The following is a 57,671-nucleotide window of genomic DNA, read 5'->3' on the forward strand; positions in this document are numbered from 1 at the left end:
TAATCGCGAGTCGTTTATACACGAATACAAGTAATGCTAGGACAAGGAATATCCGAGCAACAATAATAGAAACGGAAACTCCGACAACCCCTGTCACCGGAAGGCCGAACAACCCATGGATTGCAATAAAGAATCCAGCGATACTAATTATATTCATAATTACCGTAACAAACATCGTTTCCCTTGTATAACCGTGACTTCTCAATACAGCACTAAGCGCCAGAGCGACAGCTTCAATACAGAGAGAAAGTCCTGTAATTGCGAGAAATGAATACGCATAATCATATACCGCACCACTCAACCCGTAAAGACTTAAAAATATACCGCCAAATGCGATTACAATAATCGTCATCACGATACCGACCCAGAAATTCAGCCCGAACGCTGACCTGGCGTAATCCCGCGCGGTTTTTATCTCGTTCGCGCCAAGATTTTGTCCGATTAGAATCGTCGCTCCGACAGCCGTCACATTAAAAAGAATAATAAAAATGTTAATAATCTGGTTCGCTACACCTACACCAGCAACAGCCTGATCGGAGTAGCTACTTAATATAAATGTTGCAAGAATCCCCACGCTCATATGAAGAGAGATTTCAATAAAAAGTGGCCATGTAATATTAAACAGCGACTGTTCTTGATATTTATTTTTTTCTATATTCAATTGAAATCGTTCCTCCTTCACCTATTAATTTTTAAAAATTCCAACAACCTATCATAATTTCTTACCAGTAAAAAAGACCGCCCGAAAATCCGTAATTAAATACACGAACTCTCGCAGGCAGCCATTGGCATCGGTGTTATGTCACTAAAATCTCTCTAGCGTAAGGGTTTGTATTTGATTATTTTCCATTAGAATATTATATCATAGGTGAATTAATTATTTCAATGATTTTTCAATAAATATTTTCCCAGCTGTTGCTGGTCTCTTTATGCATGTAATGTATAATTAACTTTTGACATTATAATCCTAATTTAGCTTTAACATCTTCTGCCGTGAGCCATCCTTCTTTCCTACCTGATTTTCTCCCACTTCTAAACTAGCTAATCACTTCACCGTTGCTTTAAGCTTATCTAGATCAACTGATTTTAAAATTGCATACTCTCCTCGACCATTTCGGGTTCAACACACTGGATTGTTTTCTTTCACTTCATTCCGAACTTCTGTATGGTTTCTTAAATCGGAAACTGGTTTAATCTTTGACATTATATCTTCTCCTTATCATTATCACACGCATTCCAACGTCAACTAACAACTTGCATTAGCACGTTTAGACGCAGCAATTAATTCTAATGATAACGATAAAACAGGACTCCTATTTATAGAAGTCCTGTTTACATCTATGCATGAACAATCCATATATTACTTATTCATCACTTCCTCGATAGCGCGCATACGGCAGTGAATTCCATGTGCGATAATCCAACTGATCTTTCCCTATCGGAGTGGATAAATCATCGAACATCTTCTGGGCAACTTCGAGTTCTTTCGCCGCTTCCTGTTTATCTTGATACATGAACTCATCTGATGCACTTTCTGTTGCCTGATCCACCTTCTCCTCTAAGTTCCGAACGACCATTTCCTGATGTCTGTGAATGGCCTCGCGTGCTTCCGTCACCCAGTCATCCTGCACCGAACGATTCATATCCGTCACATAGGTAAATTCATTATAAATATCCCGGTACACTCGGTCAGCGTTCTCTCGTACATCTCGAATGACCCCCACTAAATCTTCTATTGTTAGTCGCTGCGCCTCCAACGCTTGGGCGCGCTCCGCACCACCGAGCCGCTCATGTTTTAAATAAAACGGGAAGATACTTTTAATCGTCTTACCGACTGGATTAATCGCCATCTGGTTCTCATCCATCCCCTTTGGCTGAATTCCTTGCATCGCAATCCGAGCCGATTCCGGACGAACGATTTCTTTTGGTGGCAAAACCCCATAGCGTAAAAGTTCACGAATTCCTGTGCCGGAAATATTAATCCGATATTTCCCTTCATGCGGACAAGTATGTTCTGTTGCCGCGCTATCACAGCGCGTACAGTAAAACACTTCCTGAAAAAGCCGGATATCGATCCCTAATTCCTCTGGTTTAAACGTATCAAAAATCGTATGAGCTGCATACTTATCATAGAAATCCCCAATTCCAGCATGGTCCCTGCCAATTAATGCATGCGTACAGCCATAGTTTTTCATAATTAAGGCATGGAGCACAGCCTCGCGGGGCCCTGCAAAAATATAAGTTACCCGCAGCGGTGCAAGGATTGTTCTTTCTTTCGGATAATAGGTTTCAAGCACACTACGGTAAGCAAGCATCCGGAACTCATGACGGGTGTATTCCCGTTTCGCCATTTCGACAAGCGGCTGGACAAATAATCCATCCAGCTCCTCCAATGCATTTCGGTGGATATACTCATGTCCTCGGTGCAAAGGATTAGCTCCTGTAATAAAACCTCCTACTGTCGTAAATTTTTTCTCTTCGTAAAAGAGTTTCCATGTATCTTTCGGTTCCATCCTGATTCCTTCAAACGGTCCCCAATGTACACGGCGCAATAATTGAATCGGCCCACCAAGTGCCGTATCCCCCATCCTCCGGTAAATCGCATCTACCCCCGGGTGGCTCCTGTCCGTCGTATCAAATAGATGCAGCGCGCGGAATTCCCGGTCATAATCAAAGATGTCTTCAATTTTAAGGATTGCTACTGCTTCTTTTGTATGATCTGCCAGTGCTATTTCATCGCCAATATTCAAGGATTTGATAATTTCTTTATTTTTATCCCCAATCGGTGCGAAACTTAGTGGAACCGGCCAGACAACCCCGCTCTTTAATCTCCCTTCCGTAAGTACAGATTTATAGTCTCCTTCGCTCATAAACCCCTTGTTTGGTGAAAGTACACCAGTTGCAATCATTTCTAAGGTAATGACGGCTTCGAGATCCACAACAATCGTTGGTAAATACTTTGCCCTTTCAATTGCTTCCTCAAGTGCTTCTCCTATTAACACTTGATTAACTAACTCACCGCCGTGTGGTTGTTGCGGGTAAGTTGTCATCTTTGTTTGATCGATCACCTTTTGACTCATCAGTCTTCCTCCTTATTTATCTCTATCGTTATAACTTATGAATTTAACTAGCACAGTTGAAAAGCCAAAGCTATAGCAAATCAACCCAATCAAACATTCCTGCTGAATAAAGCGCCCCCTAAACATGAACCAAACAGCCGATCGCTTTCATACAGCGTAAGTGTCCGAAACTCACTTCTGGAGGTCCGCAGTCCAGACACCTCTCGCACCTGCTGAGCGGCTGGTGAGCCTCCTCAGGTTGAGCATTAAGGGGCTCACCAAGCCTATCCTCCCGCAGGAGTCTCGAGGTGTCTGGACTGCTACCAGGAAAGGCCATATTGGGATCATCGTTTGATGTGCTGGAAAGGTATTATCCTTATCGTAGCGGAATAATTTCTATTTAAAATAATCATCTCTACCAGTTCAGTTGCCCGGTGGACGGTGACTCCTGCGGGAACAGCACGAGTCTGGAGACCCCTTAGTGCTCAGCCCGAGGAGCTCTAGCAGTGCCTAAGGATGCGCATCCGTCCACCGGGAAACTGAACGGCGATTAAAGAGCGAACCATGAGAACGTGCAAAATACTTATGCTGTATGAAAGCAATCAGCTGCTGGTTTTGCGAAAGGGTAGTTGGTTCGTTCAGGCTGTGAATGTTTAGTTAAGAATATATGATCATACATTCCCTTCTTTAGTTTGCATCCCGGTATCCTGTATTTGCTTTAACCTTTACTTCAGCATAACGGACTGCATTATATTCTTTTGATAGCAAGGTACCTATAATACCAGCAAGAAAACCTAGTGGAACACTGACAATTGCTGGGTTATCGATAGGGAATATCGGTTCCCCAACAAATAATGCCGCTCCCTCTACTGGTGAGAATACACTCGGACTCATCGAAACGAGGATGAGAGCAGAGAATAAACCGGTCAATAATGCGGATACAGCACCAGCCGTATTAAAACGCTTCCAATATACCGTGTATAAAATAACCGGCAAGTTGGCGCTTGCTGCAATGCAGAACGCTAAGGACACAAGAAACGCAACGTTTAAATATTGTGCACCTAATGCAAGCGCAATGGATAGGACGGATACTGCTAAAGAAGCATAACGAGCTGCGAGCATTTGCTCCCGGTCCGTCACTTTTCCTTTTTTAATAATCTCTCCATAAACGTCATGGGCAAAAGCAGACGCCCCGGACAGAACCAGCCCTGCCACAACAGCTAAAATTGTTGCAAAGGCAACGGCACTAATAAATGCAAATAGAATATTCCCCCCAATGGCTTGTGCAAGAAGTGGCGCTGCCATATTACCACCCGGGTTCGCTGCAAGAATCGAATCTTGCCCGACAAATGCAGCCGCTCCAAAACCTAGGAATAAAGTTAAAATATAAAAAAGACCAATTGTCCAGGTCGCCGTAATGACAGAGCTTCTCGCTGTTTTAGCGTCTTTCACCGTGAAAAATCGCATGAGGATATGCGGTAAGCCTGCAGTTCCTAAGACAAGTGCGACCATTAATGATATCGTGCTTAATGGATCGGTATAAAGAACTCCCGGTTTTAGATAATCTGCACCATGGGATGTCGCCGTCTTTACAGCCGTGAACATGGACGAAATATTGAAATTGAAATGGTATAATACTAAGAAAGAAATAATAAACATCCCTGCCATTAAGAGGACAGCTTTCGTAATTTGAACCCAGCTCGTTGCAATCATTCCGCCAAAAAGTACGTAAATCGTCATCATCACACCAACAATAAGAACCGCAATCCAGTAATCAATCCCAAACAGCAGCTGGATTAATGCACCTGCACCGACAAGCTGGGCAATCATATAAAATAATACAATCGTTATCGTACTTAGTGCTGCTGCACCTCTAATCTTCTTTGCATCGAACCTGGCATTGATCATATCGGCAATCGTATATTTACCAAGGTTCCGCAGCGGTTCTGCGACGAGAAACAGGACAACTAAATAGGCAATGAGAAAACCGATACTGTAGAAAAATCCATCAAATCCATTGAGGGCTATCATCCCTGCTATTCCCAGGAATGAAGCTGCAGAAAGATAATCCCCTGCAATTGCCAATCCATTTTGCCAACCAGTCAATCCCCCTCCGGCTGTATAGAAATCCCCAGTGCTTTTCGTACGTTTTGCAGCATAGTAAGTAATGAAAAGTGTTAAGATGACAATAGCGAGGAATAGGATAACGACGGTGGCATCCATCAACGATTACCTCCTTCGTCCAATTGGTCCTTCACTATTTCTTCGGCCATTTCATCGAAGCGGTTGGCTCTTTTTACGTAAATTGTACTTAGCACCCAAGTCATTATAAATTGAGAAAGTGCAAATACCCAAACCCAAGATATATCACCAAAAAATGATGTATTTAGGAATGTTGTATATGACGTCAGAATCGGAAGCGTAAAGTAAAATACCAGAAAGAAAATCGTCATTGGAACAATAAATTTCTTTTTCGCATGCATGAAGTTTTTAAACTGCCGACTTTCCTCCACTTTAACAAAATCGATTGGTTCTTTTTGTTTGCGCGTAACAGTAACCGGTTGTGTGCTCATTAAAAACATCCTCTCTACCTTAATTTTGAAAACGCTTACCAAGAGTATAGATAGTTTTTTTACTTTTGTTGTAAGTTTTTCGCAAATGGTAGATATTTCGGTGTGAATGGTTCGTATACACAGACAACTAGTTATATTTTGAATTTTTTGATTAAAATCTTACTTGCTGAGCGACTGACCGGTATTTTCGTCTGTTTTCTGTCTTTTAAGGTGACATTACTCGTGCCGTTAAACCATGGTGTAATCTCTAAAATATGGTTCAGATTGACAAGATAACTCCGGTGGGTCCGGAAAAATGATTCATCATTCAACTTGGTCTCTAATTCCCTTAATGTCAATTTACTCTTAATGACTTTATCCAACGTATGGATTTCAATCTGTTTCTTATGTGGTACGGCATAATAAATCGATTCAGGCGATAGTACGACCATCCGCTCTCCATCATCGATGAGCAGCTTATCCGTCATAACTTTAGGCTCAGATGCTGATTTATCCAACTCCTTTGAATGCAATGCTTTTCGCAATCGTTTTAGTGCCCGTTTGAAATGGGATTCTTCATAAGGCTTCAATAAATAGTCAATTGCCTCTATATCAAATGCATCCATTGCATATTCATCATAGGCGGTCGTAAAGATGAATAACGGCTGTTTCACTTCGTCTTTCGTAATATATTTGGCTGCTTCGACTCCAGACATTCCGGGCATTTCTACATCAAGAAAAATAACATCTGGTTGATGAAGCTGATATTGCTCGATTAATTCTTCTCCTGTTTCTGCGTGGGGAGACATAATAATATCATCCTCATGCTGCAGCAAATACATCAGCTCTTTTCTTGCCATCGCTTCATCTTCTGCAATCATCGCCCGTATTATCATGGGATCGCCTTCCTTTCCATTTGATTCAACCGCGGTATTTGGAAATACACTTCACTCCCTCCAGCAGGTAAATTTTGAATGGTTAACTTCGCTGACTCACCAAGCAGGCTAATCAACCGCTGATTCACATTATAAATACCAATCCCTCCACTTTTATCTTTGCTCAATGGTTTATGACCGGCATCTTTTAGTATATGCTCAGCAAAGCCATCGCCATTATCACGTACGAGAATAAACACCGTACTCGCTTCAACTGTAACGACAATATCAATTCTTCCATGCTTTGCTTTATGATGCAGACCATGATTGACACAATTTTCCACAAGCGGCTGAATCGTCGATGGCGGGATGTAAATATCCGAAAGATCCTCCGGCCGTTCAAAATGAATGGTCAGCCGGTCGGCAAATCTCGCTTGAATAATCGCGGTATATGCTTCGACATGCTCACATTCCTTTTCCAATTCAACAAGTGATTTCTGTACGAGACGCAAATTAAAGCGCATAAATCCCGCAAGCTTTAAGGTAAGATGTCGCGCTTTTTCTGCATCTTCACGAAATAGGGTAGCAATAAGCTGTAGCGTATTAAATAGAAAATGTGGATTGATCTGCGCTTGTAAATTCCTGAGCTCTGTATCTCTCATATGCATTTTCAACTTCTCAGCATGCAACATCGTCAGTTGGTTCGTAATGAATTGACCAAGTCCTTCAGCCATCGTAATTTCCACAGGGGAAATATGCTGTGGTTTTCTAAAGTAAAAAATAATTAAGCCAGCTTCATCATCTCTTTTAGATATCGGAATCATAATTGCTGCTTGTAACGGACAATTCGCTTCAGGGCATTCCAATTCGTCTTTCGTGTACGTTACCTTCATCGTCTTTGTCGCAATAGCTTCCTTCGCGAGCTTGGAACGAATCCTTTTCTCTGTCTGATGATGATTGCCGATACCCTTATGCGCAAGAACTTCATGGTGATTCGTTACGGAGACAGCAGCAAGATCCAGCCGGTCATAGAGTAAGTCCGCTATTCCCTGGGCCATCCCTTCACTTCCATCCTGCTTCAAATAGGGAATCGCTTCTTCCGCAATCGTTAATCCCTGTTTCGTTGCAAGTGCTGCTTCATTTTCCTGTTCCTTAAGCACAATCCCAATCATCGCAGTAAAAATCGCGATTGCCACACTATTTGACAAAACAAGCGGCAGCCCCACCCAGTCTACCACCCGTACAATATCATATGCATCCGTATAAAAAATGAGTAGCAGCTGCATTTGTAAAACTGGTGGGAAAACTCCGATAAACAATGCTTTTAACGGAGAAATAACTCGCTCATTAGAGAAGAATCTTGCTGTTAACCCAGCCAATAACCCTGTCAGCGGATTCACAAATCCATTCGCAAGCCCGCCAATCCCACCAAGGAATATTAAATGGACACCTGCAATCAGACCCGCACCAAGTCCCACTACAGGACCACCTAATAAACCTGCAATAACGACGGCTACAAGGCTTGTACTAACAATCAGCTGGTGATCCTCCACAGGGAAAATAATAAAATCGACATGCAGCACGTGAGTCTGATCAATGACAATTCCCGTGATTGTGCTTGCAATCGCAAAAATGCCGAATACAATCGCATGCACCATCGTCATTCCAATGTTAAAATTCCGGTCAAGCAGCCGCTTAAATCCCGGTGTTCTCGTTAATACAAATGCAATGACGAGAAGAAGCCCAATCCGTTCAAAGAGAATGATTGTTAAATCTTTCATGAAGCATCACTCCTTGAACGAGTAGCCGACTGTGCTTTTCTGAAAAACGCAGGATAATCCCCTTCATTTTCCGATTGATTCCCCGATGCCAGTGCACCGAGGAAAGCTCCTAGAAATCCAAGCGGAATGGCAATAATACCAGGATTATATAATGGAATAATCGCTTCCCTTCCGATTAAGCCATGCTCTGGATGCATCACATGAGGTCCCAGCACGAGCAGAACGAGTGATACGATCAAGCCGCTTAACATTCCCGCAATGACTCCTGTTCGGTTGAACTTTTTCCAATAAATCGTAAACAACAGCACAGGGAAAATACTTGACGCTGCAACGATAAACGTCATCGATACAAGAAAGGTCACATTCATCGTTTCCAGCCGTAATGCAAATATAGTCGAAAGTAACCCGATTGCGAGAGCCGTCCAGCGCGCTGCGTAGAGCTGCTCTTTTTCTGTTGATTTCCCCTTTTTCCACACCATATGATATATATCATGGGAAAAAGCAGTCGTTGCCGAAATGACAAGACCTGCAACAACAGCAACAATTGTCGTAAAAGCAACCGCGGAGATGAACGCCAAGAGAAAATCACCGCCGACTGCTTGTGCGAGCAATGGAGCTGCCAAATTCCCCGTAGAATCAGTCGCTACCAATGTCTCATAGCCTATTAAAGCGATTGTTCCAAGTCCAAGAATCAGCGTCATCAAATAAAACGTGCCGATGATCCAAGTAGCGCTAAGGAGAGAACGCCGCACTTCGAATGTATTTTTCACAGTGAACAATCGGATTAATATATGCGGAAGTCCTGCAGTACCTAGAATCAGCGCAAGTTGCAAGGAAATTAATTCAATTGTATGATCGAATAAATGCCCCGGATGAAAAAAATATTCCCCAAGCGGAGAGTGTGCTTGTACATCCGTAATAATCGCAGGTATGTTCCAATTATAATTGGATAGGACGATGAGCGATAACAAAAATGTACCTGACATGAGGACAATCGTCTTCACAATTTGCACCCAAGATGTTGCAATCATCCCGCCGAACATAACGTAAATCGTCATCAAACTCCCGATTACAAGTACAGAAATCGAATAATCAATATTAAGCAATAACCGTAACAGGAACCCCGATGCAACAAGCTGTGGTATCATATAAAGAATCGAAATCGTAAAGGCGCCAATCGCCAGCATAAGCCGCATTGAGCTACCTGGAAAACGCGAACAAATGACATCGCCAAGCGAATATTTCCCAAGTCGATGTACAGGCTCTGCAATCAAGAACAGCACAACCAAATAAGATACTAAAAAACCAATTGAATATAAAAATCCGTCATATCCATTGAAAGCGATTGTTCCAACAATTCCAAGGAATGAAGCTGCACTAATAAAATCTCCGGCAATCGCAAGCCCATTTTGAAAACCGGTTAAACTTCCGTCCGCTGTATAAAATATGTTCGTTGTTACACTTCGCTTTGCTGCCCAGTATGTAATGATCAGTGTACAAACGACAATACAAATAAAAAATAAGAAGTAGGTGAGATTCACTAAGTCACTCCTCCTGTATCATTTGCTCTGTCAGCTTATCCAGTTTTTTTGCTTTTAAATGATACAACCAGCCAAGCAGCCAAATCATGATAATCTGCAGAAATGCATATGCCCAAGCCCATGTCACTCCCGGAATAAAACTTTGCCGATTCATCGTCTCAGGGAAATAGATAAGTGATACAGGAAGTAAAAAGTAGAATAGAAAGGCAAAAGAAACCGCCGTCAATATAAAGCGACGCTTCTCACGCCATATTTTTTCATATCCTTTCTCCATGCCCACTCCCCCCTCTCCCTTAGTAAAAAACTGTAAATTTCTTTAATTATGAATATATATGAAGAAGCATAACTTGTAAAGAGGAAAGTTTATGATGTATTAATGGTTTGTAAGATCTCCACCTCTAAACATGAGGGAAACCAAAAAGGGGAAGGTAGGGGATAAAATGAAACTTTATATAGTGGAATGAATTTTATAATTACCGTAGTCGGCTTTTCCATCACCATATGTAGTTGGGAACGAACCAACTCAACTACATATGGTGATGGTGAAGCATTAAATACGTATTATGAAATTCATTAAGTGGAGTTAACAGAAACAAATAAGCCTGGCATTTTTTTATGCCAGACTAACTTTTCCTCTAATCTAATTTTGTTGTCAGTGAATTTAATGAATCTGCTGAAACTGCAACTTCCTCGAACGACTCTCCCAGCAGACCGAGACTCTCACTAAACTGCTGGATCTCATCTGCCATTTTATTGTTTTGTGTATCGGTATCATTCATCGTTAAGACGATTTCTTCAAAATGTGTTTCCGTATCATTAGAATAACGGTTACCCGTTTGTACATCTTCACGTATCTGGTCCAAGGTATTCGTTAAATTACTTACTTGTTCGGTCGTATTTTTAATTAATGAAGCGACATTAACAACTGCGCCTTTCGTCTGATCGGATAACTTACGAACTTCTTCCGCCACAATCGCAAATCCTCGCCCTGATTCACCGGCTCTTGCTGCTTCAATGCTTGCATTAAGGGAAAGCAGGTTCGTTTGTTCGGCCACACCGGATACGAGATTGATTATATCCTGCATTTGCTGCATCACTTTTTCCAATTCTTCTGCATCTGACCGAATCGCTTCAACCGATGCAGTAATACGGTTCATTTTATTCGTAAGCTGACTTAACTGTTGTTTACCTGACGCTGCCTTATTTTTTGCTGATTCGGATAAGCTAGAGCCCTGTTTCACTAAAACTACAATATCGTCGGATTGGGCAATTAATTCTTCCATCGTTGCATTCGTTTGCTGGGAAATTGCTGCTAGTGTTTCGGACGTATTTTCAATTTCCAAGCGGATGTTCTGTTTTGCTTCAGCTATTGTCTGCTTCACTCGCGCCATCTCTTCTTCATATGCTTCAAGTACCAACTGTTCTTCCAAATTGATAATTTTACTGACTGCCCGAAAGGCGAGAATTGATTCTTTCCGGTCCGGCACTTGCTCATCAATAATATCAATCAACGAATTCAAAATATCTTGGAAGGCTGCCAAATACCATTTCGCCTCTAAACCAATTTTGACATGGACATGGGCAACGATATGACGTTTTTTAACATATTCCGCATCTATTTCACCCGTAAACATTTCAACAATATGACGTCTTAGCGTCTGCTTCAACCGTTCGATCGAGCTATAATGATTAATAATATGAATTAAAGATGCTTCTTTTTCCAGGTTCGAATAAAATTGGTCAATAATCGGCACAATTTTTTCCATTACATATGGTTGCAAAGCATGTAGTATTTGTAAATCATCTGTTGTAAGTCCTATCATCTTAATTTGATGATCCATTGCACTATTCGGCTCTGCTTTTAAGCTAACGTCATGAATTTCCCCATTAAAAATCAGCTCTCTTGTCTTTTCTTTTCTTCGTAGCATAAACATGCTGTCTCTCCCCCAAACTCATCTATGTAACTATCCTACTATAAGCAGACATAGATTCCAACACAATTTAGGTATTATCACTCTGTTTATCTTAACATAATAAAAAAACACATGAATGGATATCCATTCATGTGCCCATTTTTATCATCGTTTTAAAATCTCGCCAATCAGTGAGTCGCTCTATTTCCAGTTCTTGATTATAGGATTGATCTTTGACAATTAACCCGGTTGGTGTGTGGAGTAGTGTATTCAAGACAGCCGGTTTATCATCCACATAATAATCCAATTCAAGCTCTTCAATTATTTTTATTTTTTCCTCATCTTGCATCCCATAGAAAAAGCGTTCATCAGCAACAGGAAATCCTTTTTCTTTCATCCATTTCCGCGTCCGGATACCGTGTTCTTTCGGTCTTGCGGTTATATAGTAAATTTCGTGTCCCTCTTCGGCCAATTCAACTAAAACCTCTTTCGCTCCGGGAAAAGCTGGGCAATCGGTATAATAGATTTCTTCTAAAGAACGATTCCACATTTCTTTCCCTTCCACATCGGTCAGTCCGAATGGCTCATGAATTTCCACCCGTTTAATTCCTTTAAAAATGTCTAATGATAAATCCTGTTTCAGCCGCTTTGTATAAATACGAAAGGCATGTTCTCGTAAATTAATTAACGTATCATCTATATCGAAACCAAATTTCATCTCGTAACCCCTCAATCTTTATATATTGGATAACCAATATATTTCAAATCTCTGCCAACTGGAATAAATGCTGTATTGGTTAGTTCAACCGCATCTTTCATCAAATCGACCCCAGTTCCTTCCAAAAAAGTTGGAGCATTTGTCCCACCCACAAGCTTAGGAGCAATATAAAGAACCACTTTATCAATTAATTTATGTTCAAGAAACGAAGCATGAATATTCCCGCCACCTTCAATCATCACAGAAGATATTCCTTCTTCCCCTAATCGTTCTATGACTTCATGCGGATTGACAGTACGCTTACCGTTTGTCACAAAAATACGCACACCCGCTTTTTCCAATTCCTTTTTCTTTGTTTCGTCATGTGCAAGACTCGTAAATATCCATGTCGCTGCTTTTTGATCCGTTACGAGCTGATAATCAAGCGGGATTTTTAAAGTGGAGTCAAGCACGATCCGAACGGGATTTCTTCCATTCGGAATTCGCGTTGTAAGCGCTGGGTTATCTTCTAGCACCGTATTGATTCCTGCCAGGATGCCCATGTTCTCATTACGGAGGTGGTGAACATCATGTCTTGCTTCCTCTGAAGTAATCCATTTACTGTCAAGCATGTGTGTGGCGACTTTACCGTCCAGCGTAATTCCTGCTTTCAATGTTAGAAATGGCTTTTTTTCCACAATAAATTTATTGAACACTTCATTCATTTTTCGAGCCTTTTCCTCAAGAACTCCCGTAACCACTTCAACGCCGGCATTCTCCAAGATTTTTACGCCACTTCCAGATACTACGGGGTTCGGGTCAAGTGTCGCAATGACCGCTTTTTTAATCCCAGCTTCTACAATTGCTTCAGCACAAGGACCAGTTCTGCCATGGTGGGAGCATGGCTCAAGCGTGATGTAAATCGTACCACCACGCGCGAGATCTCCTGCCATTCGTAATGCATGAACCTCTGCATGCGGTTCTCCCGCTTTCAAATGGGTGCCGACTCCGACGATCCGGTTGTTATTCACAATGACTGATCCAACAAGCGGATTTGGATCGGTCTGACCTTTCATAGCCCGAGCGTTCGAGAGAGCAAGGTCCATATAAAATTCATGATTAGTCATTGGGGCAAGTTCCCTCCGCTCTCATATGACCGGATTTTGCAATTTTCGTTTCTAAATATTTCTGATTGTATTCCGATACGTCTCCCCACAACGGTGTCCTGCCTGCAACATGCATCCCAGAATTCCGTAATGCTTCTAATTTCTCTGGGTTATTCGTAATTAAGGTGACCGGCTTTGTACGTAAGCTCTTCAGCACGGTAATCGCGTCATCATAATTACGCAGATCATTATCGAAGCCTAGACTTTCATTCGCTTCGACCGTATCAAAACCATTTTCCTGAAGGACATATGCCATTGCTTTACTGAATAAACCAATTCCCCGTCCTTCGTGATTTGCCAGGTAGAATAGCGCACCTGCGCCATGCTCCTTAATCCGCTTCATGGATTCTTTTAATTGGAAACCACAGTCGCAACGTTTACTTCCAAAAATATCGCCCGTATGACAAATGGAATGCAAGCGAATTAATGCATCGTCTGCTTCTTTAAAGTCACCGTAAACAAGGACACTCGATTGCTGTTGTTCCGCAAGATTTGCAGACGCCAGATGATCAATGATTTTCTCATAATCCTCCGTAACTTCATCGTAATTCAACCAGGAGTACCACCGAAAGACGACTGTTTCCCCGTATAAATTAACCGGGAGCTGGATTGGTCCGACCAAATAGATGGCCTGATCTTGCTTTTTAATTAATTGTATTTTATCTTTTAAAAGCGCAAAGGCTTTGGATTCTGATTTAACATCTGCCATATTTCTTTTCTCCTTTCACTACTTATCTTAGTATAGTGAAATAATTATCGAGCTTCAATTTATCTTTCTCGGAAATCGATTCTTTTATCACACATTAAATATGATGTTTCACTTTATGACAGACCTACTCCATTCCTTTTCCAAATATACCGTAGAAAAATAACTTCGTCAGATCTTCTGTAAGCGGAAGAAGTGATGATGCTATATCTTCCCTCCTCATATGATCAGCGAACATCTGAATATACAGCATGATTGCCTCATCAGAAATCGACTTATCGATATAGCCTTGTTCCTTCCCTTCCGCAATTAATTCCAAGAACTGCGGAAGAGCTGTTTCTGTATAAAACTTCATTATATAACTGTCTTCCTGCATATAGTTTTTCATAAAGTACTCGAGAAACTCTTCATTTATTTGATTGGCAACCAATGTTTTATCAAAAATCATCGTTTTGACCTTTTCTGGGAAAGGTATTTTGCTATTGAATAACCTTAAATACTCTTCCCATACTTGATGGACGTAATAGCGATATACTTCCCCGATTAAATTATCTTTGCTCTCGAAATAATTATAAATTGTCACCTGAGATACATCTGCAACTTTTGCAATCTCAGAAACGGAAACTTTACTTATCCCATTTTTCAAAAACAATGATAAGGATGCTTCTAATATGTTGTTCTTTTTCAATGCTTTTCTTCGCTCAAAGCCATTCATCGCTTTCACCTCCTCATTAGTTTAATAAAATTTATGAAATATAACAAATAGAATAGTTCAAATCTATTGCATGCTTCAGGAGTTTTCTATATTATGAACTATGAGATATAAAATATTTCAAAACTTTTTTATAACCATTTTAGAGAGGATGAGCATCTTGTCGGTGGTAGAAGTTAGAAATCTTTATAAGAAATTCGGTAAATTCCATGCGCTTAATGGAGTCGATTTAACATTGAACCAAGGGGAAATATACGGTTTTATTGGACCTAATGGCGCCGGAAAGTCCACTACAATTCGAATATTGCTTGGCATTTTAAAAGCCTCAGGAGGAAGGGCGTCGATTTTCGGAAAAGACACTTGGAAAGATGCGGTGGAGATCCATAAACGACTCGCCTATGTTCCTGGTGATGTGAATCTTTGGCCGAACTTGACTGGTGGTGAGGTGATCGATTTATTTGTTGGGTTAAGAGGTGGGGATACTAAAAGAAAACGAGAAGAATTGCTGGAGCGATTTGCATTGGATCCGTCGAAAAAATGTCGTACCTATTCGAAAGGAAACCGGCAGAAGGTTGCATTAGTTGCAGCTTTTGCATCTGATCCAGAGTTATTTATTTTTGATGAACCGACTTCTGGACTTGATCCGTTGATGGAACAAGTTTTCCAAGAATATGTTCAAGAAGCGAAAGATGCAGGAAAAACAGTTCTCCTTTCCAGTCATATTTTATCGGAAGTAGAGAAGCTCTGTGACAGGGTCGGAATCATTCGCCAAGGTGAAATTATTGAATCAGGAACATTAAGTGAACTAAGGCACTTAACGCGCACAAACTTATTGGTCGAGACAAAGAAACTTATCCCTCTGATTGGTGAAGTAAAAGGTATTCACAATGTGGGAGAGGATGGACAGACGCTGAGCTTTCAAGTAGATGCTGAAGAGCTTGATTCAGTCATCCGGCACGTCAGCCAATATGGAATCCTGAAATTGGAAAGTGCCCCTCCAACATTAGAAGATTTATTTATGCGCCATTACGAGCATAAGCAAGAAACGAATACAGGAGGGAATTCCTAATGTTCCCCTCCACGTCTTATAATGTTGGTTCCTTAATTAAATTTACGATAAGAAAAGACCGCATCCGGATTCCGCTTTGGCTCATTGGTATTATTTTCTTTACTGTTCTAATTCCTGTTGCGCTTGATGATATGTTTCCAACGCAAGAAGAGCGAGATGTTATGGCTGAAACGATGGCAAATCCGGCAATGACCGCAATGGTCGGTCCAGGTGATATTGAAAATTACACAATCGGTGCGATGACGACACATAATATGTTGCTGTTTACAGCAGTGGTTGTTGGATTAATGAGTATCCTGCTCGTTATCCGGCATACGCGCACTGAGGAAGAAGATGGTCTTTCTGAATTAATTCTTGCGCTTCCTGTCGGTAGATTAGCGAATTTAAACGCGACACTTTTTGTTTTAACCGTAACACATATCATTCTAGCTCTTATTTCTGGTTTTAGTTTATATGCTTTAGGTTTAGATAGTATGGATCTGGAAGGTTCCTTATTGTATGGGGCCGTATTAGGTGGGACCGGAATCTTCTTCACCGGAATTGCGGCAGTATCCGCCCAGATTTCGGAAAGCTCTCGGGGTGCAACTGGATTATCGATCGCAGCATTGCTCCTCGCTTATTTCATTCGTGCCATTGGCGATGTGAGTAATGAAACATTATCCCTTTTCTCACCGCTCGGGCTTGTTACCCGTACCGAAGCTTATTCGACTAATGTGTGGTGGCCAGTGTTGCTTCTTGCCGGATTTTCTGCTTTATTGTTTTTACTTGCTAATTATTTAAATGCAATTCGTGACTGGGGAGCTGCCTTTCTTCATGCCCGCGCTGGAAAGACATATGCCTCACGTTTTCTACAAACACCGATTGGACTTTTTTTCCGTACACAGCGCACGGCTTTTATTTCCTGGGGAATAGGTATGTTTGTTTTAGGCTTGTCTTATGGTTCCATCATGGGAGATTTAGAATCATTCTTTCAGGGGAATGAGCTTTTAGAACAAATGCTGGTAGCTGAGGAAGGTTATTCTTTAACCGAACAATTCATCCCAGCATTGATGATTGTAATGGGAATACTCGCTACCGTTCCACCGATTATCGCAATGAATAAATTAATCGGTGAAGAAAAGAAAAATCGAACCGAGTCGATTCTTGCTGCCCCGGTATCACGTGGGAAGCTGATGGCGAGCAATTTAGCCATCGCTGTAATGAATGGTTTTATTATGATTTCTTTATCAGGAATCGGGCTTTTTCTTGCTGCAGAAACTGTGATGGAGGATGGATTTTCCTTTGGAATGATATACGGGGCTTCTCTCGTATTTTATCCGGCGATGCTTGTCATGATTAGCTTTTCCGCGTTCTTAATTGGCTTTGCACCAAAACTTACCGGCTTAATTTGGGTATATGTCGTATTTTCCTTTATCACGAATTATCTCGGCGGGCTGCTGGACTTCCCGGCATGGGTAGAGAAGCTTTCTCCTTTTGGTTACATCCCATCGCTTCCAGTCGAAAATATGGAATGGGCACCAATTGTCATGCTATCCCTAATAGCCATTATCTTAGCAATACTAGGATTTATCGGTTACCAGAAGAGAGATATTGCAGGTTAGTGCGGGACAGTGGGGTCAGAGTAAATGTCCCAGTTCTTTTGGGATCGTTGCTCTGATTTTTTTGTTGTTTTTAGGATAGACCCGAGGGAATTCGGATATTTAAAGGTTTGGGTTTGGTAACTGTGTGGTCTTACATCCTTTAAATGCAGAACTTCCTTGTTAACAGAATAAAATCTGGGACATTTGCTGACCCCATGTCCCACTTAAATCATAGCATAGGTTGACTAGGATTTATGACTTGTTTCTTGACATTTAATATGTTTTATCATAAATTATATACATGAGCATGTGTTCATATATTGAGATGAATTAGTGAATAGATGGAGGAGCTGAAATGATGATGGAGGAGCAAGAACGGGAACAGTTATTTACGGAAGATACGGAGCATTTGGATGAAGAGACATTGTTTGTCGTGTCACAAACGTTTAAAGCATTGAGTGATCCGACACGCATTCGAATCTTGAATTTATTATGTACAGGGGAACATTCCGTGAACGATATTGCAGAAACATTAAATTTAAGTCAATCCAGTGTCTCCCATCAGTTACGTTTCTTGAAAAATTTACGATTGGTTAAATACAGAAGAGCTGGGAGAACCTTATATTATTCAGAAGATGACGAGCACGTTATGAATTTATTGAAGCAAGCAATCAAGCATGCTTTACATCATTGATGGAGGAGGAACTTGAATTGGGACACAATCATGCACATGATCATTCGCATGGTGCAAATAAAAAAGTTTTACGGATAAGTTTTATTATCATTTCTCTCTATATGATTGTAGAGGCGGTTGGCGGGTTTCTTACAAATAGCCTTGCCTTACTGGCCGATGCGGGTCATATGTTAAGTGACGCCATCTCCCTCGGCATTGCCTTAATCGCTTTTACACTCGGTGAAAAAGCAGCGAACTATAGTAAAACATATGGTTATAAACGTTTTGAAATATTAGCCGCCGTCCTTAACGGTGTAACACTCATTATCATTGCCGGTTATATTTTCTATGAAGCAATCGGACGTTTCCAAAATCCGCCTGAAGTTGCTTCAACAGGGATGTTAGTCATTGCAATAATTGGGCTGTTCATTAATATCCTTGTCGCTTGGATCATGTTTCGCGGCGGAGATGTGGAAGATAACTTGAATATGCGCGGAGCATACTTGCATGTCATCAGTGATATGCTCGGTTCGATTGGTGCAATTATCGCCGCTCTGCTTATCATTTTCTTTAACTGGGGCTGGGCGGACCCGCTCGCAAGCGTTATTGTCGCTGCCCTCGTCCTTCGCAGTGGTTACTATGTTACAAAATCGGGACTCCATGTTCTAATGGAAGGAACACCGGATAATGTGGATATGGAAAAAGTGGTAAAAACCATTCAAAATGCTAACGGTGTTCAAGGCGTTCATGACTTGCATGTCTGGTCGATTACAAGCGGATTGAATGCTCTTTCCTGTCACGCGGTTGTTGACGAAGAAATGTCCATCGCGGAAAGTGAGGCGTTGCTCCGCCAGATTGAGCACGACTTGGAACAGCAAAATATTCACCATATGACGATTCAGCTAGAGACAATTGCACATTTACACGACAATTCAATTCTTTGCAAGATGCAGCCGGAATCACCGGGACATCACCACCATTAATAAAGGAAGTCCTTTAGATAAGGGCTTCCTTTTTAATCTAAAATTACTTTATATTAATTATACATATCAGACACACAGATTGTTATTTTACAAGACTCTTTTTCTTCATGTTTCCGACATAAAAAACCCCTTGATAGATTAAATTAGACAAAAGAATTATTCTGTTGTTTAATAGTGCTTTACAACTTTGCGTATTCCATGTTATATTGACAATTATTTTAAAAAAAGGGGGATTATAAAATGGAACATGGTGCAACTTCAATTGTATCTCTCATGATCGTTACGGGTGTTGCGTTTTTCATTCCAATTCTGCTCGAACGATTGAAATTAAAAGTGATACCGATTGTGGTAGCAGAAATTATTGCTGGAATCATCATTGGTCAGAGCGGCCTGAATCTGATTGATGTCGATAACGCATGGCTTACTCTGCTATCCAGTTTAGGTCTTATATATTTGATGTTTTTAAGTGGTTTGGAAATTGACTTTAACTCCTTCCGTGTGAAGAAGGGGAATAACTCTGGGAAGTCGAAGGAAATTAATCCCTTCCTCGTCTCAAGTACTATTTTTGTCTTTATGTTAGCTCTTGCTTACGGATTCTCTTTAATACTTGTTTCTCTTGGGATGATTGATGATCCGTATTTCATGACGATTATCTTATCAACGATTTCCTTAGGTGTTGTCGTACCGGTACTAAAGGAAAGGAAAGTGCTGAATACAAAATTAGGGCAAACCGTATTGCTCATCGCAGTCATATCTGACTTTGTCACGATGATTTTGTTTGCTTATTATTTAGCTGTAAAAGACGGAGACACGACGATTGTCTGGTGGATCATTCTGCTTGTTGCCCTCGTATTTATGCTTTATTTCATACTGAACTTTTACCGAAAGAAAACGAACATGGCATTGATTGATGCGCTAAAAAGAGGGACAGCGCAAATCGGAACGCGCGGTATCTTTGCATTAATCCTATTATTCGTAGCTTTATCGGAAACAATGGGCGTAGAGAATATCCTTGGCGCTTTCTTAGCCGGAGTTGTTGTGTCATTGCTTTCACCAGACAGAGAGTTCGTCCATCAGCTAGATAGTTTCGGCTATGGATTCTTGATTCCTATCTTCTTTGTTATGGTTGGGGTGGAGTTTGATTTCGGTTCTTTACTGGAAAACCGCAGTATTTTGCTGCTCATCCCGGTTGTGTTAATATTTCTTTTCCTGACACGTAATCTGCCGACATTGCTTCTTAAACGCTGGTTCTCTTGGAATGAAGTGTTCAGCTCAGGAATGTTACTGACATCCACTCTTAGCCTTGCAATTGTGGCCGCTACCGTATCGCTGCAAATGGGAATCATTTCAGAGGGAATGAACAGCGCGATTGTACTCGTTGCGATTTTAACCTGTTTTACTTCACCGATATTATATGCAAGAATATTGCCTGAAGTAGAGGAAACAGAAAGAAGCTTAGCTATTATAGGTGCTAACCGTGCGGCACTCCGAGCAAGCCTTAACTTTCAAAAGAGTAATTATAAGGTAACGATTTTTTCCGAGAAGCAAGGGAAGTTAAAATCAGAATCAGATAGCGAATTTCCGATCATTGAAATGAACAACATGACGTTGGAAAAGTTAATCGAAATGAATCTCTTTGAATCCTTCGATGGGATTATAGTTGCAACGAGTAATGATAATTTCAACGTGGAGATTGCCAATTACGCGAATGCAATCGGCTATGAAAACATCATTATCCGAATTGAAGAGCCGACATTGAATAAACAATATACAGATATGGGATTGGCGATTTATTCGAATGCATTCGCAGGAGAAATGGTGTTAAAAGCGATGGTGCATAGTCCGAGTCTTGTGCGTCTATTAACGGATAATGATGAGATTATTCGTGAATTTGTTTTAGATGGTATGAGATATGACCGGATACCGCTTCGTAAGCTGCCATTCTTGGGTGATACGCTTATCCTGTCCATTTATCGCGGGGAACGGGCGATTACACCGAATGGAGATACGATTTTACAACAAGGTGACCGTTTGATTATTAGCGGCAGCGGAGATTCGATGGAAAAAGTGGCAGAATATTTATAAAGGGAATTATTCCCTTAGCGTGATGGAGATACTGAGTGTAGACTTCATCACGCTATTTTTCTTCAGCGGATTGTGTATAACCAATATATTTATTTTTTTAAATACCAATCAAGAAATGTCGCTTTTTCTATTACGTTCAACAAGCAAAGGTCATCCACTTGTTTCTCCAATTTCTTATATTCATCTGGAAATTCTGACCGTACATCTATTTTTACATAAGGAAGCTTTTCCTGCGCTTTTTGAGAGCGTATATTAGTTAACTTGGCACCAGCGAAGACATATTCCATATTAAGTTCTGTAAAGGCAGTATATAGAATAGCTTCTTTTGCTAATTCATTATACCCTTTCCCCCAATAAGGATGACCGATCCACGTACCGATGTGACAAGTCTTTTTCACGTTATCTATTTCTTTTAAGGTTATTACCCCGATTAACTCATCATTTTCATTCAGGATTACTCTCGAATATTGTTTTCCTAATCGTTCATTCTCTTGCACAAATTCAATAAATTGAATTGTTCCATCGATTGAGGTTTGATCATTATTCAGTCCTAATGATTCCCTAACCTGTGGAGCTTGCGAGAGCGAAGATATTGTTTTTGCATATTTTTTATCATGGGGAGCTAATACTATCTTTTTCATTTATAACCCTCCAGCATAGAATTTTAATTTAATAAAGATGATTGTTGCTTTAACTTCTTAATCTCTATATCAATCATTGAGAGATCAAGTCTTTCAAAAAGCGGATGCACATTCGCTATTGTAGATGTTAATTTGTCTAACGGTTCCCATTTTAAAGCTGGCAGTTGTAAGAGCTTCTTAATTTCATCACTTGAAAACGGCAGAAATGGACTTAATAATTGTGCTATATTCGCAATGATATAAATACAAGTAATTAACGTATCTGCACATGCATCAGCAGATTCGTTTACTTGAACCCACGGTTTTTGTGTATCGAAATATTTATTCGCTCCACGGATAAATTCGAAAAGTGATTCTAAAGCTTGTTTGAAATGACCAGCTTCAATCAGCGAGCCAATTTGAGGATACAGCTTTTGAACGTCGTCTTTAATCTTATGGTCAACCTCCCCATCGGGCACGTTTCCTCCAAAAGATTTCTCGATAAATTTTAATGTACGATTTATCAAATTTCCGTACGCACCTAATAATTCGGCATTATGACTATAGACGAACTCTCTCCACGAAAAATCTGAATCTCGATTCTCTGGTGCATTTATCGTTAAGAAATACCTGATCGAGTCGGGATGATACGTTTCCAGTATTTCAGGTATCCATACTGCCCAATTTTTACTTGTAGATAGCTTTTTCTTCTCAATGGTCACATACTCATTGGAGATGATCTGCGTTGGTAATCCACTTTCCCCGATCCCTAATAATATTGACGGCCAAATGATGGAATGAAATGGGATATTATCTTTTCCATGTATATAATAAGACTTTGTATCTTTACTCCAAAAAACAGAATCATCTTTATTATTATTTTCAGCCCAAATTTTACTAGCAGAATAATAGCCTGAAACAGCTTCAATCCACACGTAAATCCTTTTGTCTTCATAACCAGTAACAGGAACCGGAACACCGATTGATAAATCCCTTGATACTGCCCGATCAGGCAGCCCCTCTTTTAGATATCTCTCCGATAAGCTAATTGCATTACCACGCCATAATCTTTTATCTTTGGCATTCTCCACATATTCCTGCAACTTGTCCTGAAATGCGCTTAATTTGAAATAGAAATGTTCTGTGTTTCTCGTTGTCGGAGGCTTCTCGCATACCTTACATTTTCTTTCTAACAGATCTAAGGGTTCCAAGATTTTTGAACAATGATCGCATTGATCCCCTCTGGCTTCCTTCCCGCAATTTGGACAGAGACCTTCTACAAATCGATCAGGTAAAAACTGCTCACAGGTATTGCAATAAGCCTGCTCAACTTCTTTTTTATAGATTTTTCCATTCGTTAATAGCTTTAAAAATATCTCTTGAACAATTTCATGATGTCGTTTTGCATCTGTTCGTATATAGCAATCATAAGTGAACCCAAGTTTCTTAAAGCTTTCATTAAACTCCTGATGATATTTATCCGCTATTTCCTCCGGCTTGACCCCTTCCTGCTTCGCTCTAATTGTGATTGGTGTTCCATTACAATCACTGCCAGAGACGTATAGCACATGATCTCCCTTCATTCTATGATAACGCGCCAGGATATCCCCAGATAATAAACTTGCAATGTGTCCAATGTGCAACGAACCATTTGCATAAGGCCAAGCTCCACCAATCAATACATTCATTTCATTTCCTCCTTAAAAAAATGCATATAAAAAACCCCATCCCCAGATAAAATATTATCCAAGGACGAGGTTATACCCGTGTTACCACCTTTATTCACTAATCACTCACATGATCAGCCTCAACAAGTACGGAACATGATTTTATGTTCTTATACCCTGACATTTATAACGAGTGCCAACTCTCGTCACAGCCTAACCCTTTCAGCAAGTTCAGCTGTGCAGCTCAGAGACCATATTCAAACAATTTATTCCTGCTTCTTTTCACCTGCCGAAGCTCTCTGTAAAGGACTTAAATTGATTTACTCTTCTCATCAATGCTTTTGTTATACATAATTATTATACTTAATTATATAGTTTACACATTTTTTATTTTAAAGCAACACCCAAAATTAATCTCTATTTTAATTATAGGACTCGTTTACATACTATTAACATTGGCAAACCATTAAAGTATTCCCGTCAGGATCTTTAAAATTAAAATAATGATTATGTTCAATTTCGGTAATTAAATTAACTCCTTTATTACTCATAAAATGAAATGCTTCCTCAATATCTTTTGTGTTGAAATGGAACGCTGGAGTTTTAAATATTCTATCCTCTGAGTAAATCTTGCTATCTAATACAATCCCTGTCCCTTCCATAGGAATAACGTAAAGATGGTCAAATAGAATTTCCCCTTCTGCTTTTACTCCTAAGATATCGCAGTACCAATCTCTCGCTTTTTCAATGTTGCTTACTGGGATAAATACTGTTCCAATTTGTTTTAAGATAGGATTTTCCATCAAATACCCCCTTAGGTGAATATCCTTTTCGATAAGCCCAATTAATTTAATAATGGAATGAATTTCATAATTACCAAAGTCAGCTTCACCATCACCATATGTAGTTGGGAACGAACCAACTCAGCTACATATGGTGATCGTGATGCATTAAATACGTATTATGAAATTCATTAACTTGGTACCATTTCTCTCAAAATAAGCTCTGTTTTCAAGCTCAAACGCAAATAACTTCTCATCATCTGACTCTCGTAATTTCTCAATTGTTATATTCATTATCTACCATACCGCCTCGTCAAAACTATTATTTATTATAGATGGGCTTCTATCCACTTCTTCAGCTTCTCTGCATAAATTGCCCTTTTTTCGGGCTTTGTTTGCAATCCTCTTGTCAGGTAAAAAAAATCTCGCTTATATCTCGGATAAACATGGAGGTGATAATGCCAAACATCTTGACTTCCTGCTGGCTCATTATGTTGTCGCGTGGTAATACCATCACAACGATATGTATCTTTCATTGCAAAGGCAACAATTTGAGCGGCTTGATGAATTTCGCCTGCATACTCTTTAGGAAGTTCATATATGTTTTCAACATGTTGATTAGGCACAATTAGAACGTGTCCTTTATTATTTGGCCACGATTTACTAGCTATGAAGGCGGTTACATAATCATTTTTGAATATCACATCTTCTTGTTTTGTTCCATTATTAGGTACATCTAGACCCGATATGACTCGGCAAAATGGGCATTCATATCCTTTTGGCATATGTGTTATTGGTTTTATCATATGTCTCTAGCTCCTATAAGTCTTTACCATTTTTTTATTTATAGCTATTGGTCCATTACTGTCTCATTGAAATGGCAACCATGATCACAACGCTTTCTCAAGAATTATTTTCGCTTCACCAGCTTTATCCGTATAAGTCCCAATCACATCAGACCCTAGCATCCTTACTATATTTCCCGGTCAGTAACCCAGCTACAAGCGGGAAAAATTGAACAAACGAAATATTGTTATCCGTTGCATATGGCAATAATTCCTTTTCAGCACTGCGATAAATAATGACTTGCACACATAGAATCAAAAATAAAATAATCGTCATACATAAGATTAAAAGGCCAAAAAGGATTAAAATAGTAAATTCCTCCTTCACACCTTTATGATACGTTAATTCCGTTTTTTGTAAATACTTCTTTTTAAAAATATGCTTATCATTTTAATACAGTTTTCACACTTTTGTATTATAATCAATGAATGTGTGAATATATATTGAAGGTAGGGAAAAAATTTGAAGTTTAAGATGAATGAACAAGGATTTGAGTCAAGCTTTGAATTTGGCGAGCTAAAAGTATCGGGGCAGAGTCAATATGGTTATCGACCGTTTCAATTAATGATTTCTTCTATCGTTGGTTGCAGTGGTGGCGTGTTAAGAAATATACTCGAAAAAATGCGCTTGTCATATGATGATATTACAATCGAGGCGGAAGCAACACGAAATGAAGAAAAAGCAAATCGAATTGAAAAAATCCACTTGACTTACACGATAATTGGAGAGGATATTCCACAAAAGAAAGCTGAAAAAGCGATTCAGCTTACACGTAAAAACTGTGCAATGCTGCAATCTGTAGTAGATAGCATTGCGGTAACAGAAGAAGTGCACCTGAAATCTCCGCGTGATTAATAGTTAAACTCAGAAATTATTTTATTGTCCCCCATATTTGTTGATATGGGGGCAATAACTTTCTATGTATCTTTTAAAAGTCCTTCGATGATAACGGCAGAAATAATTTGATCCCTCGATCATTGAACGGAAGGAACTTGCTATCCGTAATCAAGTGGCTAATATAACCGGCAAGACATGTATAATAAACACCCTGTATTCCAAGAGACTCATCCAGCTTCAGTGCAATATAACTAAAGAATATCACTCCGATTATCGAATGGGTATAACTTCGATGGGGAACAAATGAAGCAATTAACATGTAGATTCCAAAGAGAATCAACCAAATTTCCTGAAGCGAAATACCTCCAGCAATGACTCCTACACTTGTGAGTGTGAGCATATGCTTCTGTTTTAACTTTGAAGAGATTGCCAGCATGGCAAGTCCTATTCCCATTCCCAGGTATTGCCGATTATCTTCCCCCTCAAAAAAGCTGTAAATAATCATTAATAGCCCAATAAGCTGTGCAATCGACCGCACGAATTTATGGGATAAAGTAATTTTTCCACGTAGCTTCCCATCAATGTCCAAGTCTGGAACTAAAGCCGAAACACTCCCTAACCCGATTAACAGAATGGTTACGGAAGGATCTGCCTGAACCATATTTGCTGCAACGAAGCCTATTGCTCCGCCAACTGTTGCATGTGCTGTACCATTCATCTTGCTGCTCCTTTATCTGCGTTGTTATTTTTTATGCATTCGAATGAATTTCATAATTACCAAAGTCGGCTTTCCCATCACCATATGTAGTTGGGAACGAACCAACTCAACTACATATGGTGATGGTGAAGCATTAAATACGTATTATGAAATTCATTAATTCATTTATTTTAATACAAAACAAAAACTTTTTTATCCTGACCTCTCACCATCATAATTTTCAGCTCACCCGGATATAATTCAATAATGGACATACTTCTTTTACTCGTTCGATATTGAAATAGGATGTGGATACATGAAATCAAAACCCTTTCTTAAAATGATGCTGTTTTTCATCGTTATTATAATTGTTGCAAGTCTTCCGTCCGTATTCCCGGAGGAACCCTTGTTCTTAGAAGCATCAAAGGAGGATCATTCAATGACGCTGGCTGAAAATAAAACGTTGGAAGAAAAAATCAATAGCCTTTTAGAAAATGAACAGCTTGACGGAGCTGTCGTTGGAGTCACTGTGAAACAAGCTGCGAATGGAGATTTATTATATTCCCATAATGGAGACATTCGCCTTCACCCGGCGTCCAATATGAAATTACTTACTGGAGCTGCTGCTTTAGAAACGCTTGGGTCTGATTATCAGTTCCAAACTGAAATTTTATCAGATGGAGAGCTGAATGGGAATACATTACATGGTAATTTGTTTATAAAAGGAAAAGGAGACCCGACATTATTAAAGTCTGATCTCAATCAATTTGCTAGAGAACTGAAAGCCCAAGGGATTGAAACCATCGATGGCGACCTAGTTGGTGACGATACATGGTACGATGATGTGCGACTTTCTCAGGACTTGAACTGGTCGGATGAGCCATTTCATACTGGAGCTCAAGTTTCTGCTTTAACACTTTCACCGAATGAAGATTATGATGCTGGAACAGTGATTGTTGATGTGATGCCTTCCGAAAGTACAGAAGGAAAAGCTCAGGTTCGGGTAAGTCCTGAAACGGATTATGTTACGATTGTAAATCAGACACAGCTCGTGCAAGCAGGAGGGGCACAAGATATTTCAATTGAACGAGAGCATGGGACGAATCGTATTATCGTAGAAGGAACGATGCCTGTAAATGGAACGTTGTCACGTTCCTGGGTCTCGGTATGGGAACCAACCGGGTATGTCCTTGCCGTATTCCGTGACGCTCTAGCTGAACAGGGAATTCAATTTACAGATGAATCTCGTAATATGTCGGGAGCAACTCCTGAACAAGCTCAGGTCGTTGCTAGCAAAAAATCTATCCCACTTTCTGAGTTGCTCATTCCTTTTATGAAATTAAGCAATAATGGGCTTGGAGAAGCTTTAACGAAGGAAATGGGGAAAGTAATGCGTGGGGCAGGCACTTGGGATAAGGGACTTGAAGTAATAGAAGATGTCGTGACGGAAATTGGTGTAGAGCGAGAATCCTTCCTCCTTCGTGACGGTTCAGGAATGTCGCATAAGACACTGATTTCAGCAAATAATATCACGCATATTTTATATAATATTCAGAGCGAGAACTGGTTTGACGTATTTGAGTACTCCCTGCCCGTTGCTGGAGAAACGGAAAGATTGATAGGCGGAACGCTGCGGAATCGGCTGACTAAAGAACCCGCCAAAGGAAATGTAAAAGCTAAAACAGGCTTGATTACAGGGGTATCCACCCTGTCTGGTTATGTGACAAGTCTAGATGGGGAGAAACTTATTTTTTCTATTTTGCTTAATAATCATTTAGGTTCGAGTGAGTCTATACAGGAAATTGAAAATGAAATCGTAATGGTGCTAGCTGGGCATGAATTTCTGGAGTGATCGGTGGACATGCGTTCCCGCGCATGTCCATTTTTTTGTTAATTTCTAAGGCTGTGAAGAGGGAGCTGATTTTGGTAGTTTATAAGTATTCTTATCGCCTTATGTGACGATGCGGAGGGTCTTTTCAGTAGTTTAGATGTTCCGTTATCGACCAAAAAGTTAAGAGAGGAATACATGTAGTCGATTAAACACCTTATTATCGACTGCAACACATGAAGAATAAGCCAATCAGTCGTTTAGGAGCCTTCTCATCTACTGAACACGTTAGATACAGCTGGCATCGGTTGTTTATACGCACCCTAATCAACCAAACGAGCTTGCAATTTCCCAAGACAGTCGATTGGATCCGTTTATCTCACTCCCCGATTGCCATCACCTTATCCATTCGTTTTTGTTATCACATTCCTTTTTTAAACACGTTCCCTCTTGCCCCCTCCGTTACGTCACATGATAACTTATAATTAACAATAAGATGGAGGGATTTCCTTATGAATCAAGAAACACCCAAGTTTTCAATCCGTGAGTTCAGCAAACGAGCCAGAATAACTGTACGTACATTACGGTTTTATGAAGAGTTAGGGTTACTCGTACCAACTGAAAGAAATGAATCAGGCCACAGACTTTACGGATTAAATGAACTCGCGAAACTGCAACAAATTCAATCAATGAAATTTCTCGGTTACCCACTACAGGAGATTAAAGAGTTCATAAAAGATGAAATTGAGGTTGCAGCACAGCTTGAGAAATCATTACCCTGGCAGCACAAGCTTTTAACCGAAAAGCGGGATGAGTTAAATCGATCCATAGAAGCTGTGGAGCGAGTACAGAATTTGCTCAAGGAAGGAATAGCGGTCAATTGGACAGTGTTAAGTTCTCTACTTTTTCAAATCGAACACGAGGAAGATTTAAAGGAATGGGCAAAAGAGTATCTCCCGGAAAAGGTAGCTGAGAAATACTTTTCCCTTCCAAAGGAATATCAACAAAAGCTGGACGTAGAAATGCTCGATTGGCTAGCTAAGCTAGAAAAATTGATGCAGGATAGTGTCCCTGCAAATTCACCAGAAGCTTTTGAATTACTAATGGGACTAACCGAACTGGCAACAAGACATGTTGAGGATAAAGAAGCGTTTGCAATCGAACTCGATAAGGCTCAGGAGTTAATGGATCAGGAAACAATGGATTTTCAGTTTCCTACCATGCTAACTCCTGAGCAAGAATCCTATTTAATGAAAATTAGTGAGGAGATGGAAGCCCTGTACAAGGATAGTGAGGAATAGAGTTAGAGAAGTGCGTATTTCCATTTCCCCAAATAAGTTTATCTAGTTGCCACATTTTCTCAGACATGATATTTTAATAGAAGTATAATATTTTCCAATAACTTCGGGGCAAGGTGAAAATCCTTACCGGCGGTGTTCAAGCGTCATGCTTGTAAGTCCGCAACCCGTACTCTTTTTTAGGGGCGGTGGAGCTGGTGAAATTCCGGCACCGACAGTTAAAGTCTGGATGGGAGAAGTTTTGGTAAAAATATATACGATGCCGATTCATCTATTCTCTTCTTTAAAAAGAAAGGAGTGGCAGACAATAAATTTATAGAGAAATAGTTCAATTGCGCATTTTTAATTGATACGGTAAAAAAAACACCCAATTACTCCTAATGGCATGCAAGAGCTGACGGATTTCTTAATATGCACCCCTGCATAAATTCCGTACTTCCTATTTTTATGATGCATGTTTTTAGAAAACCGTACTCCAATCAAAATCTTTCCTTACCACCCAAACGCCCCGCGGTGGAAAGAATTCAAATATATTATTTTAAAAATAGAAGAGCAAACAAGATCTCTAGAAGGAGGTTTTATTTCATTGTTTACTGGAATTGTGGAAGAGGTTGGAAAAATCCAATCGATTAAACGTAATCCCAATTCATTACAATTTAAAATCGCATGTACAATCGTCTTGGAAGATGTAAATGCGGGAGACAGTATATCCGTAAATGGTGTATGTTTAACCGTTAATGAATATGGACCCACTTATTTCACAGCTGACGTCATGCCGGAAACGGTTAAAGCGACCACGCTCCGTACGTTGCAGATCGGAAGCCCTGTTAATTTAGAACGGGCAATGGCAGCAAATGGTCGATTTGGCGGTCATTTTGTCAGTGGCCATGTCGATGGTACTGGTGAAATCATTTCTGTTCGCCGTCACGAAAATGCGAAATACATGGAAATCAAGACGGATCAGCAATTACTGAAATATTTTATTGATAAAGGATCTGTCACGGTCGACGGCACTTCACTAACGATATTTGAAATCACGGACAGTGGATTTGTCATTTCCCTAATTCCTGTCACACAAGCTGACTCGATTATTGGCGAGAAACAACTTGGTGATTTCGTGAATATCGAATGCGACATGCTCGCGAAATATATGGAGAATTTACTTGCCAAAAGATCAGAACAACCAGCGACGAGTGGAATTACAATGACAACTCTAGCTGAAAACGGATTTTTAAATGGATGAGGTGAATAAATTGTACGCAACCGTAGAGCAAGCTATAGAGGAATTGAAAAAAGGCAAAGCAATTATTGTAGTAGATGATGAAGACCGAGAAAATGAAGGAGATTTTTTAGCTTTAGGTAAATTTGCAACACCGGAAATGATTAACTTTATGGCAAGCGAAGGGAAAGGTTTGATTTGCGTCCCTGTTGAAGAATTAAAAGCAAAACAGCTTTCCTTGACATTAATGGCACCGGAGAATACAGATCCATACCGGACTGCTTTCACCGTGTCGATTGATCATGTTTCCACACATACCGGAATCTCAGCATTTGAGCGTTCAACAACGATTTTAGAAATGTTAGGTTCTGAAGCTAAAGCGGCTGACTTTAATAAACCCGGCCATATTTTTCCGCTTATTGCAAAAGCTGGCGGTGTAGTCGAGCGACCTGGTCATACTGAAGCTGCAGTTGATCTAGCTAAGCTTGCTGATGCGGAACCAGTTGGAGTCATTTGCGAAATTATGAATCCAGATGGAACAATGGCGCGCGGTGAACAACTGAAAGAAACTGCCGAACGCTTTGATTTAGTGATTTTGACAATTAAGGATTTAGTGGAATATCGAAAGAAAAGAGAAACGCTAGTCTAATACAATACGAAAAATAAAGGAGAAGAGAAATGAGTAATATTTTCGAAGGTCATTTGGTAGGAACGGATTTAAAAATTGGAATTGTCGTTGGGAGATTTAATGATTTTATCACTGGCAAGCTGCTCGCCGGAGCAGAAGATGCCCTGCGCAGGCATGGGGTAAACGAACAGGATATTGATGTCGCATGGGTGCCAGGCGCTTTTGAAATTCCTGTTGTCGCGAAAAAGTTAGCTGCATCTAAAAAATATGATGCGGTTATTACGCTTGGTACCGTCATTCGTGGCTCTACCCCGCATTTTGATTATGTGTGTAATGAGGTGGCTAAAGGTGTAGCTGCAATTAATATGCAAGAAGGAATTCCAGCCATTTTTGGTGTCATTACAACAGACACGATTGAACAGGCCATTGAACGGGCTGGTACGAAAGCCGGAAATAAAGGCTGGGATGCTGCAACAGCGGCTATTGAGATGGCGAATTTGATGAAGCAGATTTAATGATCAGTTGCATAAAGAGCTCTCCACGTTTTGATTTGGAGAGTTCTTTTTTTATAACATAAACATTCAGATTCTCCTCCAGTCTTTAAGTAATTCATCTTGCAATTGACATTCTCCCCCTCCTAATGTAAGATATAAATTACAAAGGCAAACTATATCTTACATCTAAAGTGGGTTTACAAATGAAAAATAACGTAAAATTAACTCGAATTAAAAATTCCATGACACAGGCGCAGCTCGCGCGCGAGGTTGGCGTCACCAGGCAAACAATTGGGCTCATTGAAAAAGGCGAATATAACCCGAGTCTCCAGCTCTGTATTAATTTAGCAAAGTCACTTAACAAAACATTGGATGAATTATTTTGGGAGGTCGATACGGAATGAAATCTTGGATATCTTTTTTATTACCGGATGATGAATACAAGGAAAAAAAGATGCTCTATTTTTACGCAGAAGGAGCAATTATTCTTTTTCTTTCCCTCATTGTAATGATGATCTGCAACAACTTTTTTAATCTGGAAGCGGAAACTGTCTTACTCGCAGCCATTGCCATCTTCCTCTTTTATGTAACAGGAAGATATATGATAGCAGGGATTGAATATACGGATATTGCTACAAAGCATGCTTACAAAAAAGAGTTAAGAAATATATCCGTTAGAACAATTGGATTTGTTGTTATTTTTTTTGCATTATACTTGATTTTCGTTAATATACCTTCGAGTCTCCATAAATGGGGTGAACTTTTAGGTTTATTGATAAGTGTCAGTACAGTATGTTTTTTATCTAGTTACATCTCCTTAAATCGTTCTTATAAGAAAAATAAGAAACTATTATAATCTTGGAAAAAAACGCATTTTCTTCAGTCTGTTAAGACGAAAAAGTGTGTTTTAAATTTTTTATTATGAACTGAAGTATATTTAGATTCATGTTTGTTTTTGTCTGAAGAACTCTTTTATAAGACGGTTTTGTGGACTTGGAGTTTATTTTGTCTAATAGAACTCTCTTACAGGACAGGTTCCGGGATTTAGGGCTGAATCTGTCTAAGAGGACTCTCTTACGGGACAAGTTCACGGATTTAGAGCTGAATTTGTCTAACAGGACTCTCTTACGGGACAAGTTCACGGATTTAGAGCTAATCTTGTCTAACAGGACTCTCTTACGGGACAACTTCACGGATTTAGAGCTGAATTTGTCTAACAGGACTCTCTTACGGGACAAGTTCACGGATTTAGAGCTGAATTTGTCTAAGAGGACTCTCTTACGGGACAAGTTCACGGATTTAGAGCTGAATCTGTCTAACAGGACTCTCTTACGGGACAACTTCACGGATTTAGAGCTAATCTTGTCTAACAGGACTCTCTTACGGGACAAGTTCACGGATTTAGAGCTGAATCTGTCTAACAGGACTCTCTTACGGGACAAGTTCCGAGATTTAGAGCTGAATTTGTCTAACAGGACTCTCTTACGGGACAAGTTCACGGATTTAGAGCTGAATTTGTCTGCTAGAACGCTCCTATGAGACATTTTCCTTAACTTAGAGTCGATTCTATCTAATAGAGTGCTTCTATAAGACAAGTACACACATTCAGAACCGATTGTGTCTCATAGAGAAACATCCCCTGCCAAATCATAATTGCTAATACAACTTTGTTAAAGCATTTAGTTCAACTTAGATAGCAAAATAGGTAATCTAAAAAGGCCAGATATTACATCTGACCTTCCACCACATCATTCACCAAAATCGAGTAAGGTGACAAGCCCCTTACTTCGTCGGCAATTCTTCAATACTATCAATATCCATATAACCCGGGACGACGAATCCTTGCTGGGCCCCTTCCAGGTTCGGACCTAAGTCAACAATGTCATCTTTATATTGTTCGGCATAAGTAGCAGCTCCTACTGGAAGCCAAGCGATAAGCATGCCATCGATTTCTTCCTCTGAAAGACTTTCGAATGCGATACCCATATCAAGTGGAGTCAATTCGACCGTGTAACCTAATTCTTCAAGCATTAAAGCAACAACATTCGTTGATGATAGTTCCGTATCCCAATTCACATAGCCTAATTCAATAGTCTCTCCATCAACTGGTTCGATCCCTTCCGTCCAAACTTCGACTTTGTCCCGGTTATCTGCAATCCATTCTTCTGCAGCCTCTCGTGGTTCTACTTCATCGCTTTGGCCAAATTTGGACATGACTTCATTCATGTCATCTACTTCCCAGAAGAAATTATCGAGAAACTGGTAAGCTGCTGGCTGGTCCTCCTCAAGCCCATGTCGTACCATCGTATGAATATTTTCCGATTCACCTAATGTACCTTGTGGATCCTCTAAGAATTTCAAATCATATTCACTGAACATCCAATGCGGCTCCCATAGTGTTACCACAATCGGCTCCTCATTCGCAATCGCACCTTGAAGTTCTGTTAACATCGCTGGTTCTGAACTCGGCAGCAGCTCCAAGTCCAAATTGTATGCTTCGACCGTTTCTGCAGCAATATTCATCGTTCCAGACCCAGGATCAATCCCGACAATTTCCGTGAGTTCAGATGCAGAATTTTCTTCCCCTTCTTCAGCAGTAGAATCACTATCCTCAGATTCACCCTGACATGCTGCGAGCAGAAGTAAAACGAACATACTTATTAAAATAATCCCTTTCTCTCTTATCCAGTTCATTGTTTTAAGCAAACCCTCTTCCTATTCCAGATTTTTTTCAAATAATAGGACGATAATATAATAGAAAAACATTTAGAGCAATGCTCTAATATCGTGATTTTCCGCCATATTAATGATTCAAGATAGTTCAGTGGGCTTATCGTAATAAATCGTGCAAATTCCATCCATGTTTGAATTATCAGTTATCAAACACTTGATACCTCTTATTTTTCTGCGGCTTCTCCTTGCAATAGTATTTCTACCCGGCGGTTACGTTGCCTTCCCTCATCTGTTTCTTCATTTGTTGCTATCGGCTCATATTGTCCAAAACCTTCTACTTCTACTTCAAATTCAAATACAGAATCATTTTTCAAATTGGAGAGAAACAACGCATGAACATTTTCAGCCCGGTCTTCAGAAAGTGGCTGGTTGATATCATTTCCACTCACATTATCCGTGGGACAATGGATTTTAATGAGTCCTGCGTAATCATCACTCTCAAGCCAATCTGCAATCTCCTGAATAACTTGCTCTCCCTCTCCAGTAACATCACTTTCCCCAAACTCAAATAGGATTTCGTCAGATAAAATAAGCTTGATTTCTTCTCCATCCTTGGTTACATCGATATCGTCCGGGGCATCTTCATATTCTGGTTTTAAGGGGATGATCAACTCAATCACCTGTTCCGTCTGATCCTCGTAACGCAGCTTTACAATATCACCTTTTACGTTCTCAAATTCTTCTCCGTATGCATCAAGCACAGCGCTGCCGCGCGGAGGATTGAATCCCGATTGAGCATATATTCTAATAAATCCTTCATCGGTCAACGACTTATATTAAACCGGCATATAGAACGTCCCATCTTTTCTCCAGTTTCTCCCATATATAGATTGTAACTCATCGCTCTTTTCATGTAAGGAAGAAATCGACGACGGATCGAATCGTAATTCCAATCGTATCGGTTCATTTTTATGCTGCTCGTAAAATGTTTCGTCAAATGCAATCGAATCATTAATTTCACTGTTTTCTCCGACGACCAGTATCGTACTCGTTACGTAGCCTCCATAAGGATACCCATAAGCACGAACACTAACAACAAATCTAATATAATTCTCCGCCGGGTGAAACGGGCACTAAGCATTCCCACCCAGCGCCCAATAAAAACTCATCCCAGCAAATACGATCGTCCAGACAACACCGAGAATAATAAATTTCTTATTCCTTTGCATAGATACCTCCTCATTAGAGTGATGGAGTCATAACAAAGTTAAAGCTTATTCTTCTGTCTTATCTTTTCTCACAATTGTAAAGAACACAGTAAACCCAGTCAGAGTTGTTGTAAACATGATTGACCCCATCGGAACAGCCGACGCCTCATTGATACCTGCGAGCGGAGAGCATAGAGAGCCGAGCAATAAAGGAAGCATTCCAAGTACCGCACTCGCACTTCCAGCCCGATGTCCTTGCTCTCTCATCCCTAATGTGAATGTACTTGTCGTAATCATTCCCATCGTGATCATATAAATAAAAATCAAAAAGACAATGGCAGCTAAAGGACCTTTGATAATCGTCATGATAAGCAATAAAGATGTTGCAGAAAGCGCAACGATGACTGCAGACTGAAGCATTTTTTTCACCGGGATCATACCACTGAAACGCCCGATTAGAAAGCTTCCCGTAATAATTGCCAAGCCATTGATTCCAAATAACACACTAAATACTTGCGGGGATACCCCGTAGATACCCTGGTAAACAAATGGCGTCCCTGACACATATGCAAAACTGCCACCGTGAATAAATCCAACAACTAAAGCATAACCGATAAACGAGCGATCCGTAAATAAACTTCCCATCGTTTTTAACGAAGCACCAACTGAGCTTGGAATCCGATTTTCAGGAGGCAAGGTTTCTTTAAGGTTCAAAGCGACAATGACAACCATGATAAAGCCGATCAAGGCCAATAAATAAAAAATACTCTTCCAATTTGTTGACTCAAACGACAAAATAAACCCGCCAATCATTGGAGCCATCATCGGAGCAACAGCGTTTATCACCATTAACAATGAAAAGAACTTGGTTAGCTCTGGTCCACTAAATACATCTCGGACGACAGCACGCGAAAGAACAACTCCCGCTGCAGCAGTTAGTCCTTGTAAAAATCGTGCTGCGATTAAGACCATTATACTCGGCGCTAACGCACAGAGAACCGAAGCTAAGCCAAATAGTGTTGTTGCAATTAATAATGGCTTCCGTCTCCCTTGGGCATCGCTAATCGGGCCAACAACTAATTGACCAACTGCAAGCCCTAATAAACATGCGGTTAAACTTGCTTGTACAAGGGAAGCACTTGTATTAAATTCCTGAGCAATCCCGGGAAAACTCGGCAAATACATATCAATATTAAGTGGACCTAAAAATGCCAGCATTCCAAGCAGCAAAGCTAAGCCTACCCGGGTTGAACCTGTAGGATTATGTTGTATTGTTAATTCTCTTTGTAAATTCATTTACTCATTCCTTTTATTAAACTTAAAACAAATAACATGGATAATGTATCACACCTGATAAAATTTTAAAAAGGAAAAGCCCGGCTTCATTAAACAACTGAGCAACAACCAGACTGGTTTACTACCTCATCCTTTCAAAACATGGTAAACTAAATCCATTAATCCACTAAATGAAAGGAGTATCAAATGCATACAATTAAACAACAGTGGTTTGGGAATATTCGAGCAGATCTTCTGGCAGGAATTGTCGTCGGTCTTGCGCTTATACCTGAAGCATTAGCTTTTGCATTCATTGCAGGAGTTGATCCGCGAGTGGCGCTCTATGCCTCTTTTGTTATGGCAGTAGTCATCGCATTTGCCGGTGGACGTCCAGCCATGGTATCAGCTGCTACTGGAGCAATGGCATTAGTCATTGTCAGCTTGGTTGCCAACCACGGCCTCGAGTATTTATTAGCTGCGACCATTTTGACTGGGATCATTCAAATTTTTCTAGGACTATTTGGCGTCGCGAATCTCATGCGTTTTATCCCAAACTCGGTCATGCTCGGCTTTTTAAATGCTCTTGGAATTATGATTTTCCTCGCTCAAATGCCTTACTTGATTGGTGGAAATGCTGCTACATATATCTTCGCCATCATTACACTGGCTTTAGTGTATGTCATTCCGCGCTTTATTAAAGCAATACCTGCTCCGCTCATTGCAATTGTCGTTATGACAATCATTGCGATCATAAGTGGTGCAAGCATGCAGACTATTGGGGACTTAGGAACGATGCCGGATACATTGCCCGTCTTCTTATTTCCAGACATACCACTGACGCTTGAGACACTTAAAATTATTTTACCGTACTCTTTAGCTCTCGCTGTTGTCGGTCTGTTAGAATCACTCCTTACAGCACAAGTGTTGGACGACATGACAGACACGCCTAGTAATAAAAATAAAGAAGCAAGAGGCCAAGGTGTTGCCAACATCTTCACAGGATTTCTTGGCGGAATGGCAGGCTGTGCATTAATTGGACAATCTGTTATTAATGTAAAATCGGGCGGGAGAGGAAGATTGTCGACCTTTACGGCAGGGGTTTTCCTTATGTTTCTCATCCTTGTATTAGGAGATTTAGTCGCGATTATTCCAATGCCAGTTCTTGTAGGTATCATGATTATGGTAAGTGCTACGACATTTAACTGGAGTTCATTTAAATTTCTGAAGCAGGCACCTAAATCCGAATCCTTTGTCATGCTCGCGACAGTTGCAATTATATTATATACAAGCAACTTGGCGATTGGTGTAGTTGTTGGTGTTATTTTAAGCTCACTTATTTTTGTTGCGAAAGTTTCAAGAGTATCCGTTACGAAAAAAGGTCAAGCGTTTCATGTGAAAGGTCCACTGTTTTTCGCTTCCACGACTAAATTCATTAAAGCATTCGACGATGTTAATGCAAAAGAAATCACCATTAATTTCGCAGACAGTCAGTTGTGGGATGAATCAGCGGTAGGTGCAATTATTAAAGTCCAGCAAAAGCTAGAACAAAATGGAACGACCGTCCACATTAAAGGACTGAATGCATCAAGTGAACAATTGTACCATCAACTCATATAGGGAGGTATGGGAATGAATATTGCCGTAGCCATCGATGGTTCTGATAATGCATTGCGGGCTGTGGAACATGCTATCATGCTTGTCCGCCACTTACCCGATGCTGAGCTTGAATTTCTACATGTTGTTGATTATAACAAAGCGAAGGATGACTATCTTCTTTCGCAAAATCCTGAAGGACTGGCACTTAAACGGGAACAAAAGATACATCCAGCTACTGAACTCGCAAAATCAAAGGGTGTGGAAGCAAAGATGACGATATTAAAAGGAAATCCAAGCGCTGAAATCATTAAACATGTCAACAAAGAAGAAGTACAGCAACTTATTATCGGGAGCCGAGGATTAAATACATTTCAAGAAATGATTCTTGGAAGTGTCAGTCATAAAGTAATGAAACACGTAAACTGTCCGGTGACCATTGTCAAGTAAAAAAATAGCTGTTCTTATCAGAAACACACGATAAGAACAGCTATTTTTTATAATGTTTTATTATTTGAATGAATTTCATAATTACCAAAGTCGGCTTTTCCATCATCATATGTAGTTGGGAACGAACCAACTCAACTACATATGGTGATGGTGAAGCATTAAATACGTATTATGAAATTCATTAATTTATTTTGGGTATTCGGATTATCGTGTGGAAAACCCATATTAAAGTTTAATTTTTACATAATACTAAATCGGATAATCGTGTGGAAATGCTTTTAATGATATAACTTAACACGAATTAATTTATTTTATTGACATTATCTCAAATATAGTTTACTATTACGTTATACGATGTAACGTTGAACGTAATAATTATTGGAAGGGAGGAGTGGGAACGTGGTTAAGAAAAACAGATTTTCGGAACCTTCATTATTGATATTAATAAGTCTTGCTGAAAAAAAACGTCACGGCTATGCAATTATGGAGGACATTGAAAAAAATTATGACATCAAGTTAGGCCCAGGTACATTATACGGAGCAATTTCACGTTTAGAGAAAGCAGGGTATATAAGTGTCCTTGAATCACAAGACCGTAAAAAGCCTTACAAGCTGACAGAGGAAGGACAAATATATTTAACTGAGCAAATTAAAGAAATTCAAAAAGTTACCTCACTTGGTATGAAAAGGCTTGGTTTAGCATGAAGTGGTTTATTTATCTGTATCCTAAAAGCTGGAGAAGACGATATGGCAAAGAGTTAGTTGAGGTATTAAAACAAACAGACATGTCATTTAAAACAATATTTGACTTGCTTTTAGGCGTAATTGATGCTTGGCACATAGAACTAAGGGAAAGGGAGATTTATGGATTTCGTATGAGTCAAGTATTAGCTTTAATTAGCTTAATTAATGTCCTTATTATTTCAAAATTGATATCGTTAAGGGAGGTTATTTTGTTGGAACAAATTGCGTTGATAGTCGCTATGTTATCATTTTTCTTAGCGATTGTTGTTTTAATAGTGAATATGTTTAAAGTTGGAATTATACCAGCCTTTTCAATTAAAACAAGGTTAGCTAAAATATCAGTTGGTTTAATGGGATCTTATGCAATCTTTTTTGTAACATTTTTAGTCTTAGCAAATTAATTAAGTAATCAAACATTGTGTTACTAAAGAGTTGTACGGTTCTTTCCCTCACAGACAAGTATAAATGATTTTTAGGAAGAATCCATTTTTGAACCAAGCCTCTCAAAGTGGATTCTTTTTTTGTTTTATTAATTTTGAAATTCAAATAGAAATTTGACATACCTTTTTTAATTTAGAAACGATAAATTAGTAAAGGATAGTATTAATGTTAACCAATATGATTAATCTACCAAACTTTAATATTCTGGATATGAAAGAAAGTGAATATGATTATAGATTCTTAGTTGAGACTACTGCTCTATCTCCTTCACATTATTCAAAGTGTGGTACCGTTGCAAACTTATATAAACATGGTAAGAAACAACAGTTATTTTTCGACCTGCCAATGCATGCAAAACGTGTTGGTATTTATGTCAATCGCCAACGATATAAATGTAGGGAATGTAATGAAACATTTTTTGAAAATCTGCCAGATATGGATGTCAATCGTTCTGTTACTAATAGGCTAATTTATTGGATTAAAGAAGCAAGCCTTGAAAAGATGTTTACCAGTGTTGCAGAAGAGATTGGCGTTGATGAGAAAACTGTACGAAACATCTTTAATGACTACGTTGATGAGCTTGAAGCTCAAACTGATTTTAGAACTCCTAAATGGCTTAGTATTGATGAAGTCCATTTGCTTAAAAACTATCGTTGTGTCATCACTGATGTTGAAAACAAGTCAGTAATTGACATCTTACGGAAACGTAATAAGGATACTGTTATCAGTTACCTTTCAAAGCTCCAAGACATTGAAAAATTGAACTTGTAGCAATGGATATGTGGAATCCATATAAGAGTGCTGTTAACACAGTGATACCACATGCCAAAATCGTTATTGATAAATTCCAAGTCGTTAAATTAGCCAATGAATCCTTAGAGAAAATCCGAAAAGCTAACCGTCAAAATGTGTCAGCAAAAGAACGCAGACAACTTATGAGAGATCGTTATGTGCTTCTTACAAGGAGTAAAGACTTAATAGACTTTGATGACCAGATAAAGCTACAAATATGGACTCAAAACTTTCCACTGCTTGGGCAGGCTTATGAACTTAAAGAGAAATTCTTTGACATCTATGAAGCCGAATCAATCAACAATGCTTATAAACTCTATCAAAATTGGCTTTCAAATGTATCTAAAGAATTAATGACTTATTTTGAAGATCTGATTAAGGCTATGAATAATTGGGAAGAAGAAATATTCAATTACTTCGATTCTCCTATTACAAACGCTTATACGGAGTCCCTAAATCGTTTAATTAAGACAATGAACCATGTTGGTCGTGGTTACTCTTTTGAAGCCCTTAGAGCAAAGATTTTGTTTACTCAAGGCTATCGTAAAGTTAAAAAGAAAAAGAAATTTAAAGAAGTTGAAGTTACTTTCGGAAAAATGTTACCAGACCAATTCCCAAATTGGTCACAAACTGGTTATGAATGGGTGTATGAAGAAATTTATGGTGCTGATTTTTCCACACTGATTAAAGCTATGGAAGAGGGTACTTTTTAACCCTCTTTCCACACTATTTTCCGATTACCCTTTATTTTTTCCCTATCGATAAATAAACGACGAGAACTAAAATTAAAATCATTCCGACAACCTGCCAAGCCCCAAATGGCAGGTTCAGCCAAATGATACTGCTTACTACGTCAGTTAAAGGTTCCACCGTCCCAAGCAAAGTTGTTTCCTTCGCCTCTAAATACTCCAAACTCTTAATAAACATCCAAAAAGCGAGGGTTGTTCCGAAGATTATTGTAAAAGCTAAAACAATTACAGTTACAAATGACGAATCCTGTACATCAACTTTCCATACAGGATGGACAAAATTCATACAAACTCCCGCAATCAACATCGCCCATCCTACAACGGTTACCGAGGAATAAAGATCGAGTAATTTACGAGCATAAAGTGTGTAGAAGGCAATCCACACCCATTACAATAATCCAATTAAACTCGAAACGTTAGCAGGAATTACTCACTTAAGCAAAGCGGAAACGATTCGGGTTTTTAAAAGACATGTTGGACGAACACCCTTCAACTATATTCTCGATTATCGGTTGGAGCGCAGCATTAATTTACTGATTGGAACGAGAAGCACGATAACAGAAATTACACTAGAATGCGGCTTTTCCAGTGTGAGTTATTTCATTGAAAAGTTTAAAGAAGTATTCCATATGACACCTCGAAAATATAGATAAGAAAAAAGGTCAAGGTAAATCAATCAAACCTTGACCTCATAGGCTGGCTGAGTTGCCAACTCTGTTTCTTCCTCTCCTTGTCTTAACAAGCGCAATCCATTCAAGATGACAAGTATCGTGGAGCCTTCATGAAATAACACAGCGAGTGGCAAATTCAATAAACCAAATAGGTTCCATATAACTAAGGCGAGAATCACCCCAACGGAAAATGTGACGTTTAAAGCAATAATTCGATTTAATCTGTGACTCAACTTAAAGCTATAAAAAAGTTTGGCTAAGTTGTTTTTCACAATAACAACATCAGAAGATTCCATTGCAACAGATGAACCGCTCCCCATCGCAATTCCGATATCCGCATTCGCAAGTGCAGGTGCATCATTGATTCCGTCACCGATCATTCCAACAACCTTCCCTGCTTGCTGGCTTTCATGGATGTACTTAATTTTATCTTCCGGCAAGCATGAAGCAGCATATTCGGTCGCACCAACTTCTTTTGCAACTTTTTTTGCAACCGTTTCGTTATCACCTGTTAGAAGCGCAACACGAATTCCATCATTTTGAAATCCTGCCACCGCGTCAGCCGATTCTTTCCGTACCCGGTCTGCAAGCGAGAAATAACCAACGATTTTGTTATCTTTTCCTACAAAAATATTCGTATTTCCGTCAACTGCCTTCTTTCGGTACTCATGAACATCCTCATAATGATCAAATGCAGAAGGTTTTCCGATTTGAATGGCACCTTTTTTCATTCCCGAACCAGCTACCTCTTCCACCGGTTCACTCCGATTAACTTGATCCAAATTCAAATCCTTAAATGTATCTACAACCGCCTTTGCAATTGGGTGACTGGACTGCTGCTCCATGTATACGACTTCTCTTAATACATCCTCATCTGCTGCGTATTCTACAACTTCGAAGTCACCATGTGTGAGCGTACCAGTCTTATCACTATAAAGCACATCCATTGTACTGAGTGCTTCCATTGCCGCCCCACCTTTGAACAACACACCATTCCTTGCCCCGTTGCTGATTGCACTGAGCGTTGCCGGTGTAGCGGATGCGACAAGTGCACATGGACTTGCCACTGTCAGCATAACCATCCCACGATAAAATGCTTCTTGAAAGCTGAAATCAGTAAATGTATAAAGAATGAAAACAAAAATCGGAACTCCTACCAACACACTGATCACATATTTCGATTCAATCCGGTCGATAAATTTCGATACTTTGGACGGGCGGTTTTGTGCTTCTTCAACCATCCGAATAATATTGGAAAAAATAGTCTCATCACTTGATTTGTTTACCTTTAGATAAAAAGCATTTCCTTCATTAACGGTTCCTGCAAATACTTCGTGCCCTTTTTCTTTACGGACAGGTACAGACTCTCCGGTTAATGCAGCTTCGTTTACCATTGTCTGCTGGTCCGTGAGTCCATCAATTGGGATTAAGTCTCCTTTTGATACAACGACTATGTCTCCCACCTTTAAATCTTCTGTAGGTATCTCGACAACTGTACCATTATCTTTTATAACTTGTGCAATTGAGGGAATGTGGGACATGAGCTCAGAAATGGCGTTAGTGGATTTAGCCGACGCATAATCTTCAAGTGCTTCCGCTCCAGCGAAAATGAGCAGCAAAATCGCTCCTTCTGATTCATACTGAATGGTAACCGCCCCAAGCGCAGCCAAGATCATAAGTAAGTCAACATTAGGAGACTTCGATTGAACGGTATCCACTATTGCATTCTTCGCAGCAAAAAAGCCTAAAAAGAAAATGGCTGCATAAAATGAAAGACGGCTTGCCATTTCAACAAAAGGCATGAGAATAAATCCGAGAATGATAAAATATATACCAATAAGCAGAAACTGGCCTGGACGGCTTTTGACTAGATAGTTGAACATGTTACGCATCCTTTCTAAAAGAAAATTTAACCGCTTAAACTACATAAATTATTAATTTATAATTATTATAAATTAATAATACCATTAGAAAGGATTTACATCAACAAAAAAAGCAGCCTATAGCATAAGATGCGGTACATTTTATCCCGGTGTAACCGTCCGTAACCCCCCCATTGATTGAAGTTTCACTTTATCACATTATCTTTTAAAAAACTTTTTCTAATTTACTCACTTCCTTTTTTACTTCACGAGGCAAATCGAGGAATGGCTGAATATCCTGTACGTATTCTAAAATCCCCACGTATTCCCCATTTTCATCAAATACACCTTTATACGTGATATGGATAACGTTCCCTTCTTTTTTGAACCACATCGTTTCCGAGGTGCGTTTTTTTGTTTTCAGATCACGGATCAGTTGCATAACCTTCTTCAGACTTTTCGGTGGATGGCAATTTGCGACATTCCGCCCAATCGAGCTTGGGGTTCGCACAAACATCATATCAGCCGCTTCTACTTTTTCATTGAAATATTTGAATATATCGTTCTTATCAACGAATGTTATTTCTAACGGCAAGTTGTTCAAAATAATATCCGCTTCCTTCATCGTTAAATATCCGCCGACGAACGGCAAAACGGCAAATGTCTCTCGCTTCGTTCCAATTCCAGTTCACTATTTCCCTTTCCTTGTTGCATAAGCCACACCCGTTCAGATTGCCACTCTTCTTGCGGGTAATAAGACAATAACCGAATACATTACTTTCCGTTGCAATTTGCAACCAAATCCTTCTCTGTGAAGACGGTCTTCATTAGCGACAATAGAAATGCCTCTTCGTCAAACAGCATCTCTTTCATTTTCTGCTCAAAAAGACGATATGACTTTACTATATAGAAAAATTCTATTTCGGGGAGTTGCTCCATCATTCGTTTTGTCCCCTTGTATAACGTACGGATCCGGTCATCATTCCCCCACATGATCCGGCAAGGTGATTGCCATTTTTTAATTCCTGTACAATTAATTGGATGGTTGTCATGTCTACATCTTGAATCTGCCGTGCAAGGCATGTTTCGATGATTTCTGATGACTCTCCCCTCTGCAAACGAAGCAATATAGCTTTTAATCCATCTATTAGTTCCTTATTAATCGGAGCGTTAACCATTTCCTCACCATCCTTTAATATTCTCATATCAAGTATAAGCGAGGAAAAGTCATCCGTAGAGGGTTCTTGCAATTGTTCACAAATTGTTTAAGTATGGTCACTTCGATGGGTTACGCATTTTGTTTATACCTTCCTCACAACAGTCACCCTCCGTATAAACAGATAGCTAATTAGATATAATCCAATACCAATTAGGAAGATTGTTACAAAAGTCAGCATGGACACATCAGGTATAAGATTCACAAACGCTTCAATTAACCAGCCTTCAAAAAGACCGTACATAGTTACGACTAGTAATACCCCCAAGGTAATTCTTCCACCTAATAAACCAAAATGGTAAAATATTAATCCGATGATAAATAGTAATGCCATGAGAAAGAACATAACGAATGTATCAATAACTGTTCTTGTTAACCAAGTATCTGAGAGCAGCATAGCAGGATGTCCAAAGATATAATTTGTAATACCGAATAGATTGAGGAGACGTTCGAAAATCAATTGCAATGTATTCCCTGCTACTGCGATGAATAGAGAATAACCGAAGAAGAAGTACATATAGCTCAGAAAAATATTTTTCCGAATCGCACCCATTTTCAACCCGAATGGAATATCCTTCTTAACACTTTGAAAAGCTATAATCGCAACATTCGTATAGGTTGCAAACGGAAACGCCCAAAAAAATTGACTATCTGCTACATCCATTAGGAAATAAGCCATAATACTAGTTGCAACCGTAATTGTAATAAGAATCAACCAAAATATCTTCACTTGATGCTTCATATCTTGTGCATAATAATAAATGAGTCCTTTTACTTGGTTATTCATACGTGTGTGCTCCTTTCTTCTCTGTTAAATAAATCATTAATTCTTGTATAGGTATTCCTTCTGCATCTAACCCGAATTCCTTCGCTTCTTCTATGGAACCATAGGTATAGACAATAGCATTTCCAGCCAGATCTTTTCGTTCGATTACTTCTTTATCCTGTAAAAAATCATCAACCTTTTCTGCTGGTCCAGATACGGCTACCGTTTTCGCCCTTAATACTTCTGAATCCTCTTGCAAAACAACAGATCCTTCCTGCAAAATTATTACTTCTTCAAACATTAAACTCACCTCATCAATTAAATGAGTGGAAAAGATTATTGTTCTTGGATAATCCTCATAATCTTCCAATAATAATTCATAAAAACGTTTCCGAGATGGGGCGTCCATGCCAATATATGGTTCATCGAAAACGGTAATCGGGGCCCTGCTTGCTAAGCCAACCGTAATACCTAAGGCAGACTCCATTCCTTTTGATAAAGCTTTTATCTTTAGACGGGTCGTCAAGTTAAATTCCTTCAATAAATCTTCAGCAAAAGATTGGTCCCAATTCGGATAAAAGTAAGAGAATATCTTTAACACATCTTTGATTTTCAGCTCTTTCGGGAAATTATCGGATTCCTTAATCAAGCAAATTGATTCCATCAATTCCTGCTGATCGAATGAATTTTCACCATTAATTTTTATTTCACCACTGGTTGGCATGATTTGGCCACTGAGAATATTCATGAATGTCGTTTTCCCAGCACCGTTTCTCCCTAGCAGACCGTAAATTTTATTTTCCTCGAGGGTAAAAAATACATGATTTAATGCATACTGTTCACCATACCTCTTACTTAGATTATTCACTTCAATCTTCATTTCCTTCATCCTTCCTTTGTAACATTTCTATAAGCTCCTCATCTGTCATTTGCAGCTTTTTTGCTTCTTCTTTGAGTGGCAGCATGTAATTGTCATAGAAGGTCTGTTTTCTTTTCTTCATCACAATCTCTTTTGCTGTGTCAGTAACAAACATGCCGACCCCTCTCCTTTTTACTAATATTCCTTCTCCTACAAGTTCATTAATCCCTTTTCCAGCAGTAGCAGGATTAATTTGATAAAAGGCAGCAAATTCATTCGTGGATGGCACCCGTGTCCCTGTCTGATAAGTTTCATCCATAATCGAGTCCTCAATCAAATCCTTAATCTGCATGAAAATTGGCTTGCTATCATCTAATTTTTTATTCATTTAAGTTCATCCCTTAGTTGGTTAGTTACTTATGTAATTAACCCTATAACATATTCAGATAAATGTCAATCCTATTTGAATTTGTATTGAAATAAACATGAAAAAACTCGGGATTCTTAGGAAAGAAAACCCGAGTGATTATTGGATTTAGACCAGCTTTTGCAAAATGGTATGATTACAATAGTCGTGGACGTAATACTAGTTTTTAACTTCTTCCTTTGTAAATCGATTTTTTGGTTTCTTTAGACCAAGATGTTCGCGTAGTGTGTCACCTTCGTAATCCAATCGGAATAAACCTCTTTCCTGTAATATTGGAACTACCAATTCCACAAAATCCTCTAAATCCCTTGGTAGTAGCGGGAATTGTATCATAAAGCCATCTGTTGCCTTTTCCTTAAACCATTTTTCCATCTCATCTGCTACTTGTGTTGGTGTACCAATAAATCCATCCCTTTTAGCAGCACCGAAAAATCTTGTGTAGAGATCACCAACCTTGAGATTCTCTTCCTGAATGATTCTTTTCATTTCATTGAATTGGCTTTGAATACTATTTACTCTCGGAAATTCCACTTCTTTTGCTGGCGTATCTAGAGAATATTTAGAGAAATCCACATTTCCCATATATCCAGAAACAAACTTTAAACTTTCATATGGATCGATTAGTTTTTGCAACTCATTATATTTTTCTTGTGCAATTGCTTCCGTTTCTCCTACGATTGGTGATATTCCATGCAGAATGTGAAGCTCCTCTTCCCTTCTCCCAAACTCATTTAATTGTGACTTTAATTTTTGATAAAATTGTTTCGATTCTTCGATAGTATCCCAATGGGTAAAAACAACTTCAGCAGTACGAGCGGCCAGTCTTTGGCCTGGAACGGAAGCACCTGCCTGAATGATGACCGGCTGGCCTTGCTCTGACCTTGCAATATTTAATGGTCCTTTTACCGAAAAATACTCACCACTGTAATGAAGCTCATGAACCTTATTCGGATCATAAAACTCCCCAGTTTCTTTATTATATATAAAAGCATCATCTTCCCAAGAATCCCACAGTCCCTTCACAATATCTACGAACTCCTCAGCTCGCTCATATCGGTGATCATGTTCCCAATGATTTTCTCGACTAAAGTTTAATGCAGTCTGTCCTGTAGCATCAGCAGTTGTGACTACATTCCATGCAGCACGGCCATCACTTATGTGATCAACAGAAGCAAATTGACGTGCAAGGGTATATGGTTCGTTGTATGTTGTCGAAGAGGTAGCTCCGACCCCTATTTTCTCCGTTGCTGATGCTAAAGCCGTTATTAGTACAACTGGATCGAATCGATTCAATATTTGTGGGTGTGACTCATGATTAATTGCCAGGCTATCTGCAATAAAAGCAATATCGAACTTTCCTTTTTCAGCAATCTGGGCTAACTTTTGCAAGGCCCTCACATCAATATTCGCATTTGGATTTACTGTTGGATGTTGCCAGGAAGCAACATGCATTCCTGTTCCAATTAAATAAGCTGCTAATTTTATTTGTCTTTTAGTCACTTTTCTCTCCCCTTAATTTATTAAACTTAATCTCTAGTTACTTGAATAGGACTCTTTGTAATTACTTAATTCTTCTAAAGAAATAATTGTTGGAAGATAATTTCCTTTGTAAGTTTCCTCAATAAATTTAGCTGTATCATCGGATTGATAAATTTCTACTACTTTTTGAAATGTTTCATTGTCTTTATCCTGTTCTCTTGCCGCAATAACATTTATATAGGGCTTCGCGGTTTCACTTTCATGAATAAGTGCATCTTTTAATGTTAGTCCCGCCTCTAATGAGACTCCGTTATTAATCACCGAACCAGCCGTATCTTCCATTACACGGGGTGTGTTCGCACTATCTACAGGAACAATTTCAATATTTTTTGGATTCTCTTTAATTTTATCTTCTCCGCCATATCCATCAAAGTCATCGACAACAGTTAATAAACCGGCTTCTTGTAATAACAGTAATGCCCTCCCCCAGTTGGGAGCATCATTTGGAACAGCTACCTGTGCTTCATCTGGGATATCATTTATCGTTTGATAAGTACTGGAGTACAAACCAAGCGGAGCAATAATTGTTGTACCAATTGGAACAATATCTGAAGAGGTATTCTCATTAAATGAATCAAGATATGCAACGTGTTGGAATGCATTTATATCGATATCTCCTTCTATCAAGGCCTGATTAGGATCATATGCAGAGGAGAAATTAACAATTTCAATTTCTATTCCTTCTTCCTCCGCTTGTTTTTTTAAATATTCCCACGTCCTAAGTTCGGAATTTCGAATACCGACCTTAACTTTTGATTTTTCTGCTTCTGCACTAGAATTATTTGAACACGCAACTAATAATAGACCAAAGACTAAAAGAATAGGAAAGATCCACTTTTTCATCATCATGCCTCCTGACTAATTTACTGCCTTAATTACATTCTTCTTGCCTTGCGTTCCAATCTATTTCCTATTTCTTGAACTCCCTGGACAATAATCACTAAAATAATAACTGTTACAAGAATTGTGATTGAACTAAAACGCTGGTAGCCATATGTGATTGCTACATCACCTAATCCCCCACCACCAATCGCTCCAGCCATTGCCGTTGCTCCAACTAAACCGATTGTCGCCGTCGTTAAACTTAATATTAAAGAAGAGAAGGCTTCCGGCATTAAAAAGCGATAGATGATTTGAAGTGGTGTCGCCCCCATAGCTTTTGCTGCTTCAATAATCCCTTCATCCACTTCTAATAAAGAATTTTCTACTAATCTTGAAAAATAAGGTCCAATGTGAAGTACAAGCGGAACAATTGCTGCCGTCGTTCCGATTGATGTACCAGCAATCAGCCTTGTAAATGGAATAATAGCCACAAGTAAAATAATAAATGGAATTGAACGAAAAATATTAACAATTGGATTTACAACCGAATAAATCAACCGGTTTTCAAGAATATGACCTTTTCTTGTAACAACTAATAATATTCCTAAGAAAATCCCGATCAATCCTCCGAAAAAGAGTGAGACACTAACCATGTAAAGCGTTTCCCACAAAGCGTTCAATATCAATTCCGCGCTCACTTCCATCTTCAAAAACCTCCTTTACTTTTACGTTTTGCTTCATAATAAATTCAATTGCTCGCTTAATTTCATACTCATCACCAATTAACTCTACAATTAAATTACCAAAAGGAATGCCTTGCAATTCTGTAATATTGCCAAACAAAACATTGATTTCCACAGGATAAACTTTTGCCGTTTTTGAAATGATCGGTTGTCCCGAGTTAATTCCAAAAAATTCAATTTTAAAAATACGACTAAAGTGACTATTTTCTTTCAACAATCGATAGACACTTATGGGAACTTCATCCCGAACAACTGATTTGACGAATTTACGTGTTGTATCCGTCTTCGGATGGGCAAAAATATCATAGACATTTCCTGATTCAATAATTTGGCCATCTTCCATGACAGCAACTCGATTGCAAATTTGTTTAATCACTTCCATCTCATGTGTAATAATTAATATTGTGATTTTATATTCTTCATTTACTTGTTTTAATAAATTTAGTATCGATTTTGTCGTTTCTGGATCTAGTGCCGACGTAGGCTCATCACACAGTAATATAGAAGGATTTGTAACAAGCGCACGAGCGATTCCAACACGCTGCTTTTGCCCGCCTGACAGCTGTTCTGGATAATTTTCAGCCTTCTCTTCTATACCAACAAAACGAAGGATTTCATATACACGATTTTCTACTGCTTTCTTATTATATCCACTTAACAATAAAGGCATTGCTACGTTATGGAAAACAGTCTTAGAATGGACTAGATTAAAATGCTGGAAAATCATCCCGATATCCTTCTTCGCCTCACGTATTTCATGCTGGGATAGGTTTGCTAAATTCCTTCCCTCAACAATCACTTCACCTGATGTCGGATACTCTAATAAGTTAACGGTACGTAAGAGTGTACTTTTACCAGCTCCACTGAAACCTATTACCCCAAATATATCTCCTTTTTTAATCGTTAAATTTATATCTTTTAATGCTTCTACTTTATTCCCATTACTTTCAAACACCTTCGAAGTCTGGTGGAATTCTATCAATATAACCCCTCCTTTTCTTCCTCTGATTTACATTAAAATGCTGGAACGACTGCTTCTCCGTAATTTTCAAGGATGAACCCTCTAACTTTCTCCGTTGTCAACGCATCTATAAGCTTTTGAACCGGTTCACTATCCTTGTTGTCTGGCCTAGACACAAGCACATTCACATATGGTGAGTCGGCTCCTTCAATGATCAATGAATCTTCTAATGGGTTAAAATCAGCTTCAAGCGCATAGTTTGTATTAATTGCTGCAGCTTCCACATCATCCAGTGAATGAACTAAGAGTGGTGGATCGACTGGAACAAATTCTAGATTTTTACTATTCTCTGTTATATCTTCTAGTAAGAAGTCACCTGATTTCGTTTCATCTAATTCAATAATTCCATTATCTGCAAATAATTCGAGTGCCCTTGAGAAATTTGAAGGATTATTCGGTATGGCGATTTGTGCTCCCTCGGATAATTCATCAATTGAATTAATTTCCTTTGAGTAGATGCCAAACGGTTCAATGTGAATCCCTTCCACGACTACTAAATCCAATCCACTATCTTCGTTAACTTGCTCCAAATACGGAGTGTGCTGAAAGAAGTTCACATCCAAATCCCCATCTGCTGTCTGCTGATTTGTTTGAATGCCATCTGTAGTAATCACTATTTCTAAATCGATACCGTCTTCTTCCAAATCTGGTGCAATAAATTCCAATATTTCCGCATGAGGTACAGATGAAGCGCCAATCTTTAACGTAACTTGCTCATTCTCTGTAGTAGCTTCTGTTCCGCAACCTACAACTGCAAATACTCCAATCATTATTAGTACTAAAAGAATAGTATTTTTGATCTTCATTTTGTTCACTCCTAACCGCTTTTTAAATGAGAATAATCACTTATTTCCATTCAGGTTCATTATTTAATTCTCTTTTTTTATCTTGTTTCAACTGGAATCCTTGTAGTAAAGACAGCGCACTTTCATACAAAAAGTAAGAAGCCTTAATTAATGATGATTCATCAATTGTAAAAGCAGGGTGATGCCAATCTTCATTTCCATTCGTTCCAAAGAAAACAAAAGCACCAGGAATTTGTTGCTGATAAAAGGCGAAATCTTCTCCCCCCATTGTCGGTTCTGGATCTACCGTGTTTAAGCCTTGTTGTTGTGCAGCTTGGTAGATAGTTTCTATTGTTTCTGTGTCATTTATCACTGGGGGCGGTCCGGGAAACCAATCAATAATAGCCTCTCCCGAATATGCACGGACTGTATTTTCTACAATAGTTTGTACACTTCCTTTAATTTCTTCGCGAATTCTATCATTAAACGTTCGTGTCGTTCCTTCCAAAGTCACCTCACCCGGAATGACGTTCCACGTAGTTCCGCCTGTTATTCTAGTGACGCTGACAACAGCACTTTCTAATGGGGATATATTTCTGCTTACAATGGAATGAAGCGCCGTAACCATCTGTGAAGATGCAAGGATTGGATCTTTACCATTCTGCGGAATGGCGGCATGACTTCCTTTCCCCTTAACTGTAATCCGAAAGCGATCAACAGAGGCCATCACCGGTCCTGCTTTTAAACCAATTGTTCCAACTGGTAACTCAGGCTTATTATGAAGCCCAATAATTGCCTCCACTCCTTCAAGTTGCCCGTCATCAATCACCTGCTCTGCTCCACCACCTATCTCTTCAGCCGGCTGAAAAATGAATCTAATATTTCCTTTCAGCTTATTTTGATTCTTTTTTAATAGATAAGCTGCTCCGATTAATGCGGCGGTGTGGAAATCATGGCCACAAGCATGCATCACACCTTTAACTTTTGAAGCGTAAGATAAGCCCGTCTGTTCCTCAATCGGCAGTGCATCGATATCTGCCCGAAGCGCAATTGTCGGTCCCGGGCTTTTACCTTGTAATTGTGCGAATACTCCGGTTTTTAAGCTTGTTTTCCTCACATGAATCCCAGTATCCTGTAATTGCTTTTGAATAAATTTCGTTGTTTCAAATTCTTGGAGTGATAACTCAGGGTACTGATGTAAATAACGCCTAATTGAAATTAAGTATTCCTGTAAATCAGATTGAATCATACAATTATCCCCCTCTAAACATCTAGCCTATAGCATTTACATAAAATATCTTCTCTCACAAAATCCTTTGACTCATCTCTTCTAAAACCGAACCCCTTATAAAGTTGGATCGCTCCATCCATAAACTCAGTTGTATGCAAATACATATTAGATTGCCCAGAAGTTTTGACTTCATTGATGGCAGTTGCTAATAATGCTTTTCCAACACCATAACCTCTAGCACGAGGAAGAACTGCTAATAATCGAATGATTGGTGCTTGAATTTCAAGTTCCGGATTTCCATATGCCTTTTCCGATGACTTAAATAGTTGCAAGCTACCTATAATTTCCTGATTCCGTTTGGCTACCAATATTTTATCTACATTTGGACTGTCAACGGATGAGACAATTTTCCTTGAATAATCCTTCCATCCTTGCGGCGAATAATAACGCTCATACTGTTGATAACTTTCGCTTAAAACTTGACGAAGAATCTCAGCTTCGTCTATAAACAACTCACTTACTATAATTGGATTGCTTATTAATTTACCCATCGTTACCCCCAATTAATTTATTTAATATATTGTGGATTCAACCTTCTTCGTTAATTGGAATGGACTTAGTAGTTGGAAGGAACGTAGACGTTCTTCTTTTTTCCGCAGCGGAGTGTGTAGAATAAATTCGTCTATTTTGTACGTTTCATGAAGTCGGTTCAATTCACCATTCACAAATTCTTTCGTACCAGCAATAATATCTGCCGCCTTTTCTTCTACTTCAAATGGGCCTTCTGCCTGACTTTTATATGCCTGCACTTGCTCTTTTGATTGAACGGTTAATGTCCTCCCATCATGCAGATGTAAGATATATAATTTATGGTCTTTTGCTAATTCCTCAGCTTCTTGTTGTGTAGGTGCTGCTAAGACTGCTAAAGCGACAATACATTTTCCCTCATTAAAATTATCCTTATAGGTTCGAACTGTTTCTTGAAGCAATTCCTCATCACTATTTAAGAAGCCTGCAAAAACAAAGTTAACCCCTAAATCCGCTGCAAAAGTTGCACTAACGGTACTTCCTCCAAGCAAATAAATTTCTGGCTTCTTTTCTGGCTTTGGTAAAGCCTGAATACCTGCAAGTGGGTGACTATTTTTGATGGAATCGTCAATTAAATCCCTTAAAAAGGTTAAGCGTTCATTAAAGTCATTTCCATTCTTTAAATTTCCATGTTGTAAAGCTCTTGTAGATAATGGTAATCCTCCAGGTGCTTTTCCAATTCCAAGATCTACTCTTCCAGGAGCAAGGCTTGCTAACAGATTAAAGTTCTCCGCAACTTTATATGGACTATAATGTTGTAACATCACCCCACCTGATCCTATTTGGATTGAACTTGTATGTGCCAACAAATGTGAGATTAATACTTCTGGTGATGAACCAGCTACTTGCTCCATATGATGATGCTCTGCCACCCAGAACCGAGAATAGCCCCATGCTTCTGCCTTTTTCACCAATTGAATCGTGTCTTGTAATGCATCGGTGGCCGTCTTTCCTTCAAATACTGGACTTTGATCAAGAATTCCAAGTTGATAGCTCATTAATTTCCCCCATTTTTTGTTACTTTTTAATTAAAAAAAGACAGCTTTCTATTCTAGTAGATTAGAAGGCTGCCTTTAGTTGTCTAATCGGCATATTTATCACTCATTAACGTTCTGTAATAACTCCACTGAATGATATCTCACTTCATGAAGTTCGCTGTTTTTTTACCTTGTGGCTGGTAACGTTTTTTCTCTGTTGTTTCTATTTGGGTAATCTCATCATCATGAACGGTTATAATTAAGTTTCCATATTTTAATTTTTTTAATTCAGTTACGATGTCTGCGATTTTTTTATCATTAACATTTGCCACATAATCCCCCCTTTCCAGAGTATTTTTTAATTTAAAACTAAAAAACCCCTTCTTTTCAAATAAGAAGAGGTTTTAATTATACTTATCACCCTTCTTATCTACCAAGCACATCGGCTTGCTGGAATTGGCACAGTGCTTCAAAAAGTCTGTTGCCGAGGCATCAAAGGGCCAGTCCCTCCACCTCTCTGGATAAGAAAATATTTATTTAATTGTATTCGAATACGTTATAGATCTTTACATAACAAACGATACTCACTATAAAAAGATTACTTTTATTCTGATATTTCCTATAGTAACACTCAGGATTTACAATGTCAAGCATACTTTAAACATAACCGAAATTCGAACTTTATTAGTTATCCGTTGTAAGTTAATGCTACCTATCCTAAGAAACACTAGCACTTATGACAATATATTATGATATAAGTGGTAATTTATTTTCATTAACATGAACAGAAATCTTACACAAAATTTATTCTAGGTTAATGAATTTCATAATACGTATTTAATGCTTCACCATCACCATATGTAGTTGAGTTGGTTCGTTCCCAACTACATACGGTGATGGGAAAGCCGACTTTGGTAATGATGAAATTCATTCAAGTAAGTAAAACCTGAACTTGCCTATAATAATTTCGCCATATTATATTCATCCACAAATTCATCATCTATGAGTAAGGAGTGTCTTTTTGTCCCTTCTATTTCAAATCCAGCCTTCTTATACAGCGATAATCCGGCTTCATTCTTCGTCGCAACGGTTAACTCTAATCGGTGAATATGATGCTGCTTAGCCCAATGGTCCAACTTTTTAAATAATTTCGTTCCAATTCCTTGCTCTCTTTTGCCTTGCAATATGCCGATTACAATATAAACAGAATGCTTATTTCTTCGGGCTTTTCCACCCATGGCGAAAAGATAACCCACTAAATCTTCATCCATTTCCGCTACAAGTATTGTAGAATTTTCACTGGCTTGCATACTTTCAATCATCTCTAATTGGTTATCTGCTTGAATCCTTCTTTCATCAGCTTCCCAAAGCATGTACTTTGCACTATTTCCAACCTCTTTTATAAGATAAGCTAACTTTTCTGCATCTGTTGATTTAACTCCCCTAATGATCAATCGTTTTCTCCCCTTACTCTATTTTGCTGTAATCAATCTTATTACAAAATACAATTTTAATTTTAAAATATTTCCTAAATCCCCCTTGACTTTTACACGGAATCTATGTAGAGTAAAAATTACCAAAATTAAATATGTAATTCTCTTATCTAGAGAGGTGGAGGGACTGGCCCTTTGATACCTCGGCAACAGACTTTTTGAAGCACTGTGCCAATTCCAGTAGCGTTACGCTTGAAGATAAGAAGAGAAACCGAAATTGTAATTAAACCTCTTCTTACTTAAGAAGGGGTTTTTTAATATTTTATTTTAAAAAATAAGGAGGAGAAGTAATGAAACGTACTTTAGAACAAAGGTTGAAAGATGGAACAGTTATTGTCGGAGAAGGATATTTATTTGAATTGGAGCGGAGGGGCTATTTACAAGCAGGGTCATTTGTGCCTGAAGTTGCACTAGAAAACCCAGAAGCACTTAAACAGA

At 39.1% G+C, this 57,671-nt stretch carries 61 protein-coding genes, 3 riboswitches and 1 other annotated feature (2 of these 65 cut by a window edge); of the genes, 21 read left to right on the forward strand and 40 right to left on the reverse strand.

All coding sequences use genetic code 11. The features are described from left to right. The 13 genes from LZD48_RS10950 to LZD48_RS11010 all read right to left on the reverse strand — a co-directional run. Window positions 1-661 carry the start of an MATE family efflux transporter gene (locus tag LZD48_RS10950; RefSeq protein WP_235762788.1) on the reverse strand. 704 nt of this gene lie to the left of the window's left edge, so the window shows 661 of its 1,365 coding nt (coding positions 1-661); it begins with the start codon at window positions 659-661; the stop codon falls past the left edge of the window. Window positions 662-1,364: 703 nt separating this feature from the next. After that, window positions 1,365-3,080 (reverse strand): sulfate adenylyltransferase, encoded by a 1,716-nt coding sequence (locus tag LZD48_RS10955; RefSeq protein ID WP_235762789.1) that lies wholly within the window; start codon window positions 3,078-3,080, stop codon window positions 1,365-1,367. A 666-nt stretch (window positions 3,081-3,746) separates the two neighbouring features. Beyond that, window positions 3,747-5,282 carry a solute symporter family protein gene (locus tag LZD48_RS10960; RefSeq protein WP_235762854.1) on the reverse strand — a complete coding sequence of 512 codons (1,536 nt, stop codon included), beginning with the start codon at window positions 5,280-5,282 and terminating at the stop codon, window positions 3,747-3,749. Further along, window positions 5,282-5,632, reverse strand: coding sequence for a DUF485 domain-containing protein (locus LZD48_RS10965; protein WP_235762790.1), 351 nt, complete (start codon window positions 5,630-5,632; stop codon window positions 5,282-5,284). Before LZD48_RS10965 ends, LZD48_RS10960 begins: the two co-directional genes overlap by 1 nt. A gap of 131 nt (window positions 5,633-5,763) precedes the next feature. After that, on the reverse strand, window positions 5,764-6,507 hold the full coding sequence (locus LZD48_RS10970; RefSeq protein ID WP_235762791.1) for a LytR/AlgR family response regulator transcription factor: 744 nt from the start codon (window positions 6,505-6,507) through the stop codon (window positions 5,764-5,766). Then, window positions 6,504-8,267 carry a LytS/YhcK type 5TM receptor domain-containing protein gene (locus tag LZD48_RS10975; RefSeq protein WP_235762792.1) on the reverse strand — a complete coding sequence of 588 codons (1,764 nt, stop codon included), beginning with the start codon at window positions 8,265-8,267 and terminating at the stop codon, window positions 6,504-6,506. Before LZD48_RS10975 ends, LZD48_RS10970 begins: the two co-directional genes overlap by 4 nt. After that, complete coding sequence (locus LZD48_RS10980) at window positions 8,264-9,808, reverse strand: solute symporter family protein (RefSeq protein ID WP_235762793.1); 1,545 nt, start codon at window positions 9,806-9,808, stop codon at window positions 8,264-8,266. The genes LZD48_RS10975 and LZD48_RS10980 overlap by 4 nt, the downstream gene beginning before the upstream one ends. A 4-nt stretch (window positions 9,809-9,812) precedes the next feature. Then, complete coding sequence (locus LZD48_RS10985) at window positions 9,813-10,082, reverse strand: DUF485 domain-containing protein (protein ID WP_235762794.1); 270 nt, start codon at window positions 10,080-10,082, stop codon at window positions 9,813-9,815. 361 nt (window positions 10,083-10,443) lie between these two features. Continuing rightward, entirely contained in the window at window positions 10,444-11,742 is a 1,299-nt protein-coding gene (locus LZD48_RS10990; protein ID WP_235762795.1) for a globin-coupled sensor protein, read from the reverse strand. A 127-nt stretch (window positions 11,743-11,869) separates the two neighbouring features. Then, complete coding sequence (locus tag LZD48_RS10995; protein WP_235762796.1) at window positions 11,870-12,439, reverse strand: 5' nucleotidase, NT5C type; 570 nt, start codon at window positions 12,437-12,439, stop codon at window positions 11,870-11,872. Window positions 12,440-12,450: 11 nt separating this feature from the next. Continuing rightward, window positions 12,451-13,545: a bifunctional diaminohydroxyphosphoribosylaminopyrimidine deaminase/5-amino-6-(5-phosphoribosylamino)uracil reductase RibD gene (ribD, locus tag LZD48_RS11000; RefSeq protein WP_235762797.1), complete on the reverse strand. Its 1,095-nt coding sequence runs from the start codon at window positions 13,543-13,545 to the stop codon at window positions 12,451-12,453. After that, window positions 13,538-14,293: a GTP cyclohydrolase II gene (locus LZD48_RS11005; RefSeq protein WP_235762798.1), complete on the reverse strand. Its 756-nt coding sequence runs from the start codon at window positions 14,291-14,293 to the stop codon at window positions 13,538-13,540. The genes ribD and LZD48_RS11005 overlap by 8 nt, the downstream gene beginning before the upstream one ends. Window positions 14,294-14,417: 124 nt before the next feature. After that, window positions 14,418-15,005 carry a TetR/AcrR family transcriptional regulator gene (locus LZD48_RS11010; protein ID WP_235762799.1) on the reverse strand — a complete coding sequence of 196 codons (588 nt, stop codon included), beginning with the start codon at window positions 15,003-15,005 and terminating at the stop codon, window positions 14,418-14,420. Between the two features lie 157 nt (window positions 15,006-15,162). Between LZD48_RS11010 and LZD48_RS11015 the strand changes: the two genes are divergently transcribed. The 5 genes from LZD48_RS11015 (at window position 15,163) to LZD48_RS11035 (ending at window position 21,392) form a co-directional block, all read left to right on the forward strand. Continuing rightward, a complete protein-coding gene (locus LZD48_RS11015; protein ID WP_310739810.1) occupies window positions 15,163-16,071 on the forward strand; it encodes an ABC transporter ATP-binding protein in 909 nt (302 codons plus the stop codon). After that, window positions 16,071-17,672, forward strand: a complete 1,602-nt coding sequence (locus tag LZD48_RS11020) for an ABC transporter permease (RefSeq protein WP_235762801.1) — start codon at window positions 16,071-16,073, stop codon at window positions 17,670-17,672. Before LZD48_RS11015 ends, LZD48_RS11020 begins: the two co-directional genes overlap by 1 nt. Window positions 17,673-18,009: 337 nt before the next feature. Beyond that, window positions 18,010-18,345: an ArsR/SmtB family transcription factor gene (locus tag LZD48_RS11025; protein WP_235762855.1), complete on the forward strand. Its 336-nt coding sequence runs from the start codon at window positions 18,010-18,012 to the stop codon at window positions 18,343-18,345. Window positions 18,346-18,362: 17 nt separating this feature from the next. Then, entirely contained in the window at window positions 18,363-19,307 is a 945-nt protein-coding gene (locus LZD48_RS11030; protein ID WP_235762802.1) for a cation diffusion facilitator family transporter, read from the forward strand. A 240-nt stretch (window positions 19,308-19,547) separates the two neighbouring features. Continuing rightward, the gene (locus LZD48_RS11035; RefSeq protein ID WP_235762803.1) at window positions 19,548-21,392 is read left to right on the forward strand and encodes a monovalent cation:proton antiporter family protein; all 1,845 of its coding nucleotides are present in this window, start codon (window positions 19,548-19,550) and stop codon (window positions 21,390-21,392) included. A gap of 89 nt (window positions 21,393-21,481) precedes the next feature. Here LZD48_RS11035 and LZD48_RS11040 read toward each other — a convergent pair whose 3' ends face one another. From LZD48_RS11040 to LZD48_RS11060, 5 genes are all read right to left on the reverse strand, one after another. Next, window positions 21,482-22,033 carry a GNAT family N-acetyltransferase gene (locus LZD48_RS11040; protein ID WP_235762804.1) on the reverse strand — a complete coding sequence of 184 codons (552 nt, stop codon included), beginning with the start codon at window positions 22,031-22,033 and terminating at the stop codon, window positions 21,482-21,484. 23 nt (window positions 22,034-22,056) lie between these two features. Then, a complete protein-coding gene (gene metG / locus LZD48_RS11045; protein WP_235762805.1) occupies window positions 22,057-23,700 on the reverse strand; it encodes a methionine--tRNA ligase in 1,644 nt (547 codons plus the stop codon). A 57-nt stretch (window positions 23,701-23,757) separates the two neighbouring features. After that, window positions 23,758-24,024 (reverse strand) — a binding site (T-box leader). Between the two features lie 104 nt (window positions 24,025-24,128). Then, window positions 24,129-24,482 (reverse strand): VOC family protein, encoded by a 354-nt coding sequence (locus tag LZD48_RS11050; protein ID WP_235762806.1) that lies wholly within the window; start codon window positions 24,480-24,482, stop codon window positions 24,129-24,131. A gap of 308 nt (window positions 24,483-24,790) precedes the next feature. Then, window positions 24,791-25,267 (reverse strand): HIT family protein, encoded by a 477-nt coding sequence (locus tag LZD48_RS11055; protein WP_235762807.1) that lies wholly within the window; start codon window positions 25,265-25,267, stop codon window positions 24,791-24,793. A gap of 148 nt (window positions 25,268-25,415) precedes the next feature. Continuing rightward, window positions 25,416-25,583, reverse strand: coding sequence for an aldo/keto reductase (locus tag LZD48_RS11060; RefSeq protein WP_438822759.1), 168 nt, complete (start codon window positions 25,581-25,583; stop codon window positions 25,416-25,418). Window positions 25,584-25,769: 186 nt separating this feature from the next. Between LZD48_RS11060 and LZD48_RS11065 the strand changes: the two genes are divergently transcribed. Then, the gene (locus tag LZD48_RS11065) at window positions 25,770-26,162 is read left to right on the forward strand and encodes an OsmC family protein (RefSeq protein ID WP_235762808.1); all 393 of its coding nucleotides are present in this window, start codon (window positions 25,770-25,772) and stop codon (window positions 26,160-26,162) included. Window positions 26,163-26,235: 73 nt separating this feature from the next. On the opposite strand, the gene LZD48_RS11070 is transcribed toward LZD48_RS11065, so the two are convergent. Further along, complete coding sequence (locus LZD48_RS11070; protein WP_235762809.1) at window positions 26,236-26,862, reverse strand: metal-dependent hydrolase; 627 nt, start codon at window positions 26,860-26,862, stop codon at window positions 26,236-26,238. A 295-nt stretch (window positions 26,863-27,157) separates the two neighbouring features. On the opposite strand from LZD48_RS11070, the gene dacB reads away from it, so the two are divergent. From dacB to LZD48_RS11105, 7 genes are all read left to right on the forward strand, one after another. Beyond that, on the forward strand, window positions 27,158-28,693 hold the full coding sequence (dacB, locus tag LZD48_RS11075; protein WP_235762810.1) for a D-alanyl-D-alanine carboxypeptidase/D-alanyl-D-alanine endopeptidase: 1,536 nt from the start codon (window positions 27,158-27,160) through the stop codon (window positions 28,691-28,693). 488 nt (window positions 28,694-29,181) lie between these two features. Next, the gene (locus LZD48_RS11080; RefSeq protein WP_235762811.1) at window positions 29,182-29,970 is read left to right on the forward strand and encodes a MerR family transcriptional regulator; all 789 of its coding nucleotides are present in this window, start codon (window positions 29,182-29,184) and stop codon (window positions 29,968-29,970) included. 95 nt (window positions 29,971-30,065) lie between these two features. Continuing rightward, window positions 30,066-30,212, forward strand: a riboswitch (FMN riboswitch). Between the two features lie 341 nt (window positions 30,213-30,553). After that, entirely contained in the window at window positions 30,554-31,210 is a 657-nt protein-coding gene (ribE, locus tag LZD48_RS11085) for a riboflavin synthase (RefSeq protein WP_235762812.1), read from the forward strand. After that, window positions 31,203-31,835, forward strand: a complete 633-nt coding sequence (ribB, locus tag LZD48_RS11090) for a 3,4-dihydroxy-2-butanone-4-phosphate synthase (RefSeq protein WP_310739811.1) — start codon at window positions 31,203-31,205, stop codon at window positions 31,833-31,835. Before ribE ends, ribB begins: the two co-directional genes overlap by 8 nt. A 29-nt stretch (window positions 31,836-31,864) precedes the next feature. Continuing rightward, window positions 31,865-32,329, forward strand: coding sequence for a 6,7-dimethyl-8-ribityllumazine synthase (gene ribH / locus LZD48_RS11095; protein WP_235762813.1), 465 nt, complete (start codon window positions 31,865-31,867; stop codon window positions 32,327-32,329). Between the two features lie 182 nt (window positions 32,330-32,511). Further along, complete coding sequence (locus LZD48_RS11100) at window positions 32,512-32,712, forward strand: helix-turn-helix transcriptional regulator (RefSeq protein ID WP_235762814.1); 201 nt, start codon at window positions 32,512-32,514, stop codon at window positions 32,710-32,712. Continuing rightward, window positions 32,709-33,164: a DUF3278 domain-containing protein gene (locus tag LZD48_RS11105; protein ID WP_235762815.1), complete on the forward strand. Its 456-nt coding sequence runs from the start codon at window positions 32,709-32,711 to the stop codon at window positions 33,162-33,164. The genes LZD48_RS11100 and LZD48_RS11105 overlap by 4 nt, the downstream gene beginning before the upstream one ends. Window positions 33,165-34,090: 926 nt before the next feature. On the opposite strand, the gene LZD48_RS11110 is transcribed toward LZD48_RS11105, so the two are convergent. The 3 genes from LZD48_RS11110 to LZD48_RS11120 all read right to left on the reverse strand — a co-directional run bounded on the left by LZD48_RS11110 (window position 34,091) and on the right by LZD48_RS11120 (window position 37,461). Beyond that, complete coding sequence (locus LZD48_RS11110) at window positions 34,091-35,014, reverse strand: glycine betaine ABC transporter substrate-binding protein (RefSeq protein ID WP_235762816.1); 924 nt, start codon at window positions 35,012-35,014, stop codon at window positions 34,091-34,093. A gap of 191 nt (window positions 35,015-35,205) precedes the next feature. After that, window positions 35,206-35,742 carry an OmpA family protein gene (locus tag LZD48_RS11115; RefSeq protein WP_235762817.1) on the reverse strand — a complete coding sequence of 179 codons (537 nt, stop codon included), beginning with the start codon at window positions 35,740-35,742 and terminating at the stop codon, window positions 35,206-35,208. Window positions 35,743-36,255: 513 nt separating this feature from the next. Beyond that, window positions 36,256-37,461, reverse strand: coding sequence for a Bcr/CflA family efflux MFS transporter (locus LZD48_RS11120; protein ID WP_235762856.1), 1,206 nt, complete (start codon window positions 37,459-37,461; stop codon window positions 36,256-36,258). Window positions 37,462-37,671: 210 nt separating this feature from the next. On the opposite strand from LZD48_RS11120, the gene LZD48_RS11125 reads away from it, so the two are divergent. The 6 genes from LZD48_RS11125 (at window position 37,672) to LZD48_RS11150 (ending at window position 42,197) form a co-directional block, all read left to right on the forward strand. Further along, a complete protein-coding gene (locus LZD48_RS11125; RefSeq protein WP_235762818.1) occupies window positions 37,672-39,081 on the forward strand; it encodes a SulP family inorganic anion transporter in 1,410 nt (469 codons plus the stop codon). A gap of 12 nt (window positions 39,082-39,093) precedes the next feature. Continuing rightward, the gene (locus tag LZD48_RS11130; protein WP_235762819.1) at window positions 39,094-39,507 is read left to right on the forward strand and encodes a universal stress protein; all 414 of its coding nucleotides are present in this window, start codon (window positions 39,094-39,096) and stop codon (window positions 39,505-39,507) included. 399 nt (window positions 39,508-39,906) lie between these two features. Then, window positions 39,907-40,212, forward strand: a complete 306-nt coding sequence (locus tag LZD48_RS11135; RefSeq protein WP_235762820.1) for a PadR family transcriptional regulator — start codon at window positions 39,907-39,909, stop codon at window positions 40,210-40,212. Then, window positions 40,209-40,652 (forward strand): hypothetical protein, encoded by a 444-nt coding sequence (locus LZD48_RS11140; RefSeq protein ID WP_235762821.1) that lies wholly within the window; start codon window positions 40,209-40,211, stop codon window positions 40,650-40,652. The genes LZD48_RS11135 and LZD48_RS11140 overlap by 4 nt, the downstream gene beginning before the upstream one ends. 205 nt (window positions 40,653-40,857) lie before the next feature. Next, window positions 40,858-41,463 (forward strand): transposase family protein, encoded by a 606-nt coding sequence (locus LZD48_RS11145; RefSeq protein WP_235762822.1) that lies wholly within the window; start codon window positions 40,858-40,860, stop codon window positions 41,461-41,463. An 8-nt stretch (window positions 41,464-41,471) separates the two neighbouring features. Next, a complete protein-coding gene (locus tag LZD48_RS11150) occupies window positions 41,472-42,197 on the forward strand; it encodes a transposase (RefSeq protein WP_235762823.1) in 726 nt (241 codons plus the stop codon). A gap of 31 nt (window positions 42,198-42,228) precedes the next feature. On the opposite strand, the gene LZD48_RS11155 is transcribed toward LZD48_RS11150, so the two are convergent. After that, the gene (locus LZD48_RS11155) at window positions 42,229-42,618 is read right to left on the reverse strand and encodes an EamA family transporter (RefSeq protein WP_235762824.1); all 390 of its coding nucleotides are present in this window, start codon (window positions 42,616-42,618) and stop codon (window positions 42,229-42,231) included. Between the two features lie 40 nt (window positions 42,619-42,658). Between LZD48_RS11155 and LZD48_RS19050 the strand changes: the two genes are divergently transcribed. Next, window positions 42,659-42,886: a helix-turn-helix transcriptional regulator gene (locus LZD48_RS19050; RefSeq protein ID WP_369010260.1), complete on the forward strand. Its 228-nt coding sequence runs from the start codon at window positions 42,659-42,661 to the stop codon at window positions 42,884-42,886. Window positions 42,887-42,909: 23 nt separating this feature from the next. On the opposite strand, the gene LZD48_RS11160 is transcribed toward LZD48_RS19050, so the two are convergent. The 17 genes from LZD48_RS11160 to LZD48_RS11240 all read right to left on the reverse strand — a co-directional run bounded on the left by LZD48_RS11160 (window position 42,910) and on the right by LZD48_RS11240 (window position 57,194). Continuing rightward, complete coding sequence (locus LZD48_RS11160) at window positions 42,910-44,787, reverse strand: heavy metal translocating P-type ATPase (RefSeq protein ID WP_235762825.1); 1,878 nt, start codon at window positions 44,785-44,787, stop codon at window positions 42,910-42,912. Between the two features lie 205 nt (window positions 44,788-44,992). Beyond that, on the reverse strand, window positions 44,993-45,391 hold the full coding sequence (locus LZD48_RS11165; protein WP_235762826.1) for a PAS domain-containing protein: 399 nt from the start codon (window positions 45,389-45,391) through the stop codon (window positions 44,993-44,995). 149 nt (window positions 45,392-45,540) lie between these two features. Beyond that, window positions 45,541-45,708 carry a hypothetical protein gene (locus tag LZD48_RS11170; RefSeq protein WP_235762827.1) on the reverse strand — a complete coding sequence of 56 codons (168 nt, stop codon included), beginning with the start codon at window positions 45,706-45,708 and terminating at the stop codon, window positions 45,541-45,543. Continuing rightward, the gene (locus tag LZD48_RS11175; RefSeq protein ID WP_235762828.1) at window positions 45,705-45,944 is read right to left on the reverse strand and encodes a DUF438 domain-containing protein; all 240 of its coding nucleotides are present in this window, start codon (window positions 45,942-45,944) and stop codon (window positions 45,705-45,707) included. Before LZD48_RS11175 ends, LZD48_RS11170 begins: the two co-directional genes overlap by 4 nt. A gap of 123 nt (window positions 45,945-46,067) precedes the next feature. After that, window positions 46,068-46,769 carry a hypothetical protein gene (locus LZD48_RS11180; RefSeq protein ID WP_235762829.1) on the reverse strand — a complete coding sequence of 234 codons (702 nt, stop codon included), beginning with the start codon at window positions 46,767-46,769 and terminating at the stop codon, window positions 46,068-46,070. After that, on the reverse strand, window positions 46,762-47,628 hold the full coding sequence (locus tag LZD48_RS11185; protein ID WP_235762830.1) for an ABC transporter ATP-binding protein: 867 nt from the start codon (window positions 47,626-47,628) through the stop codon (window positions 46,762-46,764). Before LZD48_RS11185 ends, LZD48_RS11180 begins: the two co-directional genes overlap by 8 nt. Next, window positions 47,618-47,995: a GntR family transcriptional regulator gene (locus LZD48_RS11190; RefSeq protein ID WP_235762831.1), complete on the reverse strand. Its 378-nt coding sequence runs from the start codon at window positions 47,993-47,995 to the stop codon at window positions 47,618-47,620. Before LZD48_RS11190 ends, LZD48_RS11185 begins: the two co-directional genes overlap by 11 nt. A 198-nt stretch (window positions 47,996-48,193) precedes the next feature. Then, window positions 48,194-49,534, reverse strand: a complete 1,341-nt coding sequence (locus LZD48_RS11195; RefSeq protein ID WP_310739812.1) for an LLM class flavin-dependent oxidoreductase — start codon at window positions 49,532-49,534, stop codon at window positions 48,194-48,196. A 33-nt stretch (window positions 49,535-49,567) separates the two neighbouring features. Beyond that, complete coding sequence (locus LZD48_RS11200) at window positions 49,568-50,416, reverse strand: MetQ/NlpA family ABC transporter substrate-binding protein (protein ID WP_235762858.1); 849 nt, start codon at window positions 50,414-50,416, stop codon at window positions 49,568-49,570. A 32-nt stretch (window positions 50,417-50,448) separates the two neighbouring features. Continuing rightward, on the reverse strand, window positions 50,449-51,099 hold the full coding sequence (locus tag LZD48_RS11205; protein WP_235762832.1) for a methionine ABC transporter permease: 651 nt from the start codon (window positions 51,097-51,099) through the stop codon (window positions 50,449-50,451). Then, window positions 51,041-52,120, reverse strand: a complete 1,080-nt coding sequence (locus tag LZD48_RS11210) for a methionine ABC transporter ATP-binding protein (protein WP_235762833.1) — start codon at window positions 52,118-52,120, stop codon at window positions 51,041-51,043. The genes LZD48_RS11205 and LZD48_RS11210 overlap by 59 nt, the downstream gene beginning before the upstream one ends. Window positions 52,121-52,152: 32 nt before the next feature. Further along, window positions 52,153-52,959, reverse strand: a complete 807-nt coding sequence (locus tag LZD48_RS11215; protein WP_438822760.1) for a MetQ/NlpA family ABC transporter substrate-binding protein — start codon at window positions 52,957-52,959, stop codon at window positions 52,153-52,155. 46 nt (window positions 52,960-53,005) lie between these two features. Continuing rightward, on the reverse strand, window positions 53,006-54,193 hold the full coding sequence (locus LZD48_RS11220) for an amidohydrolase (RefSeq protein WP_235762835.1): 1,188 nt from the start codon (window positions 54,191-54,193) through the stop codon (window positions 53,006-53,008). Between the two features lie 14 nt (window positions 54,194-54,207). Further along, entirely contained in the window at window positions 54,208-54,726 is a 519-nt protein-coding gene (locus LZD48_RS11225; RefSeq protein WP_235762836.1) for a GNAT family N-acetyltransferase, read from the reverse strand. 21 nt (window positions 54,727-54,747) lie between these two features. Next, complete coding sequence (locus LZD48_RS11230; RefSeq protein ID WP_235762837.1) at window positions 54,748-55,761, reverse strand: LLM class flavin-dependent oxidoreductase; 1,014 nt, start codon at window positions 55,759-55,761, stop codon at window positions 54,748-54,750. Between the two features lie 140 nt (window positions 55,762-55,901). Further along, window positions 55,902-56,072, reverse strand: a complete 171-nt coding sequence (locus LZD48_RS11235; protein ID WP_235762838.1) for a DUF2292 domain-containing protein — start codon at window positions 56,070-56,072, stop codon at window positions 55,902-55,904. 91 nt (window positions 56,073-56,163) lie between these two features. Continuing rightward, a riboswitch (SAM riboswitch) is annotated at window positions 56,164-56,268 on the reverse strand. 428 nt (window positions 56,269-56,696) lie between these two features. Then, on the reverse strand, window positions 56,697-57,194 hold the full coding sequence (locus LZD48_RS11240; protein ID WP_235762839.1) for a GNAT family N-acetyltransferase: 498 nt from the start codon (window positions 57,192-57,194) through the stop codon (window positions 56,697-56,699). A 142-nt stretch (window positions 57,195-57,336) separates the two neighbouring features. Beyond that, a riboswitch (SAM riboswitch) is annotated at window positions 57,337-57,438 on the forward strand. An 85-nt stretch (window positions 57,439-57,523) separates the two neighbouring features. On the opposite strand from LZD48_RS11240, the gene LZD48_RS11245 reads away from it, so the two are divergent. Next, window positions 57,524-57,671 carry the 5' portion of a homocysteine S-methyltransferase family protein gene (locus LZD48_RS11245; protein ID WP_235762840.1) on the forward strand. It continues 902 nt past the right edge of the window, so the window shows 148 of its 1,050 coding nt (coding positions 1-148); the start codon lies at window positions 57,524-57,526; its stop codon lies off the right edge, out of view.

The sequence above is a fragment of the Oceanobacillus alkalisoli genome (assembly GCF_021556485.1).
Classification (GTDB): domain Bacteria; phylum Bacillota; class Bacilli; order Bacillales; family Amphibacillaceae; genus Oceanobacillus; species Oceanobacillus alkalisoli.

Bases quoted from the DNA above. Each gene is read 5' to 3' on its own strand.
- LZD48_RS10975 (WP_235762792.1), bottom strand. From the start codon at position 8,267: ATGAAAGATTTAACAATCATTCTCTTTGAACGGATTGGGCTTCTTCTC.
- LZD48_RS11055 (WP_235762807.1), bottom strand. From the start codon at position 25,267: ATGATAAAACCAATAACACATATGCCAAAAGGATATGAATGCCCATTT.
- LZD48_RS11160 (WP_235762825.1), bottom strand. From the start codon at position 44,787: ATGTTCAACTATCTAGTCAAAAGCCGTCCAGGCCAGTTTCTGCTTATT.
- LZD48_RS11150 (WP_235762823.1), top strand. From the start codon at position 41,472: ATGTGGAATCCATATAAGAGTGCTGTTAACACAGTGATACCACATGCC.
- LZD48_RS11025 (WP_235762855.1), top strand. From the start codon at position 18,010: ATGATGGAGGAGCAAGAACGGGAACAGTTATTTACGGAAGATACGGAG.
- LZD48_RS11070 (WP_235762809.1), bottom strand. From the start codon at position 26,862: ATGAATGGTACAGCACATGCAACAGTTGGCGGAGCAATAGGCTTCGTT.
- LZD48_RS10985 (WP_235762794.1), bottom strand. From the start codon at position 10,082: ATGGAGAAAGGATATGAAAAAATATGGCGTGAGAAGCGTCGCTTTATA.
- LZD48_RS11225 (WP_235762836.1), bottom strand. From the start codon at position 54,726: ATGGGTAAATTAATAAGCAATCCAATTATAGTAAGTGAGTTGTTTATA.
- ribD (WP_235762797.1), bottom strand. From the start codon at position 13,545: ATGACTAATCATGAATTTTATATGGACCTTGCTCTCTCGAACGCTCGG.
- LZD48_RS11100 (WP_235762814.1), top strand. From the start codon at position 32,512: ATGAAAAATAACGTAAAATTAACTCGAATTAAAAATTCCATGACACAG.
- LZD48_RS10960 (WP_235762854.1), bottom strand. From the start codon at position 5,282: ATGGATGCCACCGTCGTTATCCTATTCCTCGCTATTGTCATCTTAACA.
- LZD48_RS11220 (WP_235762835.1), bottom strand. From the start codon at position 54,193: ATGATTCAATCTGATTTACAGGAATACTTAATTTCAATTAGGCGTTAT.
- LZD48_RS11005 (WP_235762798.1), bottom strand. From the start codon at position 14,293: ATGGCAGATGTTAAATCAGAATCCAAAGCCTTTGCGCTTTTAAAAGAT.
- LZD48_RS11040 (WP_235762804.1), bottom strand. From the start codon at position 22,033: ATGAAAAAGATAGTATTAGCTCCCCATGATAAAAAATATGCAAAAACA.
- LZD48_RS11145 (WP_235762822.1), top strand. From the start codon at position 40,858: ATGTTAACCAATATGATTAATCTACCAAACTTTAATATTCTGGATATG.
- LZD48_RS10995 (WP_235762796.1), bottom strand. From the start codon at position 12,439: ATGAAATTTGGTTTCGATATAGATGATACGTTAATTAATTTACGAGAA.
- dacB (WP_235762810.1), top strand. From the start codon at position 27,158: ATGAAATCAAAACCCTTTCTTAAAATGATGCTGTTTTTCATCGTTATT.
- LZD48_RS11140 (WP_235762821.1), top strand. From the start codon at position 40,209: ATGAAGTGGTTTATTTATCTGTATCCTAAAAGCTGGAGAAGACGATAT.
- LZD48_RS11180 (WP_235762829.1), bottom strand. From the start codon at position 46,769: ATGAATAACCAAGTAAAAGGACTCATTTATTATTATGCACAAGATATG.
- LZD48_RS11200 (WP_235762858.1), bottom strand. From the start codon at position 50,416: ATGAAAAAGTGGATCTTTCCTATTCTTTTAGTCTTTGGTCTATTATTA.
- metG (WP_235762805.1), bottom strand. From the start codon at position 23,700: ATGAATGTATTGATTGGTGGAGCTTGGCCTTATGCAAATGGTTCGTTG.
- LZD48_RS11170 (WP_235762827.1), bottom strand. From the start codon at position 45,708: ATGATGGAGCAACTCCCCGAAATAGAATTTTTCTATATAGTAAAGTCA.
- LZD48_RS11185 (WP_235762830.1), bottom strand. From the start codon at position 47,628: ATGAAGATTGAAGTGAATAATCTAAGTAAGAGGTATGGTGAACAGTAT.
- LZD48_RS10970 (WP_235762791.1), bottom strand. From the start codon at position 6,507: ATGATAATACGGGCGATGATTGCAGAAGATGAAGCGATGGCAAGAAAA.
- LZD48_RS10965 (WP_235762790.1), bottom strand. From the start codon at position 5,632: ATGAGCACACAACCGGTTACTGTTACGCGCAAACAAAAAGAACCAATC.
- LZD48_RS11125 (WP_235762818.1), top strand. From the start codon at position 37,672: ATGCATACAATTAAACAACAGTGGTTTGGGAATATTCGAGCAGATCTT.
- LZD48_RS11165 (WP_235762826.1), bottom strand. From the start codon at position 45,391: ATGAAGGAAGCGGATATTATTTTGAACAACTTGCCGTTAGAAATAACA.
- LZD48_RS11130 (WP_235762819.1), top strand. From the start codon at position 39,094: ATGAATATTGCCGTAGCCATCGATGGTTCTGATAATGCATTGCGGGCT.
- LZD48_RS11050 (WP_235762806.1), bottom strand. From the start codon at position 24,482: ATGGAAAATCCTATCTTAAAACAAATTGGAACAGTATTTATCCCAGTA.
- ribB (WP_310739811.1), top strand. From the start codon at position 31,203: ATGGATGAGGTGAATAAATTGTACGCAACCGTAGAGCAAGCTATAGAG.
- LZD48_RS11105 (WP_235762815.1), top strand. From the start codon at position 32,709: ATGAAATCTTGGATATCTTTTTTATTACCGGATGATGAATACAAGGAA.
- LZD48_RS11230 (WP_235762837.1), bottom strand. From the start codon at position 55,761: ATGAGCTATCAACTTGGAATTCTTGATCAAAGTCCAGTATTTGAAGGA.
- LZD48_RS11010 (WP_235762799.1), bottom strand. From the start codon at position 15,005: ATGAATGGCTTTGAGCGAAGAAAAGCATTGAAAAAGAACAACATATTA.
- LZD48_RS11175 (WP_235762828.1), bottom strand. From the start codon at position 45,944: ATGGTTAACGCTCCGATTAATAAGGAACTAATAGATGGATTAAAAGCT.
- LZD48_RS10990 (WP_235762795.1), bottom strand. From the start codon at position 11,742: ATGTTTATGCTACGAAGAAAAGAAAAGACAAGAGAGCTGATTTTTAAT.
- LZD48_RS11035 (WP_235762803.1), top strand. From the start codon at position 19,548: ATGGAACATGGTGCAACTTCAATTGTATCTCTCATGATCGTTACGGGT.
- LZD48_RS11060 (WP_438822759.1), bottom strand. From the start codon at position 25,583: ATGACGATTATTTTATTTTTGATTCTATGTGTGCAAGTCATTATTTAT.
- LZD48_RS11205 (WP_235762832.1), bottom strand. From the start codon at position 51,099: ATGGAAGTGAGCGCGGAATTGATATTGAACGCTTTGTGGGAAACGCTT.
- LZD48_RS10955 (WP_235762789.1), bottom strand. From the start codon at position 3,080: ATGAGTCAAAAGGTGATCGATCAAACAAAGATGACAACTTACCCGCAA.
- LZD48_RS11080 (WP_235762811.1), top strand. From the start codon at position 29,182: ATGAATCAAGAAACACCCAAGTTTTCAATCCGTGAGTTCAGCAAACGA.
- ribH (WP_235762813.1), top strand. From the start codon at position 31,865: ATGAGTAATATTTTCGAAGGTCATTTGGTAGGAACGGATTTAAAAATT.
- LZD48_RS11190 (WP_235762831.1), bottom strand. From the start codon at position 47,995: ATGAATAAAAAATTAGATGATAGCAAGCCAATTTTCATGCAGATTAAG.
- LZD48_RS11020 (WP_235762801.1), top strand. From the start codon at position 16,071: ATGTTCCCCTCCACGTCTTATAATGTTGGTTCCTTAATTAAATTTACG.